This is a genomic window from Erythrobacter sp. JB1-4 (assembly GCF_057365025.1).
In genome coordinates, this window is sequence record NZ_CP200292.1 from 2,588,558 (window position 1) to 2,646,228 (window position 57,671).

Consider the following 57,671-nt stretch of genomic DNA (forward strand, 5'->3'; position numbering starts at 1 on the left):
GTCGGAAGCCGATTTGACCGCGGTGGGCGCTGAGCCGTGCGGGGAAATGGTGGATACGGTGGTTCAGTCCTTTGCCTCGGTTGATGAAGGCGTGCTTGCATTGACCGGCGGCCGTGTTCTTGTGGTGATCGAGGCAAAAAAGGGTGAGCGTCCGGCCATTATCTATGCCGGACCGACCATTCAAAATGCGAGCGTTGCGCAGCTGAAAGCGCTTTCGCAATGGCAGTATGTCCACGGCAATGCGGCGCAAGAGCGGGCGGTTTCTTTGTCGAATGAGCTTGGCACTGGCACGCTTTCTGCCCCGGGGTTAAGCGCAAGCAGAGATGGAGAAGATTGGGCGCTGGACCTTCGCGTTGAAGGCGTAAGTCTGCCTGATAGTATGTCAGCTGAGATCAGATGCCGTGATGCAAGTGCACGCGTCTGCGTGACCTACACCTTCGAACTCAACCCTTCTTCCGGCGTTCTAACCACGCGCACGCAGGTTGATAACGCCGGTCACGGCGTGCTTTGTGTGGATTGGTGTGCGGGCCTTACCCTTCCGCTGGACCCGAGGCTTAACGAAATTATGGGCTTTGCAGGCCGTTGGGCAGGCGAGTTTCAAACCGAGACGATTGGGGAATTCCAAGGCAGCTATGTTCGAGAAAACATGGCGGGCCGCACCAGCCATGAGTGCTTCCCAGGCGCTATCCTAAAAGTGGCGGGTGCGAGCGAGACGCAAGGTCTCGTATGCGGTGTCCACCTTGCCTGGAGTGGCAATCATCGCACGCGTGTCGACCGCCTGCCCGATGGACGATCCGTATTGCAAATGGGTGAACTCCTGTGGCCCGGCGAAATCCGTCTTGATGAGGGCGAAAGCTATTGTACGCCTGAAGTGCTCGCGACTTGGTCTGATCAGGGCGTTGGCGGGGTTAGCCGTGCGTTTCATTCGCATCTGTTAGGGCAAATCCTCGACGCGCGTACGAGCGCAAAGCCTCGTCCTGTACATTTCAACACGTGGGAGGCTGTGTATTTCTTCCACGACGAAAAACGCATTATCGAGCTTGCGGAACTCGCACACTCAGTTGGTGCAGAGCGGTTTGTCCTCGACGATGGTTGGTTTGGTGGCCGGCGCAATGATGCAGCTGGATTGGGGGACTGGTGGGTTTCGCGTGAAGTTTACCCGCAAGGCCTCCATCCCATCGTCAATCGTGTGCGCGAACTGGGCATGGAATTTGGCCTCTGGTTTGAGCCCGAAATGGTCAATCCTGACAGCGACCTTTACCGCGCGCATCCCGACTGGGTGCTTGGTGCTAAGGGTGTGGAGCCTGTCACGTTTCGCAATCAGCTCACTCTTAACTTGAGCATGCCGCAGGTTGCCGACTATCTTTATGAGAAGATCGCAGCGCTCGTGGATGAGTATAAGATCGACTATATCAAATGGGATATGAACCGCGATTGCCATCATCCCGGCAGCATTGAAGGCAAAGCGGTCATGCACCGGCAAACAGTAGCGGTTTACGGGCTGATCGACCGTTTGCGAGAAGAATTTCCTGAGCTCGAGATTGAGAGCTGTTCGTCAGGCGGTGCCAGAGCGGACTTTGGGGTCTTGCAGCGTACCGATCGCATCTGGACCTCTGACAATAATGACGCTCGTGACCGGCAGAATATCCAAAAAGGTGCGTCCTATTTCTTTCCTTTGAAAGTACTTGGAAGCCATGTTGGGCCCAAGAAATGCCACATCACTGGCCGCCGTTTCTCGATGGAATTCCGGGTAGCGAGCGCGATATTCGGGCATATGGGCTTGGAGGTGGACCTTGCGCAGGAAAACGAGGTGGATCGCAAGGTGCTTTCTGATGGAATTGCTCTTTACAAGCAGCACCGTGAGCTTTTGCATAGTGGCGACTTCCACCGGCTGGCATCGGCCCCTCATGCCAATGTGGTCGGGGTCGTTGATCGCGCGCGCAATGAGGCATTGTTTAGCTATGCGCTCTTGGAATCGCGCCCGCGCACAGCGCCTGATCGACTGTATCTTACAGGGCTCAATCCCGCGTCCCACTACCGCGTAAAAATGGCCTGGCCGCTCACTGATCCATCGGCCTCTCACCCTTCGATGGTCGAGCCATGCGATCTTTTGGGAGAAGGCTGTATTTTCTCCGGCGCTGCTTTAATGGAATTTGGCATGCAAACCCCGCCGCTTCATCCTGACACAGCGGTGATTTACCACCTTCAAGAGGCATGATGTCCAAGACACCCACTTATGATCTGCTGATTATCGGCGGAGGCATCAACGGGGCCGGTATTGCTCGCGATGCAGCAGGACGGGGCCTTACTGTCTTACTGGTTGAGAAAGACGATCTTGCCTCGCACACATCGAGCGCGTCGACAAAGCTCATCCACGGCGGGCTTCGTTACCTTGAACACTACGAATTTCGCCTTGTCCGCGAGAGCCTGATTGAGCGTGAGCGTATCCTCAAAATCGCGCCGCATATTGTTTGGCCGATGCGTTTTGTATTGCCGCATGACAAAGGGCTACGTCCAAAATGGCTGCTGCGGCTTGGGCTGTTTCTGTATGACAATCTGGGCGGGCGCAAATTGCTGCCGGCGACAAAGTCTGTGAACCTTCGGGAAGGGATCCATGCGCCTGTTCTCGAAGAGCGCTTGGTGAGCGGCTTTGAATACTCGGATTGCTGGGTTGAAGATGCACGGCTGGTGGCGCTCAATTGCATGGACGCAGCCGAGCGCGGCGCCACTATCCGCACGCGCACTGAGTGCACTGGTCTAAGCCATGAAAATGGGATGTGGACCGCGACCCTTAAGACACGTTCTGGCGAAGAAACAGCGCGCGCAAAGGCGGTGGTGAACGCAGCTGGGCCATGGGTTGATGCCGTTCTTGGCAAGGCAAACAAGGGTGAGCCTGAAAACAACGTACGAATGGTTCAAGGCAGCCACCTGATCTTCCCCAAACTGTTTGAGCATGATCGATCCTATATCTTCCAGAATAAGGACGACCGTATCATTTTTGCTATACCTTATGAGCGCGACTACACGCTCGTCGGTACGACCGATGTTTTGTGGGAAAAAGACCCGGCAGAGGTTACAATTTCGGACGCGGAAAAGCAGTATATTTGCGATGCTGCCAATGAATATCTGAGCACTGACGTCTCACCCGATCAGGCGGTGTGGGACTATTCGGGGGTGCGCCCGCTTTACGATGATCACTCATCCGACAACTCTACGGTAACGCGCGATTATGTCTTCGATCTTGAGGAGCGTGAGGGCGCAAAAATCCTCTCTATCTTCGGCGGAAAAATCACAACCTATCGCAAGCTTGCTGAACATGCGCTCGCAAAACTCAAGATTGGTGAAGGTGACGGCTGGACGGCGGACAAACCGCTTCCCGGTGGTGATTTTGATCCTTTGGGATTTGAGCAATTGGTCGAAGATTTTCACGTGCAATATCCTTGGGCGGACAGGGGCATGCTCCATCGCTTGCTGCGCGCATATGGGACGCGGGTGCATACCATCCTTGATGGCGTGACCAGCGTGAACGGGCTTGGCGAGCATTTGGGCGGTGATCTTTATGCCCGGGAGCTTGAGTACCTGTGCGATGCAGAATTTGTGAGAGAGGCTGACGATGCGCTTTGGCGGCGCAGTAAGCTGGGCCTGCATCTTGATGAGACGGCGCGGGCTAAGGTTGAGGCTTGGTTTCAGGCGCGCGAGCAAGCTCAATGAGCGGTGCCTTGGCCTTAGGTCGTCAAGCTGGAGGGCGGCCGGTCTATTTGCGCGAACATCGCAAGGCCGATGGCCGTATGCTTCGCCTTTATGGCCGTACTCCCCATAATCTCGTGCCCGCCTCCGAAAGCGCAGATCCTATCGCGCAAGGAGGAGAGATTCGATACCATCCCTTGCGCGCCGAGTGGAATGTCTACGCAGCACATCGGCAGAACCGGACGTTCAAGCCTTCTGCGGCGGATGATCCGCTCGCGCCCACCGTGGCTGGCGGGGTGGAAACGGAAATCCCCTTCAGCGATTTTGAACTGGCGATTTTTGAGAACAAGTTTGCCGCCTTCCACCATTCAGCCGCTAATGCAGCGGCCCTTACCGGCATTACGTCAGAGCCCGCCAAGGGTGCATGCGATGTGGTGGTTTATGCGCCCGACGCCAGTGGAAGCCTCCATTCCATCGGACAAGACCGAAGGCAGGTCCTGATTGCGGCTTTGATTGACCGCTATCAGGCGTTGTTTGCGACGGGATGCAACTATGTGTTGCCATTCGAAAACCGCGGAGATGAAGTGGGCGTGACGCTGCACCATCCCCATGGCCAGATTTACGGATTTGAGCGCGCACCGGTCATCCAACAACGCGCAATCGATGCGTTTGCCGATGGCTATGACCTGGGCGCAGAAATCGCTCAATGCATGGCTGACTATGGCCTTGGTGAAGAGGGCGGGGTGGCCGCCTTCGTGCCCCGTTTTGCGCGTTTTCCATATGAGGTTTGGCTTGCCCCCAAGACGCGGCGCGAGGGGCCTTGGGATTGCACCGATGAAGAGTTGGACGCGCTTGCCTTTTGGCTGGGCGAAATTACGCGGCGTTATGATGCTTTGTTTGAGCAGCCTGCCGCCACCATGATGGCCTTCCATGCAGCACCGCGGGGAGGTTCTCAGGGCTATCACTTCACCGTGCAATTCTACCCGCTTCTTCGAGCGAAGGGCCGGGTCAAATATCTTGCTTCGGTCGAGCAACACACAGGGACCTTCACCGTGGACGTCATGCCAGAAAGCGCTGCTGAAGCGCTACGAGGCAAGGCGTGATACAGACATCCAGAGTAGGAAAAGGCAGTGCGCCCGGCCGCGTGAACCTGATCGGCGAGCATATCGATTACAACGGCGGAACAGTTCTTCCAGCGGCTCTTTCGGTAGGCGTCAGCGTCGAGTTAAAACCGCGCTCGGATGAGCGTGTACACATCACCGCTGACCAATATGAGGCGCCGGTTGAGCGCGGGCTTAGCGAGCATGCAATGGGCGATTGGTCGGACCCCAGCGTTGGCGCTCTTCGTGAGGCATGCGCATTGGGGCTTGTCCAAGGCGGCGCAGACCTAACCATCCGGTCGAATATCCCGCAAGGGGCCGGCCTCTCCTCGTCTGCTGCGTTAACCGTGGCGATCCTCAAAGCGGCGCGTGATGTGGCGGGAGGTACCAATCCCAGCGATGCAGAACTTGCCATTGCCGCGCGCCGAGTGGAAAACGAATATCTGGGCGTCCCTTGCGGCATTATGGACCAATTCGCCGTCGCCATTGCTAAGCCGGGAATGGCGATGGCGCTCGACACTGACAAACTTTCATACGAACTCGTTGAGCTACCACAAGAACACAGCTTTGTGGTGCTCCATTCCGGTGTATCGCGCAAGCTCACCGACGGGCGTTACAAAGAGCGCAAGGTAGAGTGTGATGGGGCAAAGACCTTTTTCGGGACTAACGATCTTTGCGCGCTTGATCCTAAAGAGATCGCAGCTTCGCACTTGCACGAACCCATGCGCAAACGCGCGGTTCATTGCGCGACCGAACATAGGAGAGTGCTAGAGGCCGTTGCAGCGATGCGGGTGGGTGATGCGGAGGCTCTGGGCAATCTGATGAACCAAAGCCATGTGTCTATGCGCGATGACTTTGAGATGTCAGTTGAGCCTATCGATACGCTTGTCGCTGATGCGGTGGACATGGGCGCCGTGGGCGCGCGCTTGACAGGTGGCGGGTTCGGGGGATGCATCGTGGCTTTGGTCGCGAAGACTGACAAAGAAGACTGGCTGGCGAAGGTGCTCGAGCGGCATCCCCATGCAAGGTTTATCTGCGAGGCTTAAACGCCATGCTTGGCTCCCAGCCACCAAGCGCCCCGGCAATGTAGGCGTTCTCAAAGTAGCCTTTTTATCAATCTCTAAGCTGCTCGCATGTTTGGATATTGATCTGTGATACATCTCCCGTAGTGTACGTCATGCAAGAAAACAAAACGGGGCGCTCAAAGCTTGGAAAGCGAAGAGAAAAATCAAATTCTCAGGCGATTTCTTGATTGTGATGAGAATTCGGCCGCCGTGCTTGGCGATGCAATGCGTCTTACCAAATTTAAGGCCCGCCAGTTTTTGGCACATCAGGGCGAAGACTGCGTCAATTTCTGGCTGATACTCGATGGCACAGTCCAACTGCGAGCCATGTCATTTGAGGGACAAAATACCATCATTTCCTCCTTTGGGCCCGGAGAGATCATCGGAGCCTTCTCACAGTCTCAAGCGTTTAACTATGATATCTGCGCGCTAAGCTCGCTTACCGCTTTGGAGATTTCTGGGGTCCGTCTTGCCCAGATCGTGCAAGAACATAGCGATGTTGGGGCCGGCCTTTCGCGGATCTATTCAGGGCAATTGGATGTGGTGCTCGACCGTTTTTCTTCGCGCGTTGCCCTGTCGGCGATGGGACGGTTTTACAAAGAGCTGCTGAGAACAGCGCAAGGCAGCGACGTTGTTTCACCGCCACCAATTGTCACAGCGCTCGCCCTTGTTGCGCAAACCACACGAGAAACAGGGTCAAGGGCGTTAAGCAATTTGGAAAGGCGCGGTATCATCGAGCGGCATCCTGATTGCCTCAAGATCGTGTCGCGCGGAATGCTTGAAGACCTCGTAGTATGAAACCTGCTTAAAACGTCGCTGACCAGATTGGCGCATGGCCTGAGAGGGTCTGTATCTCACCCAATTCCTCTATCCGCATCGAAGGCCGCGCGATTTTGGCTATCATTGCCGATTGCGTACCCATTTTGAGTTTTGCCTTGTGATCGGCACGTGCAAGACGCTCCATCCGTTCGAACAAGCCTGACCAAACTGGCTGCGAGAATGCGTGGCCAAGGTGTACCGCTAAAACTGCATCTGTCTCATTTGCGCAGGCAAGCGCTGCGTCCAACACCGCGTCAATGGGCCCACGCCAGACTGGGCGGTTATCACCATCACTGGTGTGAAGGCCGAACTCGTCGGCAAATCGCATCAATGCCTCTGGCTGAGTTGCAAGTACGAGACCGTTCAAATCGGAAGCGGAGAAAACCGTATCGCTGTTGGGAGCGGCTGCTTCGCCTGCGTTCAATGAAACCATCGGTAAGTTTGCCCTTTGCCAAAGCCCAAGGCTTGGGGGCAGGCTGGAGCCATTGCGGTTCAACACGAGGGAGTGCGCTCTGCTGCGAAGGGCTTCTGACCGGCGCAAAGACTGCCCCATGGAAACCATGTGCGTTACGATTTGAGCATGGCTTAATGAAAGCGGCGTTTCTGAAACCGCGCTTGGCAACAATTCAGCTTGCGCAGCTTTTGCCAGCACATCATGAAATCTGCGCTCCCAGTTTGGGCGCAAAGGAGCAAATATGCGTGAGACAATCTCTTCTGCCTCGTAAGGCAGTGTCACAGAAAGTTCCGCGCCCGATTCCAAAATCGCTTCTGCAAACATCACATCAGCCGGGCTAAGAAGACCGCTAAAGCCATATCCAGGCGAGACCGCCTCTAGGGCTGCTGCGATTTGGTGGGGGGTGTCTTTGTTCACCGTGCCCGATGCAACAAAGTTGACGCTGCAGGGCACGCGGAAGGGTTCGAGCCAAACCGCATCTTCGCCCTGCGCCTCAAGGATGCGGTCAAATTGACCAAGTGTTGCGGCCTGATCTTCATGGGCGAACGGGAGCTTCTTATAGGCAAGCGCAAGGGCGGCAGTGGCTTGATCCATTTGCCGCACGAGCAAGTGTGCCTCAGCCCGCGTCGCCTCGCGCCAATAGGCCGTTTCGCCTTCCTCAGGGTTGTTCTCGATAAGTCTGAGCACATCCTGAGCAATCCGCCCCGCGCGCGGATGATCTCCTGCAAAACAGGCAAGAGCAGCTGCATTGATGAGCGGATAGCTATCCTCGCCAAGCGCATTTGCTGCAAGGTACGCATCAGAGGCTTCTGAATAGAGCCGATTGCGCTCATCCCCCTGCGCCCGTCTTGCAAGGTCTTTGAGGAGACGTCCCTTAAGCGTGAGCACCTTGGCATCATCCTCAACCGTGTTCAGCCCACTGGACTGAAACAACGACCAAGCCCGCACCGGATTACCAGCGCGGGCAAGGGAGAGGATGGTTTGGTGGGTTGGTGTCACGCCAAAATGCCGCTCAGTTATAGGTTTAGGAAAAGGGTTGGTGGGTGGAAGCCACCGTGATTGAATAGCCCGATGCTCACGCTGCCGTTTGCGTTGAGAGCGGGCGGATGAAAACCGCCGTGCCCAAACAACTTTGCGTCAGCGTCTTCATGTTCGTGATCGTCCACGTATCCAGCCTGAATCGTTTGAGATTGGATCCCGGTGAAGCTCACTGGATGTTGAAGCATTGGCAATGTGGTACCTGTGTGCTCTTCGATAATGTTCAGATACACGGGAACATAATCAATGAGATGTTTTGGCTTCAGGCTTTTCGATGCTTCCCGGATCGTCTGTGCATTCACTTCGAGAACCAAATAATCTTTGTCATGAGCTACAACGCTCACAAAGTTCTTCTGCGCCCCTTTTACCAGATAGGGTACTGGATTGATCGGCTGCCCCTTCAAAAAATCGTTTCCAATGCCGCTTAGATCCATGACGATCCAACACTGCTGCATGCCTTCTTTGATTTTGGGTATGAGCACCTCATCAAGCGGTAGTGTCTGTTTTGGAGCTTGATTGAGGTCACCGTTCACGCCTTTCGCCATCTCTAACGCGAGCTCTCGAGCCTTTAAAGCATCGCTCCTGTAAAGAGCCACGCTTTTGTGTTCATAGTTGGTCCCATCGTGCGAATATTGATAACCGATCACTTCATAAACAGCGTTCATAACTACCCCCTTTTCTTTCCTTGTAACGTTCCAATAAACTCAATGCGTCATCATCTTCTGGCTCGATCTCCAAAAGTCGGGTTCCTATCGCGATGGCCTCACATAAATTTCGAGGCCTCTCGACATCATCCCAGCTCAGAGATGCACCAAGAAGTTCCATTCTTTGCCGCAATAAGCGCGCATCCTCTTTGGCTGGCTTGATTGTGGTGCTTTTGGTTCGGCCGAGCGCAGTCTCATACTGTTGCTGGGCCTCCACGACTTTGCCATGCTTCCCCAACCACTGCGCGTACCAAAATGTGTTGTAGGTCAAATCGAAGGAGGCCTGACCGCTTTTATCAATGCGTTCGTAGAAGGATCCCGCCGCAATAGCGCGAGTGCAGTTCTGTTCGGTATCCGGGGCCAGTTCTTTTGAGAAAGTCGCTGTCGCACAGCGGTTGCCATTGGCGAGCGCCTCCAGCCTCAACCAATCGGGTTCGGCCTGTCCCCACTCCTTTATCAAGGCAAGGTCATCCAGTATGAAGTCTGCTTCATCGTCTAAGCTCTCGACCAATCCAAGCTTTTGACCCGACGTCATCATGCGGTTCTTTGACCAGGCGTGTGCAAGAATATACGCAGGGTTTTGAGCGTCGTTGATCAAGAGCTCTTCTGTGATTGCAAACGCCTTGGCAAATTGCTCGCGCGCACCCTCAACATCCTTCCGGCGAAGCATCTCTCTGCCAATCGAATCCAATATCTTCGCCAAGAGCAATTGGCGCTCTGGTGTTCCTTCGCCAAGGTCATCTTGCGCCTCGACATACTCAAGTGCTTTTTCATTCGTATCTTCAAGCACATCCAGCCGCCCAACGCTCTCAAGCTTCAAGCGCAGATCGCCCATCATAAACGCGACAAGCTCCTCGGCCTGAGCCTGCTGGAACTGCGCTTCATTGCGCGCTTGGATTGCGATGAATGCCATGGCCATCATACATAGGGCGAAGACACCGACCACGCCCGTGACGGCCATCACGCGTGTGGTTTGGCGTTGGCTGTCGCGCTGGATCAAGGCGTCCAGTGGCACCGCGACGATCCCGGCGACCAGCTTTAAGAAACCCAGTTTCCAACCATCGCCTTGCTTGCGAAGGTCCGCGGCAAGCGGCTCGACGCCGTCTTCGATTAGGGCCTTGGGAAAAGCGTCTCTTGGCTCTCCTTCAACGAGAGCGGCGAGGATAGGGCGGTCTGGATGAAGCGCACGGAAGTATTGGATTTCGCGCTCTACCCACTGTGACGCCTTTGCTTGGGGAGAGCAAACCACCACCAGCACTTCGGAACGCTGCAAGGCCGATTTGACTGAGCTTGAAAGGTCTTGGGCAACAGAAAGGTATTCGCGGTCGCGGAAGATTTTTCCGAGGCCGGTTGGCCTATTGTTTTGGGGGCTTGCGTTTTGAGAGCTTATTTCGCCGAGGCCTTTGGGTAGGCGATAGCTTTCCAGTTGAGAGTGAAGCTTGCGAACAATATCGGCGTCCGCGTGGCTATAGCTGATGAAGGCCTTGAAGCTTGATCCTTCGACCAGTTCTCTTGCGTTTTGTTCCACCAGACCTCAATGCCCCCGCCGCATCAGATGAAAGGCAAACAATAGAGGCCCAATATGCGTCTTGGGCAAGCCAAAACTATTCAAATGCTTGAAGTTTACGGGGCTCGCTCAACCTTCTTGAAGCTTGATTACAGCTTCCGCCAAATCTTGCCTCGTGTTCACATTCCAAAATGGGTCGATATCGCCGGGTAAGGTTCCAAAATCGGTTAGGGTTGCCCCGCATTCTTCTGCCCATCCATGAGCAGACCTTTTGCCGCCTTCAAGATAGGCTTCGAGCAGCCCCAAGTCGTTGGTCTTCCAGATGCCATTCACTGGATGGGCGCGCCCCTTGCTCGATGCGATTGAAGGTGCGGTGGTTGCACTCAAATCTGAGATCAGATTTGGCGGCACGAATGGCTGATCCACTGCCACTGTGACCACTTCAGTGCATTCAAGATCTGCTGCCCAACTAAGAGCCGAAAAGATGCCTGCAAGCGGCCCAGCGTCTGGCCAACGACTGTCCTCGATAATTGGACATTCGAATTGTGCGAAGGGCGCTGGGGAATTGGCGTTTATCGAAATAGTGGCTTGGGTCTGTGGCCTGAGGCGATCAATTACATGCGCGATGACCATCTTGTCACCTAGCTTTGCAAGGGCCTTGTTTGAGCCAAATCGCCGCGATGTGCCTCCTGCAAGAATACAGATCGGTATCATTGGAAGCGGCGCCATAGACTTACCCTATGAGCAACGGCGTGCATTGCAAAGCAGCACGCATTGCTTTTAGGTCATCGTGGAACTCCAAAAAGGTTAGGGCCCTGGGATGAACACAGCACAATTCGACTTCGTTATTTTCGGTGCGACCAGCTTTGTAGGAGCGATCACAGCAGATTATGTCCTGGGTCAATACGGCGTGAACGGTCCGTTTCGCTGGGCTGTGGCGGGGCGTTCTGAGGCAAAGTTGGCGCAGCTCAAGGAGAGCTTGGGACCTGATGCAAGTGACCTCCCGGCGCTTGTGGCAAACTCCGATGATGAGGCATCACTCGACGCCATGTGTGCTGAGACGCGGTTGGTGATTTCGACCGTTGGACCATATGCGCTTTATGGAGACGCATTGGTCAAAGCCTGCTCGGCGTCTGGGACGCATTACTGTGACCTCACAGGCGAGCCCCAATGGATTTCTGCTATGCAAAAAGAGAATGGGGACGCTGCAAAATCCAGCGGTGCTTTGATTGTGCATTCGTGCGGCTTTGACTCTATTCCCTCGGACCTTGGTGTGCATTTTTTGCAGGAACAGGTCGAGGCAGAGTTTGGGCAAACCTGTGAGCATATTGAGATGGGTGTTCAGGCCGCCAAGGGCAGCTTCAGCGGTGGAACAATCGCGAGCGTAATCAACCTTCTAAAAGAAGCACAAGCTGATCCGACCCTGAGGAAGAAGCTCGCCAACCCCTACCTTTTGTGCCCACAAGGACATGGATACACCGCCGCACAGGAAGGGCGCGCGCGGTACTATTCGGCAAGCCTCAAAAGCTGGTGCGCGCCTTTCGTGATGGCTGCGATTAACACGCGCAATGTTCATCGCTCCAACGCCTTGCAGGGTAATCGATACGGTGCAGATTTTCGTTACAGCGAATACACGATGACAGGCGATGGCGTTAAAGGCAGCCTTGCCTCGATCGCGATGCTCGCCGGGATGGCCGGCTTTATGGGAGCGCTTTCTCTTGGCCCCACGCGCGCATTGGCAGAGATGTTTTTGCTTCCAAAACCTGGTGAAGGGCCATCGCCCGAGGAGCAAAAGAACGGGTATTATAAGCTGCTGTTTGCGGGCACTATATCAGACGAAACTGTCCGCCGTGTCCTCGTCACAGGAGACCGCGACCCTGGGTATGGCTCGACTGCCAAGATGCTCGCTGAATCGGCGATTTGTATTCTTGGTGCCGCCGATGAGGGTAAGGCTCAGGGCGGTTTTTGGACCCCCGCATCGCTAATGGGCGAGCCGCTGCGTAAGCGTTTGGTTCAGAACGCGGGCCTCACTTTTGAAGTGGTGTAAGCGATCTGATTCGGTGATTGCCCGAGGGGAGTTGACTTGCGCCGGCTAACCGCCGCTCATGCGCCCCATCCGGTCTCTCCCTGATTTGACTAACAAGCTTAGTTTGCGCACAAACAATGTTGCGCGGGTCAAGGCGCACACAGGAGAAGTGATTTGACCGATCACGAGCAGCTAAATCTGCAAGAATGGTCTGACCTTGAGGGAGAGGTCGACAACACTTTCAGCAGCGAAAGCGAGCAAGAGAGCGAGGAACGCTCTGGAAACAGATCAGCCCTCGCGGCAGTTTCCACACTAGCATTAGCCACCGCTGCATGCGGCGGTGGAGGCGGATCGGGTGGCAATACCGCTTCTCCCCCTCCAACAGGTGGCGGGACACCTGCACCCACGGTTCTTACCCCGCAAAGCGATCAAGAAGCGGCGCGCTTTGCGCTTCAGGCTGGGCTGTCGGTTTCAACCGGCGACATCACCGAGATGCGCTCGCAAGGGTATGAACGATGGCTCGACAATGAGATCAATCAGACGATCGAGCGATCAGCACAGCAGTTTTTGACTGGCCTGGGCTTTGAAGAGATCGATGAGGACGCTTGGTTTTTCCGGAGTGATCCTGCTGATTACATGATCTGGAACCAATTGCTCTCTGGACGCAATTCAGTGCGCAAGCGTGTCGCATTGGCGTTGAGCGAGTTTTTTGTCGTCTCGCTCAACAATATCCAGCTTTGGCCCAGCACTGCTATCGGCGCCTATTGGGATATCCTGAAAGAGGGCGCTTTTGGCAATTTTCGCGATATGCTTGAGGCGGTCACTCTCAATGCTGCGATGGGCGTGTTCCTCAACACGCTTGGCAATCAAAAGGCTGATCCAGCATCAGGCCGTGTTCCTGATGAAAACTATGGCCGCGAGGTTATGCAGTTGTTTTCCATCGGGCTGTTCGAGCTCAATATTGATGGGACGGAGCAGCTGGATGGATCAGGCAATCCGATAGAGACCTATGATAATGACGATGTGACTGGCATCGCTAAGGTCTTCACCGGTTATCAATATAGCTATGAGGGGGGCATTGCCTTTGAGACGCCTTCCGACCGGCCCAATTTGAACGTCCCCCAAGCGCGTCTTTTGCGCAATCCAATGACAGCGAACAACAACTTCCACATTCCCAATCGCGGGGATCAACATTCGTTGGAAGAAAAGACGTTTCTAGGCACGACCATTCCCCAAGGGACCAGCGCGCAGGATTCATTGCGCATTGCGATGGACACTTTGTTCAACCACCTCAATGTTGGACCATTCTTTGGTAAGCAGATGATCCAAAGGTTAGTGACGAGCAATCCGTCGCCTGCTTATGTTCAGCGTGTAGCCGAGGTCTTCAACAACAACGGTTCAGGCACGCGCGGAGACCTTCGCGCGGTGTTTAAGGCGATCCTGCTTGATGATGAAGCGCTGTCTGAACAGAGCCTTGAAGACCCGACTTTTGGCAAGCTGCGTGAACCGATGCTGCGTTTTGCCCAATGGGGGCGCACCTTTGGAGCTCAGTCTGAGACGACCGCGTGGCTTATGCAAAACCTGTCGGATCGCTCGAACCGGTTAGGCCAATCACCCTTGCGATCGCCTTCGGTTTTCAATTTCTTCCGCCCCGGTTTCATACCGTCCAATTCGCAGGCTGGTGAACGCGATTTGGTCGCGCCAGAATTCCAACTGGTGAATGAGACCACCGCAGCCGCTTACGTCAATTTTATGGAACGCTCCATCAACGGCACTGGCGGCTGGATGTTCGATGTGAAGGCTACCTACACCGACGAGGTTGCGATTGCCGATGACACCGATGCACTTATCGATAGGCTCGATCTGCTGCTAACAGCAGGTCAATTGTCGCAGACCACCCGAACGACCATCGCTGATGCGCTGAACGCTCAAACAGTGACCGCAGACAGCAGCGAGGATGACAAGCTTGCACAAGTCCACCGGGCGGTTCTGCTTGTCATGATTTCAAACGACTATTTGGTCCAGCAATAAGGGGGGCGAGACATGTTTCACATTGGCAAAGCAAACGAAATTTCACGCCGCACCTTTATGCATCGCTCCAGCCAGCTCGCCGTTATGGGGGCCGCGTCTGGATATGCGATGGGGCTTGCAGGGCTGAGCGATGCGGCAGCTTTTGACAATTCGGGCGGCTATAAGGCGCTGGTCTGTGTATTCTTGCTTGGCGGCAATGATCACGCGAATACTCTTATCCCGTTCGATACAACGAACTATAATCGCTACGCTCAGATCAGAGATACCATTGCGATTGGGCGCGACGGCTTGGCGAGCCAGGTGCTCAATCCGCTGCAAGAACAAACGCTCACTGACGATATGCAGCTGGCGCTTGCGCCCACGATGCCGCGCTTGAAGGCGCGTTTTGACGAGGGGGTCATGGCGCCATTGCTAAACGTTGGGCCGCTCATTGCTCCCATCACGCGTCAGCAGTTTGAAAGCGATGATTTGGCCCGCTTTCCAAGGCCTGCAAAGCTCTTCTCGCATAATGATCAGCAATCCACTTGGCAGTCGGGCTCACCAGAGGGTTCGGTGTCTGGTTGGGGCGGGCGGATTGGTGATCTTGCAGCGAGCAGCAACACCAACTCTATGTTCACCGCGATCAACGCGACCGGCAATGCTGTGTTCTTGTCCGGTGATCAAATCCAGCCTTATGGCATATCAAGCAACGGAGCGATCACTATCAGAGCCCTTGACCGAAGGCTCTATGGATCACAGGCGGCGAGTGACGCTTTAAGAACACTTTTGACAGCGGGTAATGGCCATGTGTTCGGCAATGACTATGCCATGGCCAACGCGCGTTCGATCCAGTTTTCTGGCTTTATCGACGATGCCGTGTCCAATGTCAGCCTTAACACCGAATTTGGCAACAGCAGCCTTGCAAGCCAACTTGAGATCGTCGCGCAGCTCATTGCAGCGCGTCAGTCCTTGGGCGTTTCACGGCAGGTCTTCCTTGTGGCAACCGGCGGCTTTGACAACCATGATGGATTGATCGGTACTCACGAGGGCCTTTTGGCAGGCATCGATGCCTCGCTCGATGCCTTCTACCGCGCGATGGAAGAGGTCGGCGCGGCGGAGCAGGTGACGACGTTCACAGCATCCGACTTTGGCCGAACGCTTGCCTCAAATGGCGATGGCTCTGACCACGGTTGGGGCGGGCATCACCTCATTCTGGGGGGCGGCGTCAATGGCGGACAGTTTTATGGCACAGCGCCGCAGATATCGGTTGAGAGCGATGATCAAGTCGGGCGAGGGCGGCTTTTGCCTACAACATCAGTCGATGAATACTCAGCAACTTTGGCAAGATGGCTGGGGGTCGAGATCGAGTGAGATACCGGTTGTCTCGCCTAACATCGCAAACTTCAACTCATCTGATCTCGGCTTTATGCGCGCAACCGTTGGTGCGGGCTAACCACTTGATTACGGGGGAGAATGGAGGTTCTCCTCCGCGTAGGGCCGAGAGAAAGCCCGAGAAAATCTCGGTAAGTGACTTTTTGCACAGAGCCGGTGACACCTTGTTTGTATCACCGTCATCAGGGCCACGAGTTCCTGGCCCTAGCGACCCGAAGCCTGGCTCCCCGTCTTTTGCGGGGAGCTTTTTTTGCGCGCCCCACGTCACCAAAAATCGCAGTTTCACTCAGCGGTGACACTCAAACGTCTTCGCACTGATCCATCAGACCGTTGAGGTCGGGGATAACCAAGCTTCTGCCTTGTTTGCGCAAAAGGCCAAGTCCGGTGAGTTCGCTGATCGCACGGGTAATCGTCTCACGCTGCCCGCCTACCGTGGCCGCCCATTCGGCATGGGTGGGGGGATTGCGAAGGACAATCTCCTCCCCCTCCGGCTCGTGCGCCATAGCTGTGCGGATAAGCTCTGTGTAAAAGCGCATTTTTACAGAGCTCGCGGTGGTTTCATAAATTCGGTCTGAGAGATCGCGGATACGGCCTGAAAGATCGCGCAACAGCGCCTGCGTCACGCTGGGGATTTCAAGCATCAGCTCCCGGAAGGCTGCACCGCTGAGCCGGCCCATCTCAACTTCAGACAGCGCCACAATATTCACTGAACGCGGTTGTCCATCGAAGACGGCAAGCTCACCAACATAGGAATAGGCGGGAAGACGCCGATAGCTGATCTCGCGTCCAGCCAGCGAAAAGCGGTTCGCAAGCGCTTGGCCCTCAAGAAGCAAGAATACATCTGTATCGTGCGCTTCGTGAGCGATGATGGTCTCTCCGCGCTCGAATCGGACGAGGGAGATTTTACTGACAACAATGTGCAGTTCTTCATCACTGAGCTTTTCGAATATGCTGAAATTTCGCAGTTTATCTTCAAGATTATTGTCTGCGCTCATAGAACAGTCCCTCATTCCCCTCCCAGCGTCTTGCCAGAGCCCTGCCATCTATGGAAAGATGCATGTGGGTAGTAAAAGAGGGGGGCTAAGTGTCCAATGTTGCTGGAAAAGCTTATGGGATGATCGTTATCACCCCGTTGGCAAAACGATTGGGGTGGACCAATAAATGGGTGTTCCGCTTTGGTCGAAGCTTTCCTGGAATTTTAAAAGGTCTGATCGGCCTTAAGTTCATTCATTTTGCGCGATGGGTCATTATCCCCAAGGATGCGTGGCCGACGCTGACCGATAAGAAAGAGAAGCTTGACCGGGACACAATGCTGTTCCTGTCGAATTTCAACGGAACATGGGACCAATATATCGACGCGTTTTCCGATGGTATTCCAACAGGCCTTGATTTGTTTTGGTACAAGAACGCCCGCTATCCAGGTTCAGTCCCAATTACCCCCTTTAAGCGCTACATCCGCGCCAATCAGATCAATTGCGACTTTTACTATAACGCAACCCCCGGCGCAGCTTACCGCGATGTGGTGTCCGCTCTGCGCGTGCGAAATGCGCTGATTGAGCTTGAAGCGCTTTATAAGGATCCAGAAACCACCCCTGAAGTGTTCGCTAAGGCTTATCGTGAGAAGCTTCGGGGCACGGCTGAACGGCACGGCGTCCCTGCACGCTTGGGTATACAGACCGATCTGACGACCCAAGGTTTCTCTCCTGTGGCCTCGACGTCGACTGATCGCGCGGAGGAGCATCGCCAACAATTCAACGCCTTGCAGAACACATACAACGAAGCTTGGCTGTGGGAGAACACGGCAGACGGGGATGATGTCCCGGGGGAGGTCTCCAATGCCAAGCATTGATGGCGGCTATTATTTCCTCACCGTGCTCGTACCCGTTCGCAAAGCTTGGAAAATTGGCGAAGAGAAGGGGCGTGCTGCCCCGATGATCGAGCTGCGAAAAAAACTCGCGCAAATGCCAACCGCGATGCAGACCCCTCACAGCCACAATAGCGGCGAGATCAGCGCGTTCTCGAAATCTACCAGGACACACTTCGCGCGTTTCGCGGTGATCGATCGGCTCGGTTACAATGGCTATGAAGCGGCGGACCCTGTGTTTGAAACTTTGCAATTTGCAAAGCCAATCAGCACACGGACCGAACTTGAGCACCCCTATCTTTTATTCGCAGCCGAATTCGACGCGCCAAGCGGGTCGCGCAATTTTGATCTTGCGGTCTATTTGCGCGAATTGTGGGACGTGATGGAGACCGATCTGGTTGAAATCTTTAGAAACTGCGTTGGCTTTAACCCCGAAACAATCACCACGGCCGCGCAGTTTATTGACTACATTAAGGAATGCGAGCTTGAGACAACCATGCCGTTTAACTGGTATTGGGCACAAGAGCCCGAAGACCTTCCAACGCTGACATTCAAAGGCCTTGGCATCGGCGCGCTGCTGACGGGTCTTGCAATGGCAGCCTTTTTTGGGGTGCTGTTTTACAGTCAGTTTGGTCTCTATGCTGCGATCCTCCCGGCAATTGTAGCTCTGTTCGGCGGCGCATTTGGCTTTGTCGCGATGCGTTTGAAGGCATATGGGGACAGGCGCTTTCCGACGCCGCCCAATGCTGATCTTATCTCCGTTCTCAAGGGGCTTCACCTCCAGACCACATTTGGTCAGTTTGTGATCGAAAATCAGACGTCCGAGCCTGCAGAATTGCACTCAGCCTTTGGGGCCTATCTGGACGAGAACAAACCCAAGAAATCAACGCCACGCCATCCGGCTGGGGAGGTCTATCGATGAGCGCGACTAAAGATAAAGTGGCCGAACACGAACGCATTGCGCTGCGCCTTGCCGATATTCAGGGCAATATCCTCACCGCTTATGGCAAGCAGGGTTTCCCAAAAGGCCGCGCGATTTTCCTGCATGTGGATGACGCGAAAAAAGGCCGCGAGTTTCTCGATACTTTCTATGACCGCGTGACGACCGCGGTGCGCTGGAAAAGCGACAATCCCTATGCGCCCAAAACTGATGTCGAGCCGCCAACGCGTCCTCCGGTCACACTAAACTTTGCATTCACCTTCAACGGTCTCGTGGCGCTAGGCGTGCCAATTAAGACACTTTCCATGATGCCTGCTGAATTCCAGCAGGGCATGCGAGCAAGAGCGCCGATTTTAGGTGATACATCGCCTAAGGGAGCGCTTGATCGCTGGGATGAGGTTTGGAAGCACGAGGCGAAGGCGGGCAGCGATGAGGCGGTCCACATCATGGTTTTGCTCAATTCCAAAATGAACCCTGTGACGGGCACCCCGGTGCCTGAATTGGATGAGCTGACTGAAGAAATCCGCAGCGAATGCAACAAGAGGGGCGGAGTGCGTATCCTTAAGGGCCACGGGGTTGGCGCCGAGGACTATCAGGACATGAGCGCGCGCCTGATGCAAGAGCCAGAGACGGGGCAATACAAGCCCGTGCCGCTTGAGCACTTCGGCTATGTTGATGGGATCAGCGACCCGGTGTTCGAGGGGCAATTCCGGCCCGAAGATGAAAATGTGCGCAAAGTCGGAAATGGCAAGTTCACAGGCAAACTGGACACTCCCGAGGCGGTCGAAGACGAGAACAATTGGGAGCCCTTGGCGACCGGTGAATTCCTGCTCGGTTATCCCGATGAAGCAAAAGAATCTCCTCCAGCGGCGCGTCCAAACCTGTTTAGCACCAATGGCACCTTTATGGCGTATCGTAAGCTGGAGGAGAAGGTCGAAGACTTCGAGGACTATATCGATAAAACGGTTCCCGAATTTGCGAAGGTTTACGGGATCGCAGATCAGGACGAGGCTCGCGCGACTTTGTTCGCCAAGTTCTCTGGTCGTTGGCAAGACGGCGTCCCGCTCAGCCTTGCGCCCACATACGACGATTGGATTGCCTTCAACAAACGCTATCAGGACAGCATGACCAAGCGGGCGATGCTCTCGCGCTTTGTCTATATCAACGACAAGGAAGGCGCGGCATGCCCTATGAGTTCACATATCCGCAGAGTGCATCCGCGCGACATGTTAGGGCCGCAGGACCATAGTGGAACAATCCTGGTTAATCGCAGGCGCATTTTGCGCCGGGGCCTGCCTTATGACGCATCCAACGATCAAGGCGAGCGTGAACGCGGCATTATCATGCTGATCTGCTGCTCAAGTTTGGAACGTCAGTTTGAGTTCGTTCAGCAGCAATGGATCAATTACGGAATGGATTCAAATGCGGGCAATGACACTTGCCCATTGCTTGGTATCCGGCAGACAGATGATCTCAAATTTGTGATCCCCAATGATCCAGAAGTCGAAGGGGAGGGTGCGCCTTACGTCTGCTCAAAGATGCCGCAGTTTGTAGAAGCCAAAGGCGGCGCATATTTCTTCATCCCCAGCATGACGAGCCTCAGGATGATCGGCATGGGAATGATTGATCCGACCTAAAGTTTACCTCAATCGTAGAGCACCCACAGGCTTTCAGGGAAGGGGCCAAAGGTGGTCATCTTCCCGTCTGTGCCCGGTGCACGGCGCACATTATCACGCTCTAGCAACGCCTTGAAAGTCTGCGTGATTTGCGCATAGGCAAGCGGCGCGCCGATACACCAGTGCAAGCCAAAACCCATCAGCATGTAATCGGTTTGATCACGGGCAGGATCAAAAATCTCAGGATTATCAACGCGGCGCGGATCGTGCATTGCGGACTGCGTTGAGACCAGCATCTTGGTGCCCTTTTTGATCAGCTTTTCGCGCCGGGTGCCGCGTGCGATCACCACATCCTCGCTCGCCACCCGGAAGGGACCAGGGTTAAGCGGCCAAAATCGCATGGCTTCAAACAGACATCGTTTGAGGAGGTCATCATCGCCTGCGCGTGCCGCCTCGCGCGCTTGACGCATCCAGTCCGATTTACCTAGCAAAAGGTCGAGCATATGGCCCGATGCCATAGTGTTGGTCGGCACGAAACCTGTCACCATTCCAATCAAAATCGCCCGGATGATGCTATCGGGCATGGCCGCAGGGTCTTCCGTCTGCCTCTGGACCAGCCTTGCAACAATGGTATCGCCTGCTGCTTCAGCCTTCGCTCTTGCAATGGCCTCATCCACGATTGGACGCACCAGAGCCGCGGCTGCAAAGGCAGCTTCTTCGAGGGTGGGATCATCATTGGGATTGCCGAACATGTAGCTGCTCATGGCGATTGTCCAGCGGCCGAAGCCGGCTTTATCCTCTACCCTAAGGCCGTAATATTCCTCGCATATCCGTGTCGGGACCAAAGTCAGAAGACCGCGCACCCCATCAATGCGCCCCTCACCTTCATCCAGAAGGCGTTTTGCTTCCTTATAGGCGAGCGGGCCGACAATCTCCTCATTGTCCTCACGAGGGAAAACGCGCACCGTTTCAGCGTGAAGCCCTTGGTAGGCCGGACCATCTGCCATGCCGAGAACGAAATTTGGACCATCGTTTAGAGCTTTGATCTTATCGCCGAAAGGCACGCCAACGGCTTTGTCGTTCTGAAGCGCTTCTGCCACGTCATCGAACCGGGTGATCATTGCCCAGTTGCCGATTGTGAGAATTGGGAAATAGCGCCGAAGAAACGCCATGATACGATAAGGATTTCGAACCACTCGTTCGACAATCTTCGAGACAAAACCATCGGACTGCAAAAGGGTCGGGTCGAACCCATTGTCGGGCGCGGTGCTATCGTGTGTTCCAGCTCCAGCCGAAGCATCAGGCTGGCGTTTTACACGTCCGAACGCTGCCACATTTCCCATATTGATCCCCCAGTTCGCTACACTTCACTGCAGCCGCACACTTAAGCGGTCAGCATAATCGAAAAATCGTGACTTTCCCAGAGTTTGCGCACCAGTTTTTCAGAAAGAACTGCACTTTGTTCGTTTGCCCATTTCTTAGACAAGGCGCCAGCTTCTAGTGCATCGTCTGTTCTATCCTGTTTATGGTCGAGCACTGCTTTGAGACCATAATATTCAGTCATCATATGGTTCATACTGTATTGCTGCGCGGTTTCGATTGACCATTCATTGGCTTCGCGCGCTTTCTCGAGATCGCCTTGAGCAAGCCAAGCAAGGCCCTCCCAGTGCTTGTATGTCGGCTGATAGACGATGCTGCCCGTTTGGCGATATCCTTCGATGGCTTGGTGCAGTTGCTGTGCGCCGTCGCCCGCGCCTTGAAGGGCGCGCAAATGCGCAAGATGCACGCGCTCTGTAAGCAGGAAATAATAGATTTCATGCTCTTCACACAGAGCAATGCATGCGTTGATATCCTCTTCAAGGCCGTCAAATTCGCCCAGCATCTGACGGCAGTAATTGCGTCCAACCATGGCAAAGGCGCGCGTGTAAGGTTGCTTGATCTGAGCAGCGCGCTCAAAAGCTGCATCGAACAGCGCGCGCCCGCGCTGTGTTTCGCCCAGATAAATCAGCCCCCATGACGCGTAAATTTGCATGGCTGCCAGCAAGTCGTCTGCAACCAAATCACGCGCAAAACCCGCACCTGTGCGGTGGAGTAAGTCAATGCCAGCCTCAAGGTCTTCAGCGCATTGCCGGTAATCGCCAAGCGGAAAGCTTGCTATACCGCGGCTTCGATATCCGATGAGACGCCATGCGTCGTCATTGAAGGTATGTGCCAGCCGAAGCATCTCGTCGCCGCGCTCCTGGGTTGCCTGGATGCGGCTGAGTTGAAGGTCATACGCTTGAAGACCATGCATCGATGCAAGGAGTTTGGCGCGGTCCCCGCTTTGTTCAGCGAGGATTTTGGCCCGCTCGAAAACCTTGCCCGTTTCGGGGTTGGCATGGCCGACTTGCGACAAAAGCACCTTTCCAAGGGTCAAAAGCAATTCCAATTCAAGACGGGCGCGCTCGTGCGGGTCACCGACCTGATTGATGAATTCGCGCCCCCGGCGAAGCCGTGCCTCGGCTTCTTTCATTGCAAAGACCGACAGCGCATCTTGTCCAGCGAGGATCCAATAATGGAGCGCCCTTGCTGGTTGGCCGGCTTCCATTGCATAGTGAGCCCAGCGTTCCGCATCGATTGGGGCATCGCTCGTATCGTCTTGCTCAAGCGCTTCTAGCAGGCGCGCATTGTATTCGCGCCGCTCACCGCGAACGAGGGTGGAATAGGCGATTTCCTGGATCAATACGTGGCGAAATTGGAAGTGGTCGCTATCTTCTGCAAGGCTTACGGTAAGTCCTGAATCATAGAGTATCTTACAACCGCGCTCAATTAACGGCGACAAATCGGGCGCGACTTTCACAAGGTCTTGCGGGGTGAATTCGCGACCGACGACAGATGCGATTTGGGCAATGCGTTTGGCCTCCCCCAATTGGTCAAGCCGCGCCAATAATGAGTCTTGCAAGGTTTCGGGCAGTGTAAAGCTGCTCTGCAAATCAAGGGCGCGCGCCTTATCGCTTGCACCATGCGCGTCGGCCTCCAAAACCCCGCGGGTCAATTCCTCGACAAACAGCGCAATCCCGCCAGCCCGCTCAGCGATAGCGCGGACCAACGAAGGCGACGCTTCTTTTCCGAGGACTTGATTGATCAGGAGGTGGGATTCTTCCTCGCTCATCGGCGGCAAATCAATCCGGTCGACCCCGTCTTCAAAGTCCCAAACATCATCAATTTCCGGTCTGCTGGTCAAAATTACCATCGCACGGCCAAGGTCGCCAGCTGAGGTGATTTTGGAGACCAAATCGCGCGAACTGGGATCGGCCCAATGCATGTCCTCGATCAATAAAACGACAGGGCGATGTTTTGTGAGGAGCAGAAACTGCCGGATCATTGCATCGATTGTCGCGATGCGCAGCTGGTTTGAGGTCATGGATTTGACCTCTTCGGGCTCGGGCGTATCAAGATCAATGGTTCGGCAAATCAGGTGCCAATCCAATTGTGTCGTTTCAGGCGCGAAGCTCTTGTTGAAGGTTTCCTGACACGGGGGGTCTGATGATCTCTGGCGCCTGCGACCCAGCGGAAGCGGCTAATGAAGGGGCGCAGCGCTGATTGTTGGCTGTGCGGCGCACATGAGCAGGGCAAGAGGAATACCTCGTCTCGGTCAAGCGAGTCCATAAAGTCGGTAACCAGGCGCGATTTGCCCACTCCCGCTTCGCCTATGACCATACAGGCTTGGCCGTTACCTCTGAGTGTTTCTTCCCATCGTTGCCGCAGCTCTTTCTTTTGCTCTTCGCGTCCGACCAATTTGGGACTGCCGCTTCGAAGCGCGAGAAACCGGTCTTTCCCGCTGCGGCCTACCACCGCAAAAGCGTTTACATCAGCGGCGAAGCCTTTCGCCTCTAAAAGACCAAGATCATCGAGCTGGAACAACTCACCGACAAGCTTTCGGGTGCGTTCTGCGATTACGCATTGACCGGGCTCTGCAAGGGACTGCAGCCGCGCTGCAAGGCTTGTGACTTGACCAACAGCGCTGTTGCCGGTGTCGCCTTCCTCGATGCGCCCGACGACGCTGGTTCCGGTTGCAATGCCAACACGCGCTGCGGCTTTTCTCCCATCGGGAAGCGTGATTTTCGAGACCGCCTCGATCAAAGCAAGGCCGGAGAGGATAGCGCATTCGGCTGCGTCTTCGCGCGCAACCGGGTAACCAAGATAAAGGATGCCACCATCCCCAACATGCGCGCCTACAAAAGCGTCAAAGGGGCGCACTGCTTCTGAGGCCACGGCATGAAAATTCGATATCGCTTCGCGAAAATCCTCTGGTTCAACGCTGTTAGATAGGGCTGTAGACCCCACGAGGTCGTAGAAAACTACAGTGATCTGGCGGCGTTCTGTCTCAGCGGCTGTCTGCGGCGCGGGCGCAGACGCGAGCTTCATTCCGCAATTGCTGCAGAATTTGTGCCCTTTCAGGCGCTCGTTTTCACACTCCCCGCAACCCATGCGTCTTGAATAACCGGCAATGCCCACTTGCAAAAGCGCTTTTTGGACCAGACGCGGTTGCGAGGTTGATGGTGATGTATCTTTCTCACGCTGGGATTGTTGAGTTGCGTGCCCTTCGACCTTACTGGAGAAGAATACATCAACTTCGATCAAGCTTAGGCTTCCTCTCGGGAGTGCGAAGCTAAAGCTCAGGTGTCATTGAGAGTTGACTATGGGTAGGCGTTTGTTTTCTCGTCCTGACCGATCACGCATCGCATTCGCACTATGTTGATGCTTTGGGTGAGGCCCGCGTCGCCATAGCTCCTCAAAAGGATATTTGAGCCCGCGACTTTAGTCTGTCGAATGCTGCAGTGCCTGTGATGTTTCGTTATACAGCCGAAGGCCAGGACGAGAGACGAACAGGACAGTACGCCGCTGATGATGTGCAAAAGGTCTTCGTCGATATTGCGGCTAAGGCTACGCTGAGTTTTTTCGAAATCGACCTTCTTAATGGTGGAGGAGATTTTTTGATGACTTCACGGGCATGGTCGTCGTTTCCCGCAAGTTTCTTGCCGATAATGATCTATCCGAAGCGGGCGCGAGGCTCTTTTTGACTGACCAAAAAGGGCGCTCGCCACATCGCTTATATCGGTGCAGACGAACAGGGCGTTTTAGAACATGCCGACGGAGTGGTCGGATGCATTGAACCGGGTGTATTGGTCAACAATTCCTACCCCGACAATTCAGATTATGACGCCGAATTAATCGCTGATCTGAAGGATGGTCTGGCGGGGGGCGTGTGCATACAATCGTGACACCTTATGACGATAGCGCCGTCTATGATGAGCGCTTCGGTCCGGCCTGCGGGCTTTATACCAATATGTTGGTAACGCATCCCCGCGTTTACTTTACTTGGTTTGGCATAGCCGAAGATGCACAGGCACTGACCGCTGTGCGCAAGATGACAGATAAAGAGGTCATACCGGTGCGCTCACGAAGTCTGCTGGAACGAGCGCGAATTAGCCCGTAGCTTTGGTTTCGTGTGTGGGGGATGGTTGTATGGTGCCGGCTGCAGGAGTCGAACCCGCGGCCTGATGATTACAAATCAACTGCTCTACCAACTGAGCTAAGCCGGCCCATTTTCGTGGCGCTGACAAACGCGATTCACTGCATCGTCTGCGCGAGAGGGCCCGCTAGCCGCAAAGGGGGCATGATGTCTAGTCTCCAATTGCATTGAATTGGCAGAACCTCGTTTGCCATTCATCGAAGAGGCTCCACAATGGGCTGTGATACGCTTGCCAACTGGAGTGCTAAGATACATCGTAGCAGTCAATTAGGGACCGGAGCGATGAACGACCAAAAGCGCAAACAGATCGTATTTGAACAGAATGAGAAATCCAAAGGGGTGGCGTATCTCCTTTGGATTTTGTTCGGCTGGCTGGGTGTGCACCGGTTTTATGCGGGTAAGACCGGATCGGGTGTGGTGCAGCTGTTATTGTCGCTTTCGGTTGTCGGTTTTGTGGTCACGTTTTTCTGGTGGCTGATCGATGCGTTCCTGATCCCTGACATGATCAATGAGCACAATTTGAAGACCATCGATATGATCTATGGGACTGAGAAGCGTAAACCTGAGCGCCAAGAAGAACCGCGCCAATTGCCAAGCGACGTCGACCCGCGCCGTCAAGCGATGCTCGATGACCTAAAGCAGACCGGCTACCGCAAACAACGCCGCGATCCGCTTTCCAAGATGTATCGGTAAAGCTACCCAAACGATGCTGCAGGCATCGCAAGCACGACCGTGCGCCCGCAGCGGGTCCGGAGCGGAGCGTAGGACGTCTAGCGAGGACGCTTGCCCGGATGGGCAAGCGCAAACCTAAAACGCCCCGAACGTCCACCCTTCGGTCCAGGCGATTTCGGCGGTGAGCGCGCGCGGTTCCCAGCGCCTTTCCTCACCCGCCGCTTTGCGCAGCCATGCGGCGGTGAGGATGGCGTCGGATGAATGGTCGTCGATCTCGCCCACCTCATCGACCGGCTGGGAGCCCAATGCAACGAGCGCTGCATTGAGATCGGCATAGGTGAGGAGCTTGGTGCGCGATCCGCTTTTGGCAGCGGCCTCGCGCGAGGCGAGCCCTGTGTATATCTCACACAGCATTGAGCCGCCTTTGTGCATCCGCTTGTCTGGGATTTTGTCCATCGGCCAAACGGGCAGGTCGCCGCGAAGCTGGTGCAGCATTCGCATGCCCGTGAGCGAGCTTTTGCCCACTTGTGCAGCGCCCACGAGGTTGAAATTGCTCACCGGGCGGCACTTTTGCCGCCACTGCGCGATCTCCGCCTCGCGAAAGCGCCCCTGTTTGCTTACCGCATCGGGGAGGTGGAAGTGCTCACCCTCATCATTCTTACCATGGCGGAAGTATTTGCGCGCATCAGGGTGCGTCACAAAGCTGTTTGCGCCCAAATGCGGCTCTGCATCGCAAATTGCGTCGATCAGCGCCCAGAGCTTCTTTGCGTTTCTGGGGGAGCGATCCCAACCGGGGAAGAACGCGCCGCAATCATTGTAGGGGAGGGAGATGCCAAGATCGATCCCAACGAGCGTGTTGACCGGCAGATCATCTCGCAGGATTTCCATCACATCGGTGCGTGAGAAGCCGCCTTTGGGAGGTTCGACTAAGACCGGCGCTTCGCCCGCTTTGGTGGCAAGTGCAAGCGCAATGCCCTTATGCCGTTCACCTTTCGCACCAGACCAATCGATCGCTAAGAAGTGGTCCCATTCCCTCATGAGGCGCGCTCCTCGCGAAGCCGGTTCCAATAGTCGATCCGCTCTTTCACTTTGCGCTCAAATCCCCGCTCGACCGGCTCGTAGAAAGTCTGCGGCGGCAGTTCATCGGGCCAGTAATTGTCGCCCGAAAAGCCATCCTCTGCCTCATGATCGTAGGAATAGCCCTCTCCATAGCCGATATCTTTCATCAGCGCTGTGGGCGCGTTGAGGATATTGGCGGGCGGCATCAAGCTTCCAGTTTCGCGAGCGGATTTGAACGCGGCCTTTTGCGCGGCATAGGCCGCGTTCGATTTGGGCGCGGTGGCGCAATAGAGGCAGGCCTGAACGATAGCGAGTTCGCCTTCGGGGCTTCCCAGAAACTGAAACGCATCTTTCGCGGCCAAGCATTGGGTGAGCGCTTGTGGGTCGGCAAGGCCAATATCTTCGCTCGCGAACCGCACAAGGCGGCGCAGCAGGTACAGCGGCTCTTCGCCCGCAGTGAGCATCCGCGCCATGTAGTACAGCGCAGCCTGCGGGTCAGACCCGCGCAGTGATTTATGCAGCGCGCTTATAAGGTTATAGTGCCCGTCACGGTCCTTGTCGTAGACGGCGACACGGCGCTGAAGAAAGGTGCTCAGACCCTTGGGGTCAAGCGCCTCGGGGAGCTTGGCATTATAAAACGTCTCTGCTTGCCCCAAGAGAAACCGCCCATCGCCATCCGCACTTGCGATAAGCGCGGCGCGGGCGTCATCGGTGAGGGGGAGGGGACCTTCGAGCTCCTCTGCGCGAGTGAGAAGGGCGCTCAAGGCGTCGAGCCCCAATCGCTCAAGGATCAGCACCTGCGCGCGGCTGAGAAGCGCAGCGTTCAAGGCAAAACTCGGGTTCTCGGTCGTCGCCCCTACGAGGGTCACGGTCCCCCGCTCAACGAAGGGCAGAAATCCATCTTGCTGCGCGCGGTTGAAGCGGTGGATTTCGTCCACGAAAAGGAGCGTTTTCTGCCCAGCGCTCGCCATTTTATCGGCCTCCGCAAAGGCTTTTTTGAGGTCGGCAACGCCTGAAAACACCGCGCTGATCGATTGGAAACGCATGCCTACACTTGCAGCAAGTAGGCGCGCGATGCTCGTTTTTCCGGTGCCCGGCGGCCCCCAAAGGATCATGCTGGCCAATTTGCCCGCTGCGACCATGCGCCCAATCGCGCCTTCGGGGCCGGTCAGATGCTCTTGGCCAATAACTTCGGAAAGCGCGCGCGGGCGCAGGCGGTCAGCCAAAGGCGCGTCGTCTCGCGGTTCTTCGCCATGCCCCTCAGCGCTTTGCGGGAGCTCATCTGCAAACAAATCAGCCATTCGCAGACCGGCATACGCCGTTCGTCGGGAAATGCCATACGCCCGCCCCAATACACAGTGGGCACCCTTGATTTGATAGCTCTACGATATATCTTATGTCTCATAAGAAATATCTGGAGAAGAGACATGTCTTGGAACGATGAACGCAGCGGCTGGGAGAAGTTTGGTCCTATGCTCGCCATGATGGCAGCATCGGCCACCGCGGATTGGCAAAATGGGGAGCGCCGCAAGCGACGCCAAGCGAAAGATCAGGCCCAAAGCCAAGCCAAAACCAATGCAAATTCCCAAGACTGGTTCGACGGTCCTCAGCGGCAACGCAAACGCCGTGGGCGGATGTTCGGCACTGGCGAATTGCGCTTGGCGCTCCTTGCGCTGATCGCAAGAGAACCGCGCCATGGCTATGAGCTTATCCGCGCTATCGAAGATATGACTGGCGGCAGCTATGCACCATCTCCAGGGGCTGTCTATCCAACGCTGCAAATGCTCGAAGAGGAGGGCATGATTAAGCCCGCCAAATCTAAGTCTACCGGCGATGATGAAGGGTCTAGCAAAAAGCCGTTCAAAGCCACCAAATCGGGCAAGGCTGAGCTTGAAGAGCGTTCCGATGAAGTCGCAGAACTCATGGGGCGCCTTGGTGAGCACGGCGAGCGCACTGAAAAGATTAAAGAAAAATCACCCGATCTTTTCCGAGCGATGAGCAACCTTGGCACGGTCCTCAAGAACCGCGCGAAGGCGGGCAAGCTCAATCAGAGTGTGATGAACCAGATTGTCGACATTATCGATGAGGTGGCCAAGCGTATTGAGCGCATTTGATAACTGACCCCTCCTTTCTCGATTTGCGCCTCGACGTGCTGCCCCATTTGCGAGCGGGCTCATAATGCGATATTCTCTCATATTGGACACTCCAACCTGTCCAATATGAGGGGATCATTATGGAAGCGACAATGGATATGGGTGGCCGTGCTGCCGCCAAGACGCCGTGGCACCTTTGGGTTATCGGCGCAGTGAGCCTGCTTTGGAATGCGGGCGGCGTCATGAGTTACACGATGACGCATATGGGCGTGCTTGAGAGCATGGATATGCCCGCCAATCAGATCGCGTTTTATTCAAGCTTCCCTGCATGGGCGACCAGTGTTTGGGCGCTTGGCGTGTGGGGCTGTTTTATTGGCTCAGCGCTCCTGCTTTTCCGCAGTCGGTTTGCGGTGTATTCTTTTGCAATCTCAATCGTGGGCCTGATCGGCACGACCATTTTCCAATGGGGCGTGGCGGATATGCCTGCTGAATTGAAAACGGGCGGTCACATCGCTTTTGCAGCGGCGATTTGGATCATCACTATCGCGCTGTTTATCTACGCGCGTCGTCAGCATGTAAATGGCGTGCTGCGGTAATTACGCTTTAACGGGGGCCGCCGCCTCTGCCTCTTGCAGGGCGCGGCGTTCCTCGACGAGGCGAATATAGGTCTCTGCGACAACCATATTGATCGCCTCCCAGCTATAATCGAGGCTGCGTTTTTCGCCTGCTTCGCCGTGCGCGCGCCGTAAGTCGCCATCTAGGCAATAGGGGGCGATGGCTTCTGCCAAGGCCTCGCTGCACGGTGTTTCCGCGCCCTTTTTGCCAACCAGCGGGAGGAGCCGTCCGGTCTCGCCATCGGCAACAAGGCTTGAGGCGCCCGTTGCGCCTGCGGCAACAACGGGGAGCCCTGAAGCCATGGCTTCAAGGGTGACGTTGCCGAAGGTTTCCGTGACGCTCGGGTTGAAGAAGATGTCGCCGCTCGCAAGTGCCTGTCCCAGATCAGCGCCCGTTTTAAACCCTGCGAAAATACCGCCGGGAAGCGCGCCTTCGAACCATTCGCGCGCTGGGCCATCGCCTATGACTAGCACTTTGTGGGGCACCTGACGCTTGCGAAGATTGATGATGGTGTCGGCAAAAACATCCAGGCCCTTTTCCATGACCAATCGACCTAGGAAGACGATTGCAACGTCATCGTCAGCAAGCCCGATCGAGCGCCGCCACTCCAGATCGCGTTTTTCCGAGGCGAAGATCGTGCGGTCCACGCCGCGCGTCCAAAGGGTGATGTCATCATGCATTTTCATCGTGAGCAGTTCATCGATCATGCTTTGTGATGGGGCCACCAAAGCATCGCAGCGATTGTAAAAGCGCCTGAGAATGCCGACCACTGTCGGTTCAAGAAACGCCAAGTTGTAATAGCGCGGGTAGGTCTCAAACCGGGTGTGCACGGAGGCAAGCACCGGGATATCGTATTCCTGCGCCCAACGAAGTGCGGCGTGCCCTGCGGGGTCGGGCGATGAGACGTGCACAATATTGGGTTCAAATTTAACAAGGTCGCGTTTGACTTTGTTGCCTAGCCTCAGGGGCAGACGATACTCGCCGCGCCCTTTTACAGGCATGCGAACATTGGGCACATGCACAAGGTCGCCCGTGGGCTCAAAGTCGGGTTCAGCCACCGTTGGCGAGTACACACGCACCTTCGCACCCTTGCTCAAAAGGGTGGCCACCAGACGATTGAGCGCCTGATCTCGCGCCATCTCGGGTGTAATTGTAGTTGCCACTGAAAAGTGCAATTCGAAGATCGGAAGGTTGCATGGGGGACTTTATGTAAGCGATTCAGCTTCGCGATACCACATTCCACCATTTGCGCACTAATGTTCATTGACTTGTCAGGCGCGGTCTCTAAACGCGGCATCGGGCCACGCGGTCCCAACGCCGCGCGAGCTCTCTGTAAGGAGAGAATACATGACTGACTACGCACGTGGGCTCTTGCACGAGCCGCCGCTCAAACCTGAGCGTCCACAATTTTCTTCCGGTCCTACGGTTAAATTTCCAGGCTGGTCCCTCGACAAGTTGAAAACAGATTCGCTCGGTCGCTCGCACCGTTCAGCGCTCGCCAAAGGCCGCCTGAAATATGCGATTGATCTGACGCGCGAACTGCTTGGCGTTCCAGACGATTACCTCGTTGGCATTATGCCAGCCTCTGACACGGGCGCTTTGGAAGCGGCCATGTGGAATATGCTTGATCCCGCGCGCCCGGCATCGGTCGCTGCGTGGGAGAGCTTTGGCAATGTGTGGATTCAGGACGCGGTAAAGCAGCTCAAACTGCCAAACCTGCAAACGCTGACCGCTGATTATGGTGAGATCCCCGATCTTGCGACCATTCCGCAAGACAATGACGTTGTCTTTACTTGGAACGGCACAACATCCGGCGCGATGATCCCTAACACCGACTGGTTGGAACCGGGCCGCAAGGGTATCACCATCAACGATGCAACCTCTGCCGTTTTCGCCATGGAAATGGATTGGGCAAAGCTCGATGCGACCACTTTCTCTTGGCAGAAGGTGATGGGCTCAGAGGCTCAGCACGGCATGCTCATCCTCTCACCTAAAGCGGTTGAGCGGATCGAAAGCTACAATCCCGATTGGCCGCTGCCTAAGCTCTTCCGCCTGAAAAAAGGCGACAAAATCAACAAAGGCATCTTTGAAGGCGCGACCATCAACACGCCTTCGCTTCTGGCGACCGAAGATTATATCGCTGCGCTTGAATGGGCGAAGTCGATCGGCGGGCGCGAGGCTCTGTTTGCACGCGCGAACACGAACGCCAATATTGTGAAAGACTGGATCGAAGCCAAACCTTGGTTGAAGAACATGGTCTCTGACCCGGCGAAACGCACCAATACCGGCGTTTGCATGCAGTTCACGGGCGAGTGGTACGAAGGTCTCTCGGCTGAAGATCAGGCAGCTGTGCCCAAGAAAATCGTCAAGATGCTCGAAGAGCGTCACGTTGGCTATGACTTCAATGGCTACCGCGATGCACCGCCTTCGCTTCGCATCTGGTGTGGTGGAACGCTCGAGGCAGAAGACATTTCGCGTCTCCTGCCTTGGATCGAGTGGGCCTACGAAGCCGTCAAGAACGGTTGATCTCTTAGGCTGTGATCTCCTGCGAAAGCAGGAGTCGATCTCCAAATCTTACCACCAGATGCTGGGCTCCTGTTTTCACAGGAGCGCACTAAGGATAATCCAATGACCAAACCCAAAGTACTTATCTCCGACAAGATGGACCCAAACGCAGCGCGTATCTTCGAAGAGCGTGGCTGCGATGTTGATGTGATCACCGGCGAGAGCCCCGACGAGCTAAAGGCACGCATCGGCGAATATCACGGCCTTGCGATCCGTTCTTCGACCAAAGTGACCAAGGAAATCCTAGATGCCGCCACCAATCTCAAGGTGATTGGCCGTGCAGGGATCGGTGTTGACAATGTCGATATCCCATATGCGTCTGGCAAAGGCGTTGTGGTGATGAACACGCCGTTCGGCAACTCGATCACAACAGCGGAACACGCGATTGCGATGATGATGGCGCTCGCCCGCATGATCCCTGCGGCGAACACTGGCACACAGGCTGGCGAATGGCCCAAGAAAGACTTCATGGGCGTTGAAGTCACCGGCAAAACCTTTGGGCTTATCGGTGCAGGCAACATCGGCTCGATCGCGGCTAGCCGCGCGCAGGGTCTCCGGATGAAAGTCATCGCTTACGATCCTTTCCTCACCGAAGACCGCGCGGTGGAGCTTGGCATTGAGAAAGTTGATCTCGACAGCCTGCTACAGCGCGCCGACTTCGTCTCGTTGCACACGCCATTGACCGATGAAACGCGCAATATCCTCAGCCGCGAACGCCTCGAAGGCGCGCGTCCGGGTATCCGCATCATCAACTGCGCACGCGGCGGTCTCATCGACGAGGCGGCTCTTAAAGACTGCCTCGAAAGCGGCCATGTCGCAGGCGCTGCTTTGGACGTGTTCGCTGAAGAACCGGCGAAGGAAAACCCGCTGTTCGGCGCGCCAAACTTCATCTGTACCCCGCACCTGGGAGCCTCAACCACCGAGGCGCAGGTCAATGTCGCGCTGCAAGTGGCAGAACAACTCAGCGACTACCTCGTAAATGGCGGCGTCACCAACGCGCTTAACATGCCATCGCTCTCCGCTGAGGAAGCGCCTAAGCTTAAGCCTTATATGGCATTGGCTGAGGGCCTGGGTTCGCTGGTCGGGCAGCTCGCCCACGGCAACCTCACCAAGATCAGCATCGAGCGCGAAGGCGCAGCAGCAGAGCTTAACGGCAAGCCGATCACCGGCGCTGTGCTCGCAGGCTTTATGCGTCGCTATTCTGACACGGTGAATATGGTCAACGCGCCGTACCTTGCCAAAGAACGCGGGCTTGAGGTCAGCGAAATCCGCCAGAACCGCGATGGCGCGTTCAACACCCTCATCCGCGTTTCGGTTGAGACCGACCAAGGCACGCGCTCTGTTGCGGGCACGCTGTTTGGCAATGAAGCGCCGCGTCTGGTTGAGATTTTCGGCATCGGCATTGAAGCTGAGCTGAACGGTCACATGCTCTATGTCGTCAATGACGATAAGCCTGGCTTCATTGGCCGCATCGGCACGCTACTTGGCGATCACGGCATCAACATCGGCACGTTCAACTTAGGGCGCCGCGATGCTGGTGGTGAGGCTGTCCTCCTGCTTAGCCTTGATGATGCGCTTGCGCCTGACGTGGTCGCGGCAGCCGAGCAGCTTGAAGGCGTTAAGATGGTGAAGGGGCTGTCCTTTTAAACCAGTCTCAATTTTCTCTGCCCCGGCGTGATTTCAAGCCTTTGCGCTGGGGCGGTGAATTGGCTAGGGGCCCGTCCCATGACCCGAAACACCGACCTCTTGCCTGAGGGCCTCGAAGATCGCCTGCCGATAAGCGCTGAGCAGATCACCTTAGCCATGCGTGCCTGCCTCGATGTGCTGCACGGGCATAGCTATGACCGTGTGCGCCCGCCATTGCTTGAGTTTGAAAGCTCGCTTGCTGCCCGTATGCAAGGCGTGAAGACTAAGGCCATGTTTCGTATGACGGATCCGGTCAGCCTTCGCACATTGGCGCTCAGGAGCGATATCACACCGCAGATTGGCCGTATTGCCGCCACGAGTATGCGCGATGCCCCGCGGCCCTTAAGGCTTGCCTATTGCGGCGACACTGCGGTGATCAAGGCAAGCCAATTGGACCCGGCAAGGGAGCGTTTGCAACTGGGCGGCGAGTTGATCGGTGCAGACACAGTGGCCGCTGTGAGTGAGATCGTAAACGTCGCAATTGAAGCTTTAACGGCCGCAGGGCTCAAAGGCATTTCGGTTGATTTCACATTGCCTGATCTTGTCGATACGATCGCTGCTAAAGATGGGTCGCTTGACGCTGACACAATCGAGGCCATTCGCCGTGAATTGGATACGAAAGATGCAGGCGGACTTAAGGATGTAGGGGGGCAAGCCTATCTCCCGCTCCTCTATGCAACCGGGCCCTTCAAAGATGCACTTTTAAAGCTGCGTGAGCTTGATGCGGGCGGTGCCCTTGCAACAAGGCTCGACGGTCTCGAGGCGGTTGCCCAACGCGTGGGTAAAGACGCGCGCATCACGCTCGACCCAACAGAGCGTTATGGCTTTGAATATCAGAGCTGGTTCGGATTTACCCTTTATGCAGAGGGCTTGCGCGGAGCGGTTGGGCGCGGGGGCACTTACAAGATCGGAGGCAGCGAAGAGGCAGCCACCGGCTTCACGCTTTATGTTGATCGGTTGGCAGAGGCTGCTGAAACCATCTCGCGCGAGTGTTGGTTGGTTTATCTCTATCCCGATTATGATCCCGATGCCGTCAGGGAGTTGATCGGACAAGGGCACCGGGTGCTTGGCCAGATTTCAACCAACGAAGACCCGGCGGCAATGGGGTGTACCCATACCTTGCGCGGCAATGAGGTACAGGCGATCTAGCCAAGGATCTTGTTAAGAAAAGCGTCCACTGCGTCGGTTTGTGCAGCGCCTTCAGGTGTGCCCATTTCGCGGGTCATACGACTGTGGTTGGTGTTTGCGATGGGCACCGCGCTTGCGTTTGCGCCGGCGGCTTTCAGAGCTCCCACCAAGGCTTGCGATTGGGAGCGGCTCGCCCCGCGTTCCTTAACATATAATGCCAGCCAATTGGGAACATCTTCACCGCCCACATGTGTCAGCGGGGAGAGTTCAGCCTGCCTTTCAGGCTTGTTGCCAAATGCTTGATTATAAACCTGCCAACTTCTCGGGCCCGCTGCGGCCATGTGTTTTTCGATGTCGTACCCTGCGCCATCCAAAAGAATGACGCCTTTGATCGCGTCAAAAGCCGCGCCTGCATATTGCGGGTCTGCTGCCACGAGCGCTGCGAGATGCGCGCCAGCACTGTGGCCCATCAAGACGATGCGGGTTGGATCGATGCCCACCAAATTGGCTTGCCCCACCAGAGCCTGAATAGATGCGCCGATATCCTGAGCCTGTTGTTCTACAGTGACCGATGGAACAAGCCGGTATCCAGCCGATGCAAAGATGTAGTTTGCATTGGTGAAGTACGCAGGTTTTGATTGGACATAGCGATTGTCGCCCATTGACCAACCACCGCCATGCACGAAAACGATGACGGGCAAATCATCGACAGCGTCCTCTGGCGCGTAAATGTCGATTTGTTGGCGTGGGTGCGAGCCGTAAATGACTGAGCCGGTCGTGTGGCCATAAGATGGGGTGACGGGTGACGCACCGTTATCGGATTGGGCGCTGGCAGAAGTCTGCCACCCAAAGGATGCAAGCATTGCGGCACATGCTGCTGCGCCGAACAAGGATAATCGAAGGGTTGAAAACGTCCGTTTTTCGGTGGGGTGTTTCATCGCAAGTCCTTGTGCAGAATTCATGAGCAGAAAAGAGGATGGCTTCAGACCTAAAGCAACCCTTTAACCTCTCAACGCTTCGTCGTGTGTCTTTGTCTGTCGCAAATTGTATCGGGAGTGAATGCGTCTTGCGGCATCTAAGCGCTGATCAAGCTGTCATTCACCAGCAAATCTCTATACACTTGCATGGTCTGGTAACATTCCTTCGTGCACGGTGGATTATATGGTCACTTTTCGAGCGTCTCTGATGGCTTCCATGGCCATTTTCACCGTTGGTTCAAATGCAGTTCACGCCGCTGTCGATGAGTATTCGGTTGAGCCCTCACAAAGGCTTGAGATCAATCTTGATGTGTGTTCCGCCGAAAGCCAACTTGCGGTGCGAGGGGATACGGGCACCGATCTTGATTTTGAAGTGACCGCACCAGACGGTGAAAGCCTCTATTCGGACGCTGGCATTGACGATTACATCAGCCTCGTCCTTGAAAATGACGCCGGGCAATGCGCACAATTTTCACTCTCAGTTTCCAACTTGGGTGAGGAGAAGAACGACTTCACCGTTGTGTTGGAACCCGTCATGGCCGGTACGACGCGTGTGAAAAAGTATCTGATTCAAGGCGAAAGCACGGAAAAGCATTTATTTAAGGCCTGCGGTACAGCGGCCCGGGTGAGTGCGCGCGGCGACGGTGATACCGATCTTGATTTTGTCATCCGTAATTCTGATGGCGGAATCGTGCATGAAGATGATGGCACAACCGATGAGACCGTGGCTCAGCTTGAAGGCCTCCTCTCCAACTGTGAGACCTTTGAGATTGAAGTCACCAACCTTGGCGGGGTTTACAACGCCATGATGTTGGTGGTGGAGCCCGAGGGCGCTGACCCTGCGAAATTTGCTGGCAATGCCCCGACAACGAGTTTGGAGGCGACCTTAGCCAATGCCGCTGCGCCGGGCGAAGAGCCGCGCACCGTTTCGGCTGAAACAAGCGGACCGGGCGCGTATACAGCTGCTGCAAACACCAAGCTTTTGGTCGACCTTCCTGTTTGCGGAGTGCGCCGGCTTGAGGTGCGCGGAAGCGGTGCGAGTGACCTGGATTTTACCGTGTCCGATAGTGGAGGCGATGAGGTTCACAGCGATGCTGATCTTTCCGATGTAACTTTCAAAACGCTTCGTGCAAACGGTGAGTGTGAGACATATTCCCTTGCAGTGAGCAATATCGGTGACGCGGACAACGCGTTTGAGATCGCTTTGATCGACCCCGCAACGCGTGTGGGTGAGATTGGGGAGGGCGAATATTGGATCAACGCAAACACCGCGACCAAGGTTGCGCTTCAGGTCTGCGCGCTCACCGACATTAGCGCGAGTGGGGGTGGGAGCACTGACCTTGATTTCGACGTGACCGATGCCGCGGGAAGTTCGGTCCATTCCGATTATGATCTCTCCGACAAAACGCAGTTTACCATCGACCCGCAGGGCAAGTGCAAGGACTACCAAATTAGCGTTAGTAACCTTGGCAATGACAAAAACATGCTCACCATCGCCTTTGGCCAAGCGCGCTCTAGCGGTGCTTTGGGCAGGCGAGAAGGGCCTTTTGTGGCTGGGCCTACGGGCCCAACTTCAGGCATCGCGCGCCCCGGTGATATCGCGGGTTTTCGCAAGGGCTTGCCCGGTGCAAGTGCTGAGACAAACCGCAACATCTCGCTTCTCAACAACACCGGCGAGGCGCTTACCAGCATCTATTGGTCAAACTCAGCCACGATTGGCTGGGGTGATGACAAGCTGGCTGACAGTTCGCTTGCCCGGAACCAACAATGGAATATCGAAGTCACCGACGGCTCTGATGCCTGTCTGTTTGATTTCCGCGCAATCACCGCAAGTGAGCGCGAGATTGAGGTGGGCCAAGTCAACGTATGTGATGAGAGCGCTGTGAGCTTCGAATAAAGCTGGCAAACACTACCATTGTGAGCTTGCCCTAGGCCTTTGCAGAGCCTAGTCCGCGCTGCGAAACAAAAAACTCACATTCCCGAAACAGAAAGCTGGCAAATTCATGGCCAACGTCACCGTGATTGGCGCCCAATGGGGCGATGAAGGCAAAGGCAAAATCGTCGACTGGCTCGCTAGCCGCGCGGACGCTGTGGTGCGTTTTCAGGGCGGGCATAACGCGGGCCACACCTTGGTGATCGATGGCGAGGTTTATAAGCTCTCGCTTCTCCCATCCGGCATTGTCTCTGGCACGATGAGCATGATCGGGAACGGCGTTGTGCTCGACCCATGGGCTTTGCGCGATGAGGTCGCCAAACTTGAAAGCCAGGGCGTTGAAATCACCGCTGACAATCTGGCGGTGGCGGACAATTGTCCACTCATCCTGCCGCTTCACCGCGACCTTGATGGTCTGCGCGAAACGGCTGCGGGTAAAGGTAAGATCGGCACCACTGGACGCGGCATTGGCCCTGCTTATGAGGACAAGGTTGGCCGCCGTGCAATCCGCGTGTGCGACTTGGCGCACCTCGACAGTTTGGATCCTCAGCTTGATCGTCTGTGCGCTCACCACGATGCGCTTCGAGCGGGCTTTGATCAGCCGCCAGTGGACCGTGCAAAATTGCTCGAAGAATTGCGCGAAATTGCGCCCTTTGTGCTTCGCTTTGCTCAGCCTGTGTGGAAGCGGCTTAAGAAGGTCCGCAAGGCAGGCGCAAAGATCCTGTTTGAAGGCGCACAAGGCGTTCTTCTTGACGTGGACCACGGAACTTATCCCTTCGTCACCAGCTCCAACACCGTGAGCGGCACAGCGGCGAGTGGCAGCGGCCTTGGCCCTAACTCCACCGGCTTCGTTCTCGGCATCGTGAAAGCCTACACCACCCGCGTCGGCAGCGGACCATTCCCCACCGAACTCGACGATGAGATCGGCCAAGGCATCGGTGAGCGCGGCCATGAATTTGGCACCGTCACCGGGCGTCAACGCCGCGTCGGCTGGTTCGATGCGGTTCTGGTGCGCCAAACCTGCTCGGTCTCTGGTGTTACCGGCATTGCGCTTACCAAAATCGATGTTCTCGACGGGCTTGAGACGGTCAAGATCTGCACCGGCTATCGCTTGCATGGCAATGTCTATGACTACTTGCCTAGCCACGCCGCCGATCAGGCAGCGGTTGAGCCGATTTACGAGGAAATGGAAGGCTGGAGCGAGAGCACCGTTGGTGCAAGGAGCTATGCGGACCTACCCGCCAATGCGATCAAATACATTCAGCGTGTCCAAGAGCTGATCGAGTGCCCGGTTTCGCTCGTTTCTACCAGCCCGGAGCGCGACGACACGATCCTAATGCGCGATCCGTTTGAGGACTGACCTTTGGTGAGGGGTAACCCCGCAAGTAAAAGAGTCCTTAGCTGGGACATGCGATAACAGCCCCAATTGCAGGGACAGGCCAACCAGCATACACTTTGCCTCATGTTGGTTCGTGCTTTCACTATCATTTTAACTCTGCTGTTGGCAGCTTGTGCCAGTCCCGAAGCTGGGCAGAGTTCCCGCGAGGTCGGCGCGTACAGCTATGATCCATCAGTTCGAGTGGCATCGCGCCCACCAGCCACACGTTCGGTTCCAGGTAGGCGTCAATCCTACTCCGGCCCGATCGCCGATTATCTGATCGTCGACAAATCAGAGCGCCTCCTGGTCGCTTATGAGGATGGCCAACCGATCCGCGCCTATCGCGGGCTTCAGTTTGGCGATGCCCCGCAGGGTCACAAACGCTTTCAAGGCGATGAGCGCACCCCAGAGGGCGTCTATCGCATCGATTGGCGCAACCCGCAAAGCGCGTATCATCTCTCGCTGCGCATCTCTTATCCCAACACCGCCGACCGCCAGTTTGCCTCGCACTACGGCCGCTCGCCGGGCGGAGATATCTTCATCCACGGCCAGCCCAACGGGTTGCAGCGCGGACGCATGCGCGGGGATTGGACCGATGGGTGCATCGCGCTCTCCAATGAAGAGATCGAAGAACTTTGGCGCATCGTGCCCGACGGCACACCCATCGAAATCCGGCCCTAATCTTCGCCGTCTTTCTCTTCAGAAAGAAGCGCAACCTGCACCTGTAAGCGTTTAATTTCGCGCAGGATTGTCAGCATGTTCATGCGCGCAAACATCCATTCCTTGGTAAAACCCATGATGACGATGACGGCCAAAGCGGCAATCGCCCAAAGCGCGTGAACGATCGCATTGTCAGTGGAATGGGCCACCTGGTAGATCACAAACAATAGCAGCATGCCAAGCGCAACAGTGAACCCAAAAACCAGCTTGGCCCAGCCACCCAAAGGTCCTTGCCAGCTGTCTCCGATCTGTTGAAACATGCCGCGATCAGCCTCTAGCTTGGTTAGAAAGGCATAATCGTCGTCATCCAGCGCGTCGGTAATCGTGTCATCTAAATCGGCCATGGTGTTCTCCTTTTAGGAATTGGTGGAAAGTGCGTGTTTGAGTTTGCGTCTCGCATGAAAAATGCGGCTTTTGGCGGTCCCCTCGGGGATGTTCTGGACCTGCGCGATCTCGCTAAGGGTGAGGCCTTCAACGAAATGCAGATGAGCCGCAACGCGCAAGGTGGGCGCAAGGCTTTCGAACGCCTGAGAGATGGCTGCACGTTCACTTATCGTTTCTTGAGGGCTGGGGCTTGGTTCCCGGGTTTGCTGCGCCAAAGCGTCACGCTCACGCAGTGTTCTTCGGACGTGATCTGAGCCACGTCTATGCAGCACTGCAAACGCGTATGAGCGAAAACGCCGAGGATCGTTCAGTCGTTTCAGCCCTTTGAAGATCGCAGCCCAACACTCCTGCGCCAAGTCGCGCGCATTCTCGTTCTCCATGCCATAGCGGCGAGCCGCGCGCGCAAGCCGCGGGTTCCATCTTTTGTAAAGCTTTTCTGCTGCTTGCCGATCACCAGCCTTTGCCATCATCACAAGCCATTCGTCATAAAGCGCCGCGGAAGTCGGCTGCTTTGCCCGATCTCGTGTCATAGGAAGGAGGCGGCGTTTTATTCATCACCAGTGTAGTCGCTTGGAGCCATGCAATTGTTCAAACTTTGTCTGAAAAAACCGGTGCATAGCTGATAATCTTGACTTGATCACTATTTGTTCTATGCTTGTTCTATTCCAACAAGGGGGGCAAGTCGATGCTCTATTCAGATGATAGAACCGAAGATTTTTCTTACGATACCATTGCTGATGCATCCGGTCTTCCGGCGCGGGTTGCGATCTATGCCGACCGGCCAAGTATGCGCGCTGAGATTGAAAGGGATCTTTCTGGCGCTGGCTTCCGGTCTGTTAAAGGCGGGGCTTTGAGTGATCTTTTGGATGGACCGATAACTCTACTTGGCGATGTGGTGATGGTCGATTGCCCCCATGCTGAACCTTCCACTCTGGCGGCGCTTGCCCGCCTCGATATGCGAATTGCCCGGGCAGGGGCGCACTTAATTGTGACCACTTCCCTTGAGGCTCTCGAAAGCGTGTTTAGCGCGCTTGACCAATCAGAGCCGCAAATTCTCATTGGGGCCAGCCGGGCAGAAAGGCTTGTTGCTGTGGGTAGAACCCTTTCACAAATCGGCAATTCGCGTTTGCGCGAAATGACAGAAGAAGACCGCTTGAGCCTCCTGTATCTCTCACGCCAAGTTGACGCGATCGCGCATGAGCTCGACAAGCTATCAGGTCCACACGGTGGGCAAGCACGGAAGTCAGATGAAGGCGCGATGGCCGCGCAAGCAAGCCAACTGACCGCCACGATTGAGCCGCTTTCCAACTCGCAAAACAGCCTGGTTGATTTCGCCAGCGATCTGCCTGATCCAAAGTTGGTGCGTGCATTGATTGCTCGCAGGAACGCCCGAGCAAAGTTCTTCGAAGGCGAATTGTTTGCTGACCCTGCGTGGGACATGCTGCTCGATCTCACCGCTGCGCATGGTGAAAAGCAACGCGTCTCGGTCACCAGCCTTTGCATCGCCGCGATGGTGCCCGCCACAACGGCGCTTCGCTGGATCAAGCAATTGGTCGATTGCGGCGTGTTTGAGCGTCAAGCAGACCCCAACGACAAGCGCCGTGCGTTTATTGCGCTCAGCGATCAATCTCGCGAGGCAATGACCCGTTACTTTGCCGAAGTTGAAGCGCCGCTGCTCCAAGCGGCGTAGGGCAATATCGAATTTCCCCGGTGCGAGCCCTCTTTTCCCCCAACCATAGGGCTCGCACCACCCCCTTAATGCGCAAACGCTTATAGCGTGCGGTCAGGGCGCTGCATGCCGCAGAACGACGGTGAGCCCATCCTTTTCCGCTTCAGTTTTGGCCAAAGGGCAGGCACCGCTAGCGCAGTCCCTGGAGTGCTCACACTGTATCCTAATGGCATCGGCTCTTGCGCGGGCGAGAATTTCAGAAGAAATCTCCGGGTCGGCGCAAACGATATCGGCCTCGCCCAGAGCTCTTGCTTGCCTGACTGTTAAATCTTCCGGGTCACTGCTTGAGAGCGTGAACGTCTCTTTGTGACTGGTTATGTCTTGCGCTTTGCCCTTGAGCCACGCGCCAATTCGCTGTGCAGACTTTTCGCTTAATGCATCCAGCGCACCACCTTCGCGAAGAGCCTCATCGATGGCACGGCGTCTTTGGGCACTTTCTGGATAGAGCCTGCGCAGCGAGGGACGCGCTCTAAACAACCCTTGCGCCAAAGCGCCAAGGCTCTGCGGCAAAATCCGCTCAAGCCTGAGGCGCACATGTTTGGCAAGGCCGGCCGATGCACCGCCTGTGCCCACTGCGATCAGCACGGGATTGCGATCAAGGATGCTGGGCGTGGTGAAATCGCAAAGGTCGGGCCTGTCGACCACATTCACGATCATCCCTGCACACCGAAGGTTGATGGCAGCAACTTCGCACGCTTTCTCGTCCTCAAAAGCGACAAATGCGATGCGAACACCTTCGTCGATGGCGCGCTGTTGATCGTCTTCGATGACGCCTCCAGCGCGCTTTACTAAGCGCCGCTTTGGTTCGGCTGCTTCTCCGTCGCCCAGCACCAATACCCGCTGCCCGGCAATGTTGTGGAACAGGGGAAGGCTTGCAAGCTCGCTCATTTTTAGCGCTTCAGTCCAGCCATTCCGGCACGCGCTCTGCATCCATAATGGCGCTTGCATCGATGCGGTCTGCGACGACGGCGAACTTCTCTCTATCCACCAACACCTCAGCAACAAAGCCGCGTGAATTGTAGGAGGAAGCCATTGTTGCCCCGTACGCGCCCGCGGTGCGGAAGACCGCAAGGTCGCCTGCCTCAAGCTTGTCGCAAAGCCGGCCCATGGCAAATGTGTCACCTGTCTCACAAATGGGGCCAACAATGTTGGCGGTCATATCTGTGCCTTTGGGCTCCACAGCCGTGAAATCGTGATAGGCCCCGTAAAGCGCAGGGCGGGCCAAGTCGTTCATGGCGGCATCAACGATCACAAATGGGTCCTTAATCCCACGTTTCACGCGCACGACACGGGTTAAGAGCACCCCTGCGTTACCGGCAATCACGCGGCCAGGTTCAAAGATGAGCTTAACGCCCCAATCCTTCGTGACCTTCGCCACCATCGCGCCATATTCAGCAGGGGAGGGCAGTTCCTCGCCCTGCTTGTAAGGCACACCAAGACCACCACCCAGATCCACATGGGTGATTGTGTGGCCTGCGCCGCGCAGGGATTTGACCAGCTCACCAAGCTTAGCAAAGGCATTTTCGAGCGGTGTGAGTTCGGAGAGCTGACTGCCGATGTGAACGGCGACACCGCGTAAGTTGACACCGCCTTCATTCGCGAGCTTGCCAAAAATCTGTCCCGCCTGGTTGATGGGAACGCCGAATTTATTGTCCGCTTTGCCAGTGGATATCTTATCATGCGTGCCTGCGTCCACATCAGGATTGATCCGCAAGGTGCAGCGCGCCTCCATCCCCAATTCGCGGGCAACCTCGGCAAGCTCCAGGCCCTCTTCTTCGCTCTCGATGTTGAACTGACCAATACCCGCTTTGAGCCCTTCGATAAGTTCCAAGCGGGTCTTGCCAACCCCGGAGAAGACTATGTTCTCAGGCGCAATCCCTGCCGCAAGGGCGCGGCGCATTTCGCCAACGGAGACCACATCCGCGCCGTACCCTTGGCGCTGTAAGACCTTCAGCACGGCAAGGTTCGGATTGGCCTTTACCGCAAACGCGATGAGCTTATCAGGTACGCCATCAAGCGCGTCGCGAAACACCTTGGCATGGCGCTCCAAGGTCGCGCGCGAGTACACATAAACAGGCGTTCCAACCTCTTGCGCGATGCGAGGCAGGGGTACATCTTCGGCGTGCATCACGCCGTCACGAATTGCAAAATGGTCCATAGGATCAGGGGTTTCTCAGTCTAACGGCTTCCATCAGGAGGAAGGTCAAAGGGATCATCTTCGCGCTCTTCTGAACGGCGGCGCAGCTCAACACTGCGTTCAGGCGCTGCAAGCGTTGGCAGCTCTAGCAATTGCTCAACATTGGGGCTTTCCCCTTCGCCATAAGGCTTGGGCGGCACTTGGTTGCTGGCAAGCGGCTCCAACGGAGCGCGCGCACCACAAGCGGCAAGTGCTGTACACAAGCCGATTATGACGACGGGCTTAGAGAGCTTATTCATTACGCCTCCATCCCGAGCGCAACACGCGCCCGGCTAATTTGCAAACGTACCTGTTCTGGCGCGGTTCCGCCATAGCTTGATCGCGCAGCCACAGAGGCATCAACCGAAAGCGCATCAAACACGCTTTCCTCGATCCGCTCGTCAATCGCTTTGAGGTCCGTCAATGGAAGGGCGTCCAAGGCAATCCCTCGCGTCTCAGCAAGCTTCACTGCTGCCCCCGTAATATGGTGCGCCTCGCGGAAAGGAATATCCGCTTCAGTCACCAACCAATCGGCAAGGTCGGTCGCGGTGGCATATCCGAGCTCTGCGGCTTCACGCATTCGGTCCGTGTGAAACGTGCTGTCTGCGACCATTCCGGTCATCGCGGCGATGCAAAGGTCGAGCAAACCCGCTGCCTCGAACACGGGCGGTTTGTCGTTTTGCATATCCTTGGAATAGGCAAGCGGCAGGCCCTTCATCGAGATCATGAGCGAGGTCACACAGCCCACAATGCGCCCTGCGTGCCCGCGCACCAATTCGGCGGCATCCGGGTTCTTTTTCTGCGGCATGATGGAGCTGCCGGTCGACAGCGTATCGGGCATACGAACAAAGCCATAAGGCTGGCTCGCCCAGATAATGAGCTCTTCGGCAAGGCGCGAGAGGTGGAGCGAACATTGGCTGGCCGCCATGAGGTAATCGAGCGCAAAATCGCGGTCGGAGACGGCATCAAGGCTGTTATGCGTGGGCCCATCAAAGCCGAGCGCTTCGGCTGTCATACCGCGGTCAATCGGAAAGCCTGTGCCTGCCAAAGCCGCGCTACCCAAGGGGCACAATGCAAGGCGGCGACGCGCATCGGCAAACCGGTCGCGGTCGCGCGCAATCATCTCGTAATAGGCCATCAGATGGTGGCCCAATGTCACGGGCTGCGCGGTCTGCAAGTGGGTGAAGCCGGGCATGATGGATGCGGCATTCTCATCTGCGCGGGTGACGAGCGTCACTTGCAGCGCTTTGAGGCCTGCATCTGCCCGGTCAATCGCCTCGCGCACCCACAGCTTGAAATCGGTCGCCACCTGATCATTGCGGCTGCGCGCGGTGTGAAGACGTCCTGCGGCAGGTCCGATCAATTCTGCAAGCCGCGACTCGGTCGTCATATGGATGTCTTCAAGGTCCCAGTCTTCGGGAACCCCATCGGCCTCATACTCGGCCGCCACCTGATTAAGGCCATCGGCGATAGTCTTTGCGTCATCGTGCGTGACGATGTTTTGCGCAGCCAGCATTGCCACGTGCGCTTTGGAAGCGGCGATATCCTGACGCCAAAGCGCCTTGTCGAAGGGGATTGAGGCATTGATTTCGCGCATAATCGCGCTAGGCCCATCAGCGAAACGCCCGCCCCACATAGAGTTCGATTGGGCGCTTGCCCCTTTTTCAGTGTTGGAGTCGCTCATGATCCGCTCAATTGCTTGCCTTGGCATTGCCGCCCTTGCTCTTGCAGGGTGCGATAGTGGCGCTGAGACGCCCGCGCAAGAAAGCGCTACTACATCAGGTGAAAATGCCGCTCCTCCACCGCCGCCACAGCTGCCGGGTCAGATTGTGCGCGCTTTTGCGGGGACGCAGTTGCCACAGCTGCAGTTCAGCGATCCTGAGGGCAATACGCTTAACCTGGGCGAGCTTGATCAGCCGGTTCTGGTCAACCTTTGGGCGACCTGGTGTGTGCCGTGTGTAGTCGAAATGCCAGCACTTGATCGCTTGGCCGCTGAGATGGATGGAGAGCTTAAGGTGCTCACCATCAGCCAAGACAATCGCGGAGCTGATGTTGTGGAGCCATTTTTCGCACAGCGCGACTTTCAGCACTTGGAACAATGGCTTGACCCTCAGAACGATCTAGCTGTTGAGTTTTCCGATGGCGGACTTTTGCCTGTGACGGTGCTGTTTGATGCAGAGGGCAAGGAGCTTTTGCGCGTTGCTGGCGGCTATGAGTGGGACAGCGAGGAAGCAATTGCTCAAGTGAGGGAAGCGCTCACGAACAACTAAAAGCGGGATAGCAAATGCCAACCGACATGAGATATCCGGGCGTCTATATTGAAGAGCCCGCTGGCAACCCGTCCCGGGTGGTGCCCATCGCGACAAATATCGCTGCATTCGTGGGCCGCGCGCCGTTCGGCGATACGACGAAGCCTGTTACCATCAACAGCTTTGGTGATTTTCAGAAGCAATTTGGCGGACTGCAATTCGATTATCCGCTCAGCTATGCCGTGCAGGATTTTTTCGACAACGGAGGAAGTCAGGCGATCATTGCGCGGCTGTTTGAACCGACGACCGGTGATGGATGCGCCAGGCTGCATTTTGCAAATCAGCTGACCCTTAAAGCGGCCAACCCTGGACTTTGGGGTAATCGGCTATCCGCCAAGATTGATACGGCAGGTATCACTGAGACAACCGCGGCACAGTTCCATGATGAATATGGCATCGAGGTGGGCGACCTTTTCAACCTTACGCTGACCCTGCACGATGAGCAGGGACAATCAACTGCAAGCGAGCGTTACCTCAATCTTTGCGTGTCAACGGTTGGAGTAAAACACCTTTTTCCCAACCGATTGGACACAGTTTTAAGCTACGAGAGCTCGCTTGCTCGTGTTGATCAGCTGTCAAAACAGCCTCCGGGTGATGGCGTGCTTGCTGAAGGGGAGGGAGGCAATGACGGCACCTATCTCGAAGCGTCCACTTACCTTGGCGATGAAGAGAACGAGACGGGGATGTATCTGCTTGAAAAGGCAGACTACTTTAATCTCCTTTGCATTCCTCCTGATCGGCGCATGATTGATGATGTTCCTAAGAGCCAATGGGATTTGGACGCATCCGTTCGTGCGCAGGCCGCGATTTTCGCCACGGACGCGCGCGCGTTTTATATCGTCGACCCGATTTCAGACTGGGTGGATAAGGCAAACAGTGGGCAGGTCGCGCAGATTGACCCATCTGATCTTGGCATCACTGGCAGAAACTCCGCTGGCGAAGAGGTTGCCCGCAATTGCGCGGTTTATTTCCCGCGGATCATCAAAGAAGACCTTCGGAATAAGAGCGCTCCCGCTCTTTTCGCACCATGCGGCGCTATCGCAGGGGTGATCGCATCAACCGATGTCGCGCGCGGGATTTGGAACGCGCCGGCAGGGCTCAGCGCTGGTATCGCTGGCATTACTAAGCTCGAGTTGTCTTTGACCGATATCGATAATGGTGAGCTCAATCCCAAAGGCATCAATTGCTTGCGCTCGTTTCCAACATATGGCCCGGTGGTGTGGGGCGCGCGCACCCTGCGCGGTGCAGATGTGTTTGGGGACACGTTTAAGTTTGTTTCAGTCAGGCGGCTGACCCTTCACATTGAGGAGACGCTTTGGCGCTCGACCCGGTGGGCTTTGTTTGAGCCAAACGACGAAGCCTTGTGGGTCTCTTTGGAAAGCCAGGTCAGAGCGTGGCTCGCCGATCTCGGCAAACAGGGTGCGATCTATGATTATTTTGTTCGATGCGATGCAAGCAACAACACTGCCGACACCATTGACCAAGGCAAGGTGATCATAACCGTTGGTATTGCGCCGGTTGATCCGGATGAGTTTGTGACGATTGAAATAGAGCAGACTGCGGCTCAAACGTTATAACTTGGGGGGCGGACCCCCTCACTGTCATTACGGGAAACTGGTGGGCGATGACAGGCTCGAACTGCCGACCCTCTCGGTGTAAACGAGATGCTCTACCAACTGAGCTAATCGCCCCAACCAGTGTTCTCAAAACAGCCTTGCAGCTGCTTGGAGCGCGCCAACTAAGGCGAAGGCGCGCCCCGGTCAAGTATCAAAAGCACTCAAGCCTATAAAGTAGACCTATTAACGAACCACGTCCATTTCTTCGATGAGGTTACCTGCACCGTCGATCTTTTCCATCACCCACAGCATGTAACGCGAATCGACATGGATCGAACGCGTGGTGCGCGGATCGAAGTCCCAGTCGGAATTGACGCTCTCAAACGTACCGTCGAACAGCAGGCCAACGAGCTCACCTTGTGCGTTGAGGGTCGCTGAACCGCTATTACCGCCCGTGACGTCGAGATCGGACATAAAGTTCACTGGGACAGAGCCGATAGAGGCCAGATCATAACCGCCGTAATCCTTGGCAGCGATGGCATCCAATTGGCTTTGCGGGGAGTTGAAAGGCTCTTCGCCTGTGTCTTTCTGCGTGATCCCTTCAAGGGTTGTGAAGGGCAGATAGGCCATGCCGTCAAACGGTGATCCGCCCATCACATTGCCAAAGGTGATGCGAAGGGTGGAGTTTGCATCAGGATAGGGCAGGCCGCCTTCCTCGCGCTGCCAAGCGGTAATCGCTTCCATGTACGCGGGACGCAAGGCGAGGGCGCGTCCGGCTCGTTCTTCGCCAGCGTCCTCAAGGCCGCGCTCGTAATCGTAGAGCGCCACGGCGAGCTTTACGAACGGGTCTTCGCTGGCCTCGATCGTCGCTGCGTCTGCCTCCATCATCGCAAGGCGTGTTTCGCCATCGCCAAGCGTCGTGTTCTCGTAGAACGCGGCGAGCAATGCAGGAAGGTCAGCCGCCGTGGTCTCGCTCGTGAGTCCAAGCGCTTGGTCAAAGACAGCCACGCGCTCTTCAGCGGGCTGGGTGAGGTAGCCTGAAAGGAACATCACCCACTCGGCCTGGTCCACCGAAGGATCATAGCGACGATCAAGCGCCTGGAGACCCTGACGGAAGAAGGTCATATCGCGCTCTTGATAGCCGGGTTCGCGCTCAGCATTGGGAAGCTCGCGCTCTTTAGAGAGGCGATAGAGACGCTGAGCTGCGGAGAGCAGGGCAGGGCGGGTTGCGTTGTTGTACCAGAAGTTGGTGCGCGCAGCCGTTGCGCTTTCTTTCGACAATTCGGTAAGCGCCTCGATTGCAGGGGCATAATCCGCGCGTGACGCATCCTCTGCGATCCATTGCGCAAGGCCAGCTTCGCGTGCTGCACGGCGGTCGACAAGGCCGACGCGGCGCGCACCATCGATTTGCCCGCGCAGGTTTTTCTCAAAGTTGTTGAGACCGGCAAGACGGCTTTCGTATTTGACCCGCGCGTCTGAACCCTCTGGTGCTGCCTCTTCGATGGTTGCGATCCAATCGGTGAGGAGACCTTGGAAGGTTGGATAGGTCCAGCCAAAAGTGTTCTCCACCTCAGCCAACAGCGTGTAGCGATTGGTTGAGCCGGGGTAGCCTGCGACCATGACGAAATCGCCATCATCCAGGCCTGCCGCATTCACTTTCAGGTGATGCTCGGGCGCGTAGGGTACATTGTCTTCGCTGAAGTCAGCTGCTGAGCCGTCAGGCGCGACATAGGCGCGGTAGAAGGCGAAGTCGCCCGTGTGGCGCGGCCACTGCCAGTTATCGATATCGCCGCCATATTTGCCGATGGAGTCAGCGGGAGCGTAGACAAGCCGCACATCGCGCACTTCGAGGCGTTTGATGAGCGTGTATTCCGCGCCGCCATAAAAGCTTGCGACAAGGCAGCGGAAACCGGGTTCGCTCTCGCATTCAGCGGTGATGTCCTTGCGGCGCTGCTCGATGGCGTCGTAGCGATCTGTTGGCGACATATCCAAAGTGCCTTCGCGAACGCGGCTTGTCACATCGGTAAGCTCGGTGGTCACATAGATGCGGCTGCCGGGGGCTGCGGGAAGCTCATCGCCTTTGGTGCCCGCGAGGAAGCCATTTTCGAGATAGTTGTTTTCCGCCGTTGAGTTGAATTGGACAGAGCCGCGCGCGCAGTGGTGGTTGGTGACCACAAGACCCTCTGGCGAGACAAAACTTGCCGAACACCCGCCAAGCGAGACGACAGCGCCCATGGGAAAGCCGGTAAGGTCCGTGAGGTCGTCTGGGTCAAGCTCAAGGCCTGCTTCTTGCAATTGGTCAGCAATGTCAGGGAGCTGCCCGGGGGTGAACATGCCCTCTTTGGCAGTGGCTGGGGCAGCCAAGAATGCTAAAGGCGCGCTGCTGAGGAGCAGGGCGCTGGCGAGAAGTTTGGTGGCTTTCATGAAGTGTCCTCACTGAGAAACAAAATTGCTTGGGTGTATGCCTAGTACAAATGCGTAGGCTTGCAAATGGCCTGCCGATTGGGTCGCACATTGAAATTTGTTCAGGCTGCGCTAAGTGGTGCTCAAGCTAATGTGATATTATATCATTGACAGCAAGGCCACACTTCACGGAAGGCTCCAATGAACGAGCAGACCTCAAGTTTCACCGGAACAAAGCTTCCCGTCACAGTTCTTTCGGGCTTTCTTGGAGCGGGTAAGACGACGCTTCTCAACCACATCCTTACCAATCGTGAGGGCAAGAAGGTCGCGGTGATCGTCAACGATATGTCCGAGGTGAATATCGATGCGGACCTTGTGCGCGGGGGAGAGGCGTCTTTGTCGCGTTCAGAAGAACAATTGGTCGAGATGACCAATGGCTGCATCTGCTGCACGCTGCGCGATGATTTGCTCAAAGAAGTTCGCACGCTCGCCGAAGATGGGCGCTTTGACTACCTCGTGATCGAAAGCACCGGGATTTCAGAGCCTTTGCCGGTCGCCGCGACCTTCTCCTTCCGCGATGAAGAGGGGCAGAGCCTTGGCGATGTGTCTGAGATCGACACTATGGTCACGGTCGTAGACACGGTGAACCTGCTTGCGGATTACTCCAGCGATGACCTCCTCGCGCACCGGGGCGAGACAGCGGGCGAAGAGGATGATCGCAGTCTGGTGGCGCTATTGGTCGAGCAGATTGAGTTTGCCGATGTGGTGATCGTGAACAAGGCGGCTGATGTTTCCCCTGAGCAGCTTGCCATGGTCGAGAAAGTCGTGGCCTCGCTCAATGCCGATGCGCGCATTATTGAGGCGAACCACGGCAATGTGGCGCTTGATGATGTGGTGGGTACAGGCCTCTATGACGAGAAAGAGTCTGAGCAACACCCGCTATGGCTGAAAGAACTCTACGATTTCGCCAGCCACCGCCCTGAGACTGAAGAATACGGCGTCGAAAGCTTCGTCTACCGCGCCCGTGCCCCCTTCGATCCGGCCAGACTCTATGCCTTCCTCACTAGCGAGCATCTCGACGCGGTGATCCGCGCCAAGGGCCACTTTTGGACCGCGACCCGCACCCAATTCCTCGCCGAACTCGCCATTGCGGGCCGTCAAAAGAGCGTGAGCCGCATGGGGATGTGGTGGGCAGCGGTTCCCAAGAACCAATGGCCAGTGGACGGCACATTTGAAGAATTTGTAGCCAAGAACTGGGACCCCATCTGGGGCGACCGGCGTCAGGAAATCGTCTTTATCGGTATCGAGATGGATGAGGCGAAAATCCGCGGCGCGCTTGATGCGTGCCTCGTCCCCGCAACCGAGTACACGCCCGAGGATTGGAAAGGGATGGAAGACCCGTTCCCGTCTTGGGCGGAGCCCACGGTGCAATACGCCGAAAACGCCTAAAAACCCGGTTGCAAAGCAGCGATTGAACCCCCAAACATCTCGCCGACGAGAAGAGAGGGATTACTCATGGCGCTCACAACGCTCACCTATTTGACGACAACACAATTCGGCTTTGGCGCGCTTGAACTGCTGCCCAAAGAGATGAAGAAAGCTGGCATCACCAAGCCCTTTATCGCGACTGATGCGGGCCTCGTGAAGGTCGGCATCGTCGACACCGTGAAAGCGGCGATGGGCTGTGATGCGGTGGTGTTTGATGAGACACCGGGCAACCCCACCGAAGAGGCCACCAAAAAGGCGCTCGCTTTGTTCGAGGCAGAGGGCTGCGATGGTATTATCGCGCTTGGTGGTGGCTCTTCGATGGACTTGGGCAAGGCGGTGGGCCTGCTGGCAGCTTCCGGCGGTCCGCTTGAGCAATATGACCCGCTGCAAGGCGGCGCGCGCAATATCAAAGGCATGACCCCGCTGATCGCTGTGCCCACTACGTCGGGCACGGGCAGCGAGGTTTCCGTCGGCTTTGTGATTATCCTTGAAGACGGGCGCAAGATGACGTTTGCGAGCCCGATGTTCATCCCGGTAGCCGCGATCTGTGATCCAGAGCTTACCATGGGTCTGCCGCCGATGATGACGGCGGCAACCGGCATGGATGCGATCACGCACTGTATCGAGGCGTTCCTGACGCCCAACGTCAATCCGCCAGCGGAAGGCGTTGCGCTGGATGGCCTGTGGCGCGGGTTTCAATGGCTGCCAAAAGCGGTGGCCGACGGGTCAGACCGCGATGCGCGCTGGCATATGATGATGGCCTCGACCGAGGGCGCGTTTGCCTTTGTGAAGGGTCTGGGCGCGGTTCACGCGATGAGCCATGCGGCGGGCCGTATCAAACGATTGAACCCGCACCACGGCACTTTGAACGCCGTTTTCCTGCCCGAAGTGCTGCGCTTCAATGAGAGTGAGTGCGAAGAGAAATACGCGCGCCTTCGTCAGGCCATGGGGCTAGAGCCGGGCGCGGATATTGCTCAGGCCATTGCCGACCTCAACGCTGAGATCGGCATCCCAAGCGGTCTTGGCGAAATGGGCATCGTCGAGGACGACATTGCCGAGATGGTGGAATATTCGCTCAAAGACTTGGCCGCGCGCGGAAACCCGCGGCGCGCATCAGCCGAAGACTTCGAGGCGATGATCCGCGCCTCGATGTAAGCCTCAGGCGCTGACCCAGGGCCCAGTAATCGCCAATGTGCGCGTGGGTGCATAGGCGTTCACAAACATGGTCTTGCCATCGGGTGAGAAGCACGCGCCTGCAAGCTCTGTCTGCATCGTCAAGCGGCCGAGGTCATAGGGGCGTCCATCTGGTGTGATCCCACGCAAGTGGTTGTCGACGACATCGGTGTATTGGTCTTCGCAAACGACAAGGTGGCCATTGGGCGCAACGCACAGATTGTCGCCATAGTTGAATTGGTCTGCGCTCTCGCTTTCGAAGAACAGCTCAAACCTGTCAGGCGCGCCGCCACGGCCCGGTACAAGGCGGAAAATCTGGCCAAGTTTCTTCGCCCCGCCGCTGGTGGAGCAAAGATACATCTCGCCATCGCCCATATGCAGGCCTTCGCCGCGCGCGATCACTGCGGCTCCTGCTGCTGCGGCTCTTGTGCGAAGGTCGTTCTTGGGCGCCTCCACATCGTCAAGATCGATCCAGCGGACCGCGAAGCTTGTGCCCAAAGGCATTGTCGCCGCGTCCCAATTGCGCGTGTCCGCGGGGCCGTTTTCAATCACCATGGCTTGCAACTTGCCACCTTGCGACAGCTTGCCGGGAACATTGGGAATGAAGCGATAGAAGGCGGAATCGTTCATGTCTTCGCTTTGGTAGACATAGCCCGTTTCCGGATCGACACAGGCGGCCTCGTGGTTGAAGCGGCCCATGGCCTTCAAGGGCACAGGATCAACAAGACCTGTGGCTGTGCCAGGCACCTCAAAGGTCCAGCCGTGGTTCACCACTAAGCCTTCGCCATAGCGTTGTCCGGGGCCAGTAGGAGCCTCTTCGCAGGTCAGCCATGAGCCCCACGGCGTCACCCCGCCAGAGCAATTGCGGATCGTCCCGCCAAGTGTGCGCAGCTGGCGCTTCACCTCAAGAGTGGAGGCATCAAGCACGATATTGGTGGTCCCGCCGGGCGTAATCTTGCCATTCCAAGTGCCATAGCCTTTGGCAATCTCACCGCCTGCATCATCGATTGGGATAAGCTCGTGGTTGCGCACAAGAGCGATCTCACCATTTCCGATATCAAGGCAACCCATGCCGTCCGCTTTGTTAGGCACCGTGCCACCATCATCCATCGCATCGCCAAGGCTCGAGAGCACGCGGTATGAGAACCCTTCAGGCAGGTCGAGCATGCCTGCGGGGTCCTTCACCAAGGAACCATAACCGGCAAATCCTGACGCTGATGGTGTGCTGGCCGATGCAAGCGACGCACCTCTCGTTGAGCACCCGCTCGCAACAAGCGCCGCAAAGGCGCTGCTGGTCGCAGCAAGAAATTGGCGGCGATTGCCGTTCGTATTCAGCCGATCTGACATGGTCTGCGTTTTCCCTTTCTGGGCCCCTGATAGCTCCGGTCTTCGGAGCCTGGCTACGATGCCTTTATGATGATGGATGGCTACAATTGCACGACACTTTGGGTCGCCATTTTGACCGGAGATGTCACGCAGGGCGCGATTGCCACAAGCGATAGAAGACGCCGCTTTCGTCATAGCCTGTGAGCTCTAACACGCCGCTGACCGTGATCATATTGGTCCGATCGGTATCAAAAGGGGTGGATGCCATCACTTCGATAAATTGCATCGGAGCTGCGTGAAAATGGAAAGGACAACCCGGCGGATATCCGAGAAGTACGAAGCGCTTCTGCTTAGAGCCCACCTGAAGCGGGTCCATCCAACCTGAGACCTTGATACGCTTACCCTCGAGCGCGCGCTGTTCACGGGTGAAAATCGGATAGGAGATCAAATAACCGTTCTTATCGGTGCGAGTGACCTCTTTGGCACCTTCAAGCAATGCCCACGATGTACCACCAGCAGGGGTGGGCGCAGGCTTCCAGATATCCTCAACCAAAGCGCCTTGTTTGGGATCGGGTTGGCTAGTCAATTGCCTGAGTGGCGATGCACCTGGCGCCCTTGCTTGGGCTTGATTGACTACAGAAAGGGCGCCGGGCTCTTCATCCAAGCTGCTGGAAGAGGAATACATTTGCACGCCAATAAGCCCCAGGATTGATAGGGCTGCGATCCGCCAAGTGACCACTTTTACAAACTCCAAATTTGGTTTCATCAGCTTCTCGCCATAACGCGTGCTGGATCAATCTTGTAAACGCGCATCGCTGGTATGAGCGCTGCTAAAGCCCCAATTGCAATAACAGCTACCAGAAGCAATGCCTCGCCAGGAACCGGACTAAATGCCCTAAGCCCAAGGTCTGAGAGCGTTGCAAACTGGCTACGCGCCACCACGATCAGCGTATGCGCGCCAATCCAGCCTATAATCGCACTAAGAGCAGCAGTGATCACCCCTTCCAGAATGAGCGTTGCGAAAACCTGAACGGGCGACGCGCCCATGACCCGCAAAAGCGCCAGATCCCCCTCGCGGCTGCGCGCCATATTGAGAAGCGCGACAAATATCGCGAGCCCGCCGGTCGCAGCAAGGAGCCATGCGAAAATGCGTATGCCCTCAAAACTGGCGCCCAGAAGTTCCAGAAGGCGCGCAGTTTCGAGCGCGGGCACCGCGGCTTGCATTTCGGTCTGGCGGTTGATTGTGGCCGGCACCCGGATCGCAGCAGAAGCATTGCGATAGCTGACGAGGATCGAGGTTAGCTCAGGCTCAAGGCCGGTGGGGCGCTGCGCTTGCATGGGCGCGGAGGGCGCTTGATCGGACGCAGCGGTCTTGGGCGCTTCATCATGGTCGTGGCCCTCGTGATCGTGGCCCTCGTGATCGTGGCCCTCGTGATCGTGGCCCTCGTGATCTTTGTCCTTTTGTTCAGCGCCCTGATGTTCAGCGCCCTGATGTTCATGCCCTTCATCACCATGATCGTGATCGTGATCGTGGTTGTGTTCGATGCCGTGGACGTCCCAAACGCTTTCGACAGAGGTCAGTATCAAGCGGTCGGCCACTGTGCCACTGGGTGCAAGAATACCGACCGTTTCAAATGGTGCGTGGTCGTGACCTTGCACGCCATCCTTATCAGCCCCAAAGCCATGGCTTCCCACGAATTTCTGACCCAACCCGGCGCCGGTCGCCTCGGCCACAGCCGACCCTATGACCGCCTGCATAGGGGCGTCAAAGCCGGACCCTTGCGCAAATTTTAGCCCATAAAGTTCACCAAAACTCTCATCGGTGCCAACGATCCGGAAGCCGCGGAAATTGTCGCCCAAGGCAAGCGGCACCGCGCGCGCAATCGCAGGGTTTTCGCGCATTGCCTGGAGGCTCTCGACAGGAATATTTCCAGTGGGCTCATCGATGTGGAAAATGCTCGATAGGATCAGTTGAAGCGGTGACCCCTTAGCCCCGACCACAAGATCAACCCCTTCCACATCGCGAGCAAATCGGTCGCGGGCTTGCTCGCCGAACTGCAAAAGCAAAACCAGCATCGCGACCGAAATCGACAAAAGCAGCACGTTCAACGCCGTCGTCAGAGGGCGGTCGCGCAAATAGGCAAAGGCAAGCGAGATCACGCGCGAACCTTCCCATCCACAAGAGACAAGGTGCGCTCAAAATGCGAGGTTAGCCTGTCATCATGGGTTGCGATCAATAGGCTTGCTCCTGCACTTTGGGCTGCCTCAATCAACATTTGTGCCACATTGCGCGTGTTGCCTGCATCAAGAGCGGAGGTTGGCTCATCAGCGATTAACAGTTTGGGAGAGATCACAAGCGCCCGCGCTATCGCTGCGCGTTGTGCCTCGCCTTGGCTAAGCTCATGGGGCCTCGCATCGGCCCTGTGCCCGATGCCCAATTGCTCCATCACAGTATCGACCCGCAAGGCATCGTGGCCACCATTGCTCAGCTTTTGTGCAAGCAGGAGATTGCCTTTGACGCTCAGAGCAGAAACGAGCCGCAGTGTTTGAAACACAATGCCCATA

The 57,671-nt window shown here is 56.2% G+C and carries 49 protein-coding genes, 2 tRNA genes and 1 pseudogene (2 of these 52 running past the window's edge); 27 read left to right on the plus strand and 25 right to left on the minus strand.

Annotated features, from left to right (window positions below; all coding sequences use genetic code 11):
• The 5 genes from AC0V61_RS11955 to AC0V61_RS11975 form a co-directional block, all read left to right on the plus strand.
• Positions 1 to 2,218 carry the 3' portion of an alpha-galactosidase gene (locus tag AC0V61_RS11955; protein WP_486157817.1) on the plus strand. The gene continues 50 nt to the left of window position 1, outside the view, so only the last 2,218 of its 2,268 coding nucleotides appear in the window; its start codon lies off the left edge, out of view; the stop codon is at positions 2,216 to 2,218.
• Positions 2,218 to 3,711: a glycerol-3-phosphate dehydrogenase gene (gene glpD, locus AC0V61_RS11960; protein WP_486157819.1), complete on the plus strand. Its 1,494-nt coding sequence runs from the start codon at positions 2,218 to 2,220 to the stop codon at positions 3,709 to 3,711. The genes AC0V61_RS11955 and glpD overlap by 1 nt, the downstream gene beginning before the upstream one ends.
• Positions 3,708 to 4,790: a galactose-1-phosphate uridylyltransferase gene (locus AC0V61_RS11965; RefSeq protein WP_486157821.1), complete on the plus strand. Its 1,083-nt coding sequence runs from the start codon at positions 3,708 to 3,710 to the stop codon at positions 4,788 to 4,790. Before glpD ends, AC0V61_RS11965 begins: the two co-directional genes overlap by 4 nt.
• On the plus strand, positions 4,787 to 5,833 hold the full coding sequence (galK, locus tag AC0V61_RS11970) for a galactokinase (protein ID WP_486157823.1): 1,047 nt from the start codon (positions 4,787 to 4,789) through the stop codon (positions 5,831 to 5,833). Before AC0V61_RS11965 ends, galK begins: the two co-directional genes overlap by 4 nt.
• A 243-nt stretch (positions 5,834 to 6,076) precedes the next feature.
• A complete protein-coding gene (locus AC0V61_RS11975) occupies positions 6,077 to 6,649 on the plus strand; it encodes a Crp/Fnr family transcriptional regulator (RefSeq protein ID WP_486157825.1) in 573 nt (190 codons plus the stop codon).
• Between the two features lie 7 nt (positions 6,650 to 6,656).
• On the opposite strand, the gene AC0V61_RS11980 is transcribed toward AC0V61_RS11975, so the two are convergent.
• From AC0V61_RS11980 to mobA, 4 genes are all read right to left on the minus strand, one after another.
• Positions 6,657 to 8,123, minus strand: a complete 1,467-nt coding sequence (locus tag AC0V61_RS11980; protein WP_486157827.1) for a tetratricopeptide repeat-containing protein — start codon at positions 8,121 to 8,123, stop codon at positions 6,657 to 6,659.
• A 17-nt stretch (positions 8,124 to 8,140) separates the two neighbouring features.
• Positions 8,141 to 8,827, minus strand: a complete 687-nt coding sequence (locus tag AC0V61_RS11985; protein ID WP_486157829.1) for a hypothetical protein — start codon at positions 8,825 to 8,827, stop codon at positions 8,141 to 8,143.
• Entirely contained in the window at positions 8,811 to 10,394 is a 1,584-nt protein-coding gene (locus AC0V61_RS11990; RefSeq protein ID WP_486157831.1) for a toll/interleukin-1 receptor domain-containing protein, read from the minus strand. Before AC0V61_RS11990 ends, AC0V61_RS11985 begins: the two co-directional genes overlap by 17 nt.
• Positions 10,395 to 10,502: 108 nt before the next feature.
• Positions 10,503 to 11,102, minus strand: coding sequence for a molybdenum cofactor guanylyltransferase (mobA, locus tag AC0V61_RS11995; protein ID WP_486157833.1), 600 nt, complete (start codon positions 11,100 to 11,102; stop codon positions 10,503 to 10,505).
• Between the two features lie 91 nt (positions 11,103 to 11,193).
• Here mobA and AC0V61_RS12000 point away from each other — a divergent pair, with 91 nt between their 5' ends.
• From AC0V61_RS12000 to AC0V61_RS12010, 3 genes are all read left to right on the plus strand, one after another.
• Entirely contained in the window at positions 11,194 to 12,420 is a 1,227-nt protein-coding gene (locus tag AC0V61_RS12000; RefSeq protein WP_486157834.1) for a saccharopine dehydrogenase family protein, read from the plus strand.
• Between the two features lie 153 nt (positions 12,421 to 12,573).
• On the plus strand, positions 12,574 to 14,430 hold the full coding sequence (locus AC0V61_RS12005; RefSeq protein ID WP_486157836.1) for a DUF1800 domain-containing protein: 1,857 nt from the start codon (positions 12,574 to 12,576) through the stop codon (positions 14,428 to 14,430).
• Between the two features lie 12 nt (positions 14,431 to 14,442).
• On the plus strand, positions 14,443 to 15,780 hold the full coding sequence (locus AC0V61_RS12010) for a DUF1501 domain-containing protein (protein WP_486157838.1): 1,338 nt from the start codon (positions 14,443 to 14,445) through the stop codon (positions 15,778 to 15,780).
• A 320-nt stretch (positions 15,781 to 16,100) separates the two neighbouring features.
• On the opposite strand, the gene AC0V61_RS12015 is transcribed toward AC0V61_RS12010, so the two are convergent.
• Entirely contained in the window at positions 16,101 to 16,796 is a 696-nt protein-coding gene (locus AC0V61_RS12015) for a Crp/Fnr family transcriptional regulator (RefSeq protein WP_486157840.1), read from the minus strand.
• Positions 16,797 to 16,885: 89 nt separating this feature from the next.
• On the opposite strand from AC0V61_RS12015, the gene AC0V61_RS12020 reads away from it, so the two are divergent.
• Genes AC0V61_RS12020 through AC0V61_RS12030 form a run of 3 tightly spaced genes read left to right on the plus strand, consistent with a single transcriptional unit; the run spans position 16,886 to position 20,242 of the window.
• Positions 16,886 to 17,650: a hypothetical protein gene (locus AC0V61_RS12020; protein ID WP_486157842.1), complete on the plus strand. Its 765-nt coding sequence runs from the start codon at positions 16,886 to 16,888 to the stop codon at positions 17,648 to 17,650.
• Positions 17,637 to 18,587: a hypothetical protein gene (locus tag AC0V61_RS12025; protein ID WP_486157844.1), complete on the plus strand. Its 951-nt coding sequence runs from the start codon at positions 17,637 to 17,639 to the stop codon at positions 18,585 to 18,587. Before AC0V61_RS12020 ends, AC0V61_RS12025 begins: the two co-directional genes overlap by 14 nt.
• Positions 18,584 to 20,242 (plus strand): Dyp-type peroxidase, encoded by a 1,659-nt coding sequence (locus AC0V61_RS12030; protein ID WP_486157846.1) that lies wholly within the window; start codon positions 18,584 to 18,586, stop codon positions 20,240 to 20,242. The genes AC0V61_RS12025 and AC0V61_RS12030 overlap by 4 nt, the downstream gene beginning before the upstream one ends.
• An 8-nt stretch (positions 20,243 to 20,250) precedes the next feature.
• Here the strand turns inward: AC0V61_RS12030 and AC0V61_RS12035 are convergent, their stop codons facing one another.
• Genes AC0V61_RS12035 through AC0V61_RS12045 form a run of 3 tightly spaced genes read right to left on the minus strand, consistent with a single transcriptional unit; the run spans position 20,251 to position 24,628 of the window.
• Entirely contained in the window at positions 20,251 to 21,564 is a 1,314-nt protein-coding gene (locus AC0V61_RS12035) for a cytochrome P450 (RefSeq protein WP_486157847.1), read from the minus strand.
• Positions 21,565 to 21,605: 41 nt separating this feature from the next.
• Positions 21,606 to 23,624, minus strand: coding sequence for an ATP-binding protein (locus tag AC0V61_RS12040; RefSeq protein ID WP_486157849.1), 2,019 nt, complete (start codon positions 23,622 to 23,624; stop codon positions 21,606 to 21,608).
• A 50-nt stretch (positions 23,625 to 23,674) separates the two neighbouring features.
• The gene (locus AC0V61_RS12045; RefSeq protein ID WP_486157851.1) at positions 23,675 to 24,628 is read right to left on the minus strand and encodes an adenylate/guanylate cyclase domain-containing protein; all 954 of its coding nucleotides are present in this window, start codon (positions 24,626 to 24,628) and stop codon (positions 23,675 to 23,677) included.
• Between the two features lie 422 nt (positions 24,629 to 25,050).
• Between AC0V61_RS12045 and AC0V61_RS12050 the strand changes: the two genes are divergently transcribed.
• Positions 25,051 to 25,284: a hypothetical protein gene (locus AC0V61_RS12050; RefSeq protein ID WP_486157853.1), complete on the plus strand. Its 234-nt coding sequence runs from the start codon at positions 25,051 to 25,053 to the stop codon at positions 25,282 to 25,284.
• A gap of 185 nt (positions 25,285 to 25,469) precedes the next feature.
• Positions 25,470 to 25,700, plus strand: a complete 231-nt coding sequence (locus tag AC0V61_RS12055) for a hypothetical protein (protein WP_486157855.1) — start codon at positions 25,470 to 25,472, stop codon at positions 25,698 to 25,700.
• A 30-nt stretch (positions 25,701 to 25,730) separates the two neighbouring features.
• On the opposite strand, the gene AC0V61_RS12060 is transcribed toward AC0V61_RS12055, so the two are convergent.
• Positions 25,731 to 25,806 (minus strand) — tRNA-Thr (locus tag AC0V61_RS12060).
• Between the two features lie 212 nt (positions 25,807 to 26,018).
• Here AC0V61_RS12060 and AC0V61_RS12065 point away from each other — a divergent pair.
• Positions 26,019 to 26,429: a TM2 domain-containing protein gene (locus AC0V61_RS12065; RefSeq protein WP_486157857.1), complete on the plus strand. Its 411-nt coding sequence runs from the start codon at positions 26,019 to 26,021 to the stop codon at positions 26,427 to 26,429.
• Positions 26,430 to 26,543: 114 nt separating this feature from the next.
• On the opposite strand, the gene AC0V61_RS12070 is transcribed toward AC0V61_RS12065, so the two are convergent.
• Positions 26,544 to 27,446: a hypothetical protein gene (locus AC0V61_RS12070; RefSeq protein ID WP_486157859.1), complete on the minus strand. Its 903-nt coding sequence runs from the start codon at positions 27,444 to 27,446 to the stop codon at positions 26,544 to 26,546.
• Positions 27,443 to 28,768: a replication-associated recombination protein A gene (locus AC0V61_RS12075; RefSeq protein WP_486157861.1), complete on the minus strand. Its 1,326-nt coding sequence runs from the start codon at positions 28,766 to 28,768 to the stop codon at positions 27,443 to 27,445. The genes AC0V61_RS12070 and AC0V61_RS12075 overlap by 4 nt, the downstream gene beginning before the upstream one ends.
• A gap of 126 nt (positions 28,769 to 28,894) precedes the next feature.
• Between AC0V61_RS12075 and AC0V61_RS12080 the strand changes: the two genes are divergently transcribed.
• Positions 28,895 to 29,581 carry a PadR family transcriptional regulator gene (locus AC0V61_RS12080; RefSeq protein ID WP_486157863.1) on the plus strand — a complete coding sequence of 229 codons (687 nt, stop codon included), beginning with the start codon at positions 28,895 to 28,897 and terminating at the stop codon, positions 29,579 to 29,581.
• Positions 29,582 to 29,700: 119 nt separating this feature from the next.
• On the plus strand, positions 29,701 to 30,156 hold the full coding sequence (locus AC0V61_RS12085) for a hypothetical protein (protein WP_486157865.1): 456 nt from the start codon (positions 29,701 to 29,703) through the stop codon (positions 30,154 to 30,156).
• Here the strand turns inward: AC0V61_RS12085 and AC0V61_RS12090 are convergent.
• Positions 30,157 to 31,372 (minus strand): annotated as a pseudogene (locus AC0V61_RS12090) (glycosyltransferase family 4 protein). It lies immediately after the preceding gene.
• Between the two features lie 150 nt (positions 31,373 to 31,522).
• Between AC0V61_RS12090 and AC0V61_RS12095 the strand changes: the two are divergent.
• The 3 genes from AC0V61_RS12095 to AC0V61_RS12105 all read left to right on the plus strand — a co-directional run bounded on the left by AC0V61_RS12095 (position 31,523) and on the right by AC0V61_RS12105 (position 35,575).
• Entirely contained in the window at positions 31,523 to 32,701 is a 1,179-nt protein-coding gene (locus AC0V61_RS12095; protein ID WP_486157867.1) for a phosphoserine transaminase, read from the plus strand.
• Between the two features lie 102 nt (positions 32,702 to 32,803).
• On the plus strand, positions 32,804 to 34,387 hold the full coding sequence (gene serA, locus AC0V61_RS12100; RefSeq protein WP_486157869.1) for a phosphoglycerate dehydrogenase: 1,584 nt from the start codon (positions 32,804 to 32,806) through the stop codon (positions 34,385 to 34,387).
• Positions 34,388 to 34,465: 78 nt separating this feature from the next.
• The gene (locus AC0V61_RS12105; RefSeq protein WP_486157871.1) at positions 34,466 to 35,575 is read left to right on the plus strand and encodes an ATP phosphoribosyltransferase regulatory subunit; all 1,110 of its coding nucleotides are present in this window, start codon (positions 34,466 to 34,468) and stop codon (positions 35,573 to 35,575) included.
• Here AC0V61_RS12105 and AC0V61_RS12110 read toward each other — a convergent pair.
• Positions 35,572 to 36,492: an alpha/beta hydrolase gene (locus AC0V61_RS12110; protein WP_486157873.1), complete on the minus strand. Its 921-nt coding sequence runs from the start codon at positions 36,490 to 36,492 to the stop codon at positions 35,572 to 35,574. The two genes, AC0V61_RS12105 and AC0V61_RS12110, sit on opposite strands and share 4 nt — an antisense overlap.
• A 247-nt stretch (positions 36,493 to 36,739) precedes the next feature.
• On the opposite strand from AC0V61_RS12110, the gene AC0V61_RS12115 reads away from it, so the two are divergent.
• From AC0V61_RS12115 to AC0V61_RS12125, 3 genes are all read left to right on the plus strand, one after another.
• On the plus strand, positions 36,740 to 38,428 hold the full coding sequence (locus AC0V61_RS12115; RefSeq protein ID WP_486157875.1) for a hypothetical protein: 1,689 nt from the start codon (positions 36,740 to 36,742) through the stop codon (positions 38,426 to 38,428).
• A gap of 106 nt (positions 38,429 to 38,534) precedes the next feature.
• Complete coding sequence (locus AC0V61_RS12120; protein WP_486157877.1) at positions 38,535 to 39,824, plus strand: adenylosuccinate synthase; 1,290 nt, start codon at positions 38,535 to 38,537, stop codon at positions 39,822 to 39,824.
• Positions 39,825 to 39,926: 102 nt separating this feature from the next.
• On the plus strand, positions 39,927 to 40,523 hold the full coding sequence (locus AC0V61_RS12125) for a L,D-transpeptidase family protein (protein ID WP_486157879.1): 597 nt from the start codon (positions 39,927 to 39,929) through the stop codon (positions 40,521 to 40,523).
• Here the strand turns inward: AC0V61_RS12125 and AC0V61_RS12130 are convergent.
• The gene (locus AC0V61_RS12130) at positions 40,520 to 40,906 is read right to left on the minus strand and encodes a DUF6768 family protein (protein WP_486157881.1); all 387 of its coding nucleotides are present in this window, start codon (positions 40,904 to 40,906) and stop codon (positions 40,520 to 40,522) included. The two genes, AC0V61_RS12125 and AC0V61_RS12130, sit on opposite strands and share 4 nt — an antisense overlap.
• A gap of 12 nt (positions 40,907 to 40,918) precedes the next feature.
• Positions 40,919 to 41,476, minus strand: a complete 558-nt coding sequence (locus AC0V61_RS12135; RefSeq protein WP_486157883.1) for an RNA polymerase sigma factor — start codon at positions 41,474 to 41,476, stop codon at positions 40,919 to 40,921.
• Between the two features lie 155 nt (positions 41,477 to 41,631).
• Between AC0V61_RS12135 and AC0V61_RS12140 the strand changes: the two genes are divergently transcribed.
• A complete protein-coding gene (locus tag AC0V61_RS12140) occupies positions 41,632 to 42,636 on the plus strand; it encodes a MarR family transcriptional regulator (protein ID WP_486157885.1) in 1,005 nt (334 codons plus the stop codon).
• Between the two features lie 93 nt (positions 42,637 to 42,729).
• On the opposite strand, the gene AC0V61_RS12145 is transcribed toward AC0V61_RS12140, so the two are convergent.
• The 4 genes from AC0V61_RS12145 to argH are packed head-to-tail and all read right to left on the minus strand — an operon-like array spanning position 42,730 to position 46,487.
• Positions 42,730 to 43,563: a precorrin-2 dehydrogenase/sirohydrochlorin ferrochelatase family protein gene (locus tag AC0V61_RS12145; RefSeq protein ID WP_486157887.1), complete on the minus strand. Its 834-nt coding sequence runs from the start codon at positions 43,561 to 43,563 to the stop codon at positions 42,730 to 42,732.
• Between the two features lie 10 nt (positions 43,564 to 43,573).
• Positions 43,574 to 44,833, minus strand: a complete 1,260-nt coding sequence (gene lysA / locus AC0V61_RS12150) for a diaminopimelate decarboxylase (protein ID WP_486157889.1) — start codon at positions 44,831 to 44,833, stop codon at positions 43,574 to 43,576.
• Between the two features lie 20 nt (positions 44,834 to 44,853).
• Positions 44,854 to 45,111: a hypothetical protein gene (locus tag AC0V61_RS12155; RefSeq protein WP_486157891.1), complete on the minus strand. Its 258-nt coding sequence runs from the start codon at positions 45,109 to 45,111 to the stop codon at positions 44,854 to 44,856.
• Entirely contained in the window at positions 45,111 to 46,487 is a 1,377-nt protein-coding gene (gene argH, locus AC0V61_RS12160) for an argininosuccinate lyase (protein ID WP_486159539.1), read from the minus strand. The genes AC0V61_RS12155 and argH overlap by 1 nt, the downstream gene beginning before the upstream one ends.
• Positions 46,488 to 46,533: 46 nt before the next feature.
• Here argH and AC0V61_RS12165 point away from each other — a divergent pair, with 46 nt between their 5' ends.
• Positions 46,534 to 47,121, plus strand: a complete 588-nt coding sequence (locus AC0V61_RS12165; protein ID WP_486157893.1) for a TlpA family protein disulfide reductase — start codon at positions 46,534 to 46,536, stop codon at positions 47,119 to 47,121.
• Positions 47,122 to 47,135: 14 nt separating this feature from the next.
• Positions 47,136 to 48,737 carry a phage tail sheath family protein gene (locus tag AC0V61_RS12170; protein WP_486157895.1) on the plus strand — a complete coding sequence of 534 codons (1,602 nt, stop codon included), beginning with the start codon at positions 47,136 to 47,138 and terminating at the stop codon, positions 48,735 to 48,737.
• Between the two features lie 38 nt (positions 48,738 to 48,775).
• On the opposite strand, the gene AC0V61_RS12175 is transcribed toward AC0V61_RS12170, so the two are convergent.
• Both AC0V61_RS12175 and AC0V61_RS12180 read right to left on the minus strand, forming a co-directional pair.
• Positions 48,776 to 48,851 (minus strand) — tRNA-Val (locus AC0V61_RS12175).
• A 108-nt stretch (positions 48,852 to 48,959) separates the two neighbouring features.
• On the minus strand, positions 48,960 to 51,140 hold the full coding sequence (locus tag AC0V61_RS12180) for a S46 family peptidase (protein ID WP_486157897.1): 2,181 nt from the start codon (positions 51,138 to 51,140) through the stop codon (positions 48,960 to 48,962).
• A gap of 180 nt (positions 51,141 to 51,320) precedes the next feature.
• Between AC0V61_RS12180 and AC0V61_RS12185 the strand changes: the two genes are divergently transcribed.
• Both AC0V61_RS12185 and AC0V61_RS12190 read left to right on the plus strand, forming a co-directional pair.
• Positions 51,321 to 52,568 (plus strand): GTP-binding protein, encoded by a 1,248-nt coding sequence (locus tag AC0V61_RS12185; RefSeq protein ID WP_486157899.1) that lies wholly within the window; start codon positions 51,321 to 51,323, stop codon positions 52,566 to 52,568.
• A gap of 66 nt (positions 52,569 to 52,634) precedes the next feature.
• Positions 52,635 to 53,762, plus strand: a complete 1,128-nt coding sequence (locus AC0V61_RS12190; RefSeq protein WP_486157901.1) for an iron-containing alcohol dehydrogenase — start codon at positions 52,635 to 52,637, stop codon at positions 53,760 to 53,762.
• A 3-nt stretch (positions 53,763 to 53,765) separates the two neighbouring features.
• Here AC0V61_RS12190 and AC0V61_RS12195 read toward each other — a convergent pair whose 3' ends face one another.
• From AC0V61_RS12195 to AC0V61_RS12210, 4 genes are all read right to left on the minus strand, one after another.
• The gene (locus AC0V61_RS12195; protein ID WP_486157903.1) at positions 53,766 to 55,127 is read right to left on the minus strand and encodes an alkaline phosphatase PhoX; all 1,362 of its coding nucleotides are present in this window, start codon (positions 55,125 to 55,127) and stop codon (positions 53,766 to 53,768) included.
• 124 nt (positions 55,128 to 55,251) lie between these two features.
• On the minus strand, positions 55,252 to 55,872 hold the full coding sequence (locus tag AC0V61_RS12200; RefSeq protein WP_486157905.1) for a DUF3299 domain-containing protein: 621 nt from the start codon (positions 55,870 to 55,872) through the stop codon (positions 55,252 to 55,254).
• Positions 55,872 to 57,266, minus strand: coding sequence for an ABC transporter permease (locus AC0V61_RS12205; RefSeq protein ID WP_486157907.1), 1,395 nt, complete (start codon positions 57,264 to 57,266; stop codon positions 55,872 to 55,874). Before AC0V61_RS12205 ends, AC0V61_RS12200 begins: the two co-directional genes overlap by 1 nt.
• Positions 57,263 to 57,671, minus strand: partial view of an ABC transporter ATP-binding protein gene (locus tag AC0V61_RS12210; protein ID WP_486157909.1) — the 3' portion only. It continues 299 nt past the right edge of the window; only the last 409 of its 708 coding nucleotides appear in the window; its start codon lies off the right edge, out of view — the gene reads right to left on this strand; it ends in the stop codon at positions 57,263 to 57,265. The genes AC0V61_RS12205 and AC0V61_RS12210 overlap by 4 nt, the downstream gene beginning before the upstream one ends.

Bases quoted from the DNA above. Each gene is read 5' to 3' on its own strand.
- glpD (WP_486157819.1), top strand. From the start codon at position 2,218: ATGTCCAAGACACCCACTTATGATCTGCTGATTATCGGCGGAGGCATC.
- AC0V61_RS11965 (WP_486157821.1), top strand. From the start codon at position 3,708: ATGAGCGGTGCCTTGGCCTTAGGTCGTCAAGCTGGAGGGCGGCCGGTC.
- AC0V61_RS11975 (WP_486157825.1), top strand. From the start codon at position 6,077: ATGCGTCTTACCAAATTTAAGGCCCGCCAGTTTTTGGCACATCAGGGC.
- AC0V61_RS11985 (WP_486157829.1), bottom strand. From the start codon at position 8,827: ATGAACGCTGTTTATGAAGTGATCGGTTATCAATATTCGCACGATGGG.
- mobA (WP_486157833.1), bottom strand. From the start codon at position 11,102: ATGGCGCCGCTTCCAATGATACCGATCTGTATTCTTGCAGGAGGCACA.
- AC0V61_RS12000 (WP_486157834.1), top strand. From the start codon at position 11,194: ATGAACACAGCACAATTCGACTTCGTTATTTTCGGTGCGACCAGCTTT.
- AC0V61_RS12010 (WP_486157838.1), top strand. From the start codon at position 14,443: ATGTTTCACATTGGCAAAGCAAACGAAATTTCACGCCGCACCTTTATG.
- AC0V61_RS12015 (WP_486157840.1), bottom strand. From the start codon at position 16,796: ATGAGCGCAGACAATAATCTTGAAGATAAACTGCGAAATTTCAGCATA.
- AC0V61_RS12025 (WP_486157844.1), top strand. From the start codon at position 17,637: ATGCCAAGCATTGATGGCGGCTATTATTTCCTCACCGTGCTCGTACCC.
- AC0V61_RS12030 (WP_486157846.1), top strand. From the start codon at position 18,584: ATGAGCGCGACTAAAGATAAAGTGGCCGAACACGAACGCATTGCGCTG.
- AC0V61_RS12035 (WP_486157847.1), bottom strand. From the start codon at position 21,564: ATGGGAAATGTGGCAGCGTTCGGACGTGTAAAACGCCAGCCTGATGCT.
- AC0V61_RS12040 (WP_486157849.1), bottom strand. From the start codon at position 23,624: ATGACCTCAAACCAGCTGCGCATCGCGACAATCGATGCAATGATCCGG.
- AC0V61_RS12045 (WP_486157851.1), bottom strand. From the start codon at position 24,628: ATGAAGCTCGCGTCTGCGCCCGCGCCGCAGACAGCCGCTGAGACAGAA.
- AC0V61_RS12050 (WP_486157853.1), top strand. From the start codon at position 25,051: ATGTTTCGTTATACAGCCGAAGGCCAGGACGAGAGACGAACAGGACAG.
- AC0V61_RS12065 (WP_486157857.1), top strand. From the start codon at position 26,019: ATGAACGACCAAAAGCGCAAACAGATCGTATTTGAACAGAATGAGAAA.
- AC0V61_RS12070 (WP_486157859.1), bottom strand. From the start codon at position 27,446: ATGAGGGAATGGGACCACTTCTTAGCGATCGATTGGTCTGGTGCGAAA.
- AC0V61_RS12075 (WP_486157861.1), bottom strand. From the start codon at position 28,768: ATGGCTGATTTGTTTGCAGATGAGCTCCCGCAAAGCGCTGAGGGGCAT.
- AC0V61_RS12080 (WP_486157863.1), top strand. From the start codon at position 28,895: ATGTCTTGGAACGATGAACGCAGCGGCTGGGAGAAGTTTGGTCCTATG.
- AC0V61_RS12085 (WP_486157865.1), top strand. From the start codon at position 29,701: ATGGAAGCGACAATGGATATGGGTGGCCGTGCTGCCGCCAAGACGCCG.
- AC0V61_RS12095 (WP_486157867.1), top strand. From the start codon at position 31,523: ATGACTGACTACGCACGTGGGCTCTTGCACGAGCCGCCGCTCAAACCT.
- serA (WP_486157869.1), top strand. From the start codon at position 32,804: ATGACCAAACCCAAAGTACTTATCTCCGACAAGATGGACCCAAACGCA.
- AC0V61_RS12105 (WP_486157871.1), top strand. From the start codon at position 34,466: ATGACCCGAAACACCGACCTCTTGCCTGAGGGCCTCGAAGATCGCCTG.
- AC0V61_RS12110 (WP_486157873.1), bottom strand. From the start codon at position 36,492: ATGAAACACCCCACCGAAAAACGGACGTTTTCAACCCTTCGATTATCC.
- AC0V61_RS12115 (WP_486157875.1), top strand. From the start codon at position 36,740: ATGGCTTCCATGGCCATTTTCACCGTTGGTTCAAATGCAGTTCACGCC.
- AC0V61_RS12120 (WP_486157877.1), top strand. From the start codon at position 38,535: ATGGCCAACGTCACCGTGATTGGCGCCCAATGGGGCGATGAAGGCAAA.
- AC0V61_RS12125 (WP_486157879.1), top strand. From the start codon at position 39,927: ATGTTGGTTCGTGCTTTCACTATCATTTTAACTCTGCTGTTGGCAGCT.
- AC0V61_RS12130 (WP_486157881.1), bottom strand. From the start codon at position 40,906: ATGGCCGATTTAGATGACACGATTACCGACGCGCTGGATGACGACGAT.
- AC0V61_RS12135 (WP_486157883.1), bottom strand. From the start codon at position 41,476: ATGACACGAGATCGGGCAAAGCAGCCGACTTCCGCGGCGCTTTATGAC.
- AC0V61_RS12140 (WP_486157885.1), top strand. From the start codon at position 41,632: ATGCTCTATTCAGATGATAGAACCGAAGATTTTTCTTACGATACCATT.
- AC0V61_RS12145 (WP_486157887.1), bottom strand. From the start codon at position 43,563: ATGAGCGAGCTTGCAAGCCTTCCCCTGTTCCACAACATTGCCGGGCAG.
- lysA (WP_486157889.1), bottom strand. From the start codon at position 44,833: ATGGACCATTTTGCAATTCGTGACGGCGTGATGCACGCCGAAGATGTA.
- AC0V61_RS12155 (WP_486157891.1), bottom strand. From the start codon at position 45,111: ATGAATAAGCTCTCTAAGCCCGTCGTCATAATCGGCTTGTGTACAGCA.
- argH (WP_486159539.1), bottom strand. From the start codon at position 46,487: ATGTGGGGCGGGCGTTTCGCTGATGGGCCTAGCGCGATTATGCGCGAA.
- AC0V61_RS12165 (WP_486157893.1), top strand. From the start codon at position 46,534: ATGATCCGCTCAATTGCTTGCCTTGGCATTGCCGCCCTTGCTCTTGCA.
- AC0V61_RS12170 (WP_486157895.1), top strand. From the start codon at position 47,136: ATGCCAACCGACATGAGATATCCGGGCGTCTATATTGAAGAGCCCGCT.
- AC0V61_RS12180 (WP_486157897.1), bottom strand. From the start codon at position 51,140: ATGAAAGCCACCAAACTTCTCGCCAGCGCCCTGCTCCTCAGCAGCGCG.
- AC0V61_RS12185 (WP_486157899.1), top strand. From the start codon at position 51,321: ATGAACGAGCAGACCTCAAGTTTCACCGGAACAAAGCTTCCCGTCACA.
- AC0V61_RS12190 (WP_486157901.1), top strand. From the start codon at position 52,635: ATGGCGCTCACAACGCTCACCTATTTGACGACAACACAATTCGGCTTT.
- AC0V61_RS12195 (WP_486157903.1), bottom strand. From the start codon at position 55,127: ATGTCAGATCGGCTGAATACGAACGGCAATCGCCGCCAATTTCTTGCT.
- AC0V61_RS12200 (WP_486157905.1), bottom strand. From the start codon at position 55,872: ATGAAACCAAATTTGGAGTTTGTAAAAGTGGTCACTTGGCGGATCGCA.